The sequence below is a fragment of the Pseudomonas sp. SWRI51 genome, from assembly GCF_014268825.1.
GTDB lineage: Bacteria > Pseudomonadota > Gammaproteobacteria > Pseudomonadales > Pseudomonadaceae > Aquipseudomonas > Aquipseudomonas farsensis.
Genome location: NZ_JABWRG010000038.1, coordinates 1 through 41716, shown reverse-complemented (window position 1 = coordinate 41716; position 41716 = coordinate 1). Strand labels below are relative to the sequence as shown.

Below are 41716 nucleotides of genomic sequence, written 5' to 3'. Positions count from 1 at the left end.
TTCAGGGGCTGCTGCGCAGCCCAACGCGGGGCAAGCCCGCTCGCCACAAGGAGATGTGTCTGGCGAGAACAGGCTTGTACAAAACTATAGAATCTCCCACAAGTACCGCGTCGGGCCGTGATGGCGAGGTTTGAGCGAGATCCTGTGGGAGCTGGCGATAGCCTGCGATGAGGCCACCGCAAGCCTGCACGAAACCACAGAATCTAGCTGCTACAACTGCTCCAGACAGCCCACCAGCTCGCCGCCCAGCTTCTCCAGCAGGCGCTCATAGCCTTTGCTGTCCACCGGGTCGTTGCCGCCAAGCGCATCCAGCTCGGCCAGCCGCACCGGCAGGCCGGCGGTCAGGGTTTCGGCCAGGCGCGGGCGCAGCGGTGGCTCGCTGAATACACAGGTTTTGCCCACTTCCTGCAAGCGCTTGCGCATGGCGGCCACATGCTGCGCGCCAGGCTGCACCTCAGAGGCGACGCTGAACACGCCGGTGTGCTTCAGGCCATAGGCCGCCTCGAAATAATCGAAGGCCTCGTGGAACACGAAGTAAGGCTTGCCGGCGATGCCCGCCACGCGCTGCTTGAGCCGTGCATCCAAGGCGTCCAGGCGGCCGACGAAGGCCTTGAGGTTGCCCTGGTAGCGGGCGGCGTTGGCCGGGTCGGCAGCGGCAAGGTCTGCGGCCATCTTCGCTGCGATCACCCGGGCATTGACCGAAGACAGCCACAGGTGCGCATCAAGGCTGCCTGGGCGGTGATCGTGGTCATGCTCGTCGTGGTCGTCGTCGTGCCCGGCTTCGTCATGGGAGTGGCTGTCCTCGCCGAAATGGCGCAGTTGCATGCCGGCCAGCGACTGCACCGCCACGCTCGGCTTGCTGCGCGCGCCGAGCACGCGGGGCAGGAAGTTCTCCATGTCCGGGCCGATCCAGTACAGCAGGTCGGCATCGCCCACTTTGCGCACGTCAGAGGGGCGTAGCGCGTAATGGTGCGGCGAAGCGCCAGGCGGCAGCAGTACGTCGGGGCTGCCGACACCGTCCTGCACCGCAGCGGCAATTTGTTGCAGGGGCTTGATGCTGGTCAGCACACGCACCTCGGCGTGCGCCGAACAGGCGATGAAAGCGACAAAGAGAGCAAGGAATCGGGACACGGTGGCTACTCGGCTCGTCAGAAACAGGTAACATAATAACGTCTCCATCCAGAACCGTCGCTGCCCATGTCCATCACGCTGCTGGCCCACCGTCCCCACGATCACTCCCATTGCGTCCATAGCGCGCTGGCTGAGGCTGACGCGCTGTGCACCCGCCAAGGCCTGCGCCTGACGGCCTTGCGCCGGCGTGTGCTGGAGCTGGTGTGGCAAAGCCACAAGCCACTGGGCGCCTACGACATCCTCGCCGTGCTCAGCGAGCAGGACGGCCGCCGCGCCGCGCCGCCGACTGTGTATCGCGCCTTGGATTTCCTCCTCGACAATGGTCTGGTGCACCGCATCGCCTCGCTCAACGCCTTCATCGGCTGCAGCCACCCCGAGCACGTGCACCAAGGCCAGTTCCTCATCTGCCGCGAGTGCCATGTGGCCATCGAGCTGGAACAGGCCAGCATCAGCGACGCCATTGTCAGCAGCGCCAAGGCGGTCAGCTTTACGGTCGAGACGCAAACCGTCGAAGTGGTCGGGCTGTGCGGCAACTGCCGGGGCAAGGCATGAGCGATGCGCTGATCCGTCTTCAGCAAGTGGGCGTCAGCTTTGGCGGCGAAGCGGTACTCGACAGCATCGACCTGGCCGTGGCGCCGCGCCAGATCGTCACGCTGATCGGCCCCAACGGCGCCGGCAAGACCACCCTGGTGCGCGCCGTGCTGGGTTTGCTCAAGCCGCACCAGGGCACGGTGTGGCGCAAGCCCAAGCTGCGTATCGGCTACATGCCGCAAAAAATCCAGGTCGACCCGACGCTGCCGCTGTCGGTGCTGCGCTTTTTGCGCCTGGTGCCCGGTGTAGACCGCCCGGCAGCCTTGGCAGCATTGCAGGAAGTGGGCGCCGAACAGGTCATCGACAGCCCTATCCAGACTGTATCGGGCGGTGAAATGCAGCGCGTGCTGCTGGCCCGCGCCCTGCTGCGCGCCCCTGAACTGCTGGTGCTCGACGAGCCGGTGCAAGGGGTCGATGTGGTCGGCCAGACCGAGCTGTACAACCTCATTACCCGCCTGCGCGACCGCCATGGCTGCGGCGTGCTTATGGTCAGCCACGACCTGCACCTGGTAATGAGCGCGACCGACCAGGTGGTCTGCCTGAACCGCCATGTGTGTTGCTCCGGCCACCCCGAGCAGGTCAGCAACGACCCGGCGTTCGTCGAGCTGTTCGGCCAGAACGCCCCAAGCCTTGCGGTTTACCACCATCACCACGACCACAGCCACGACCTGCACGGCTCGGTCGTCGCCCCTGGCGCCCATGTTCACGGAGAGCACTGCAAGCATGGCTGATTTTCTTCTTTACGCCTTGCTTGCTGGCCTGTCGTTGGCGGTGGTTGCAGGCCCCCTGGGTTCGTTCGTGGTGTGGCGGCGCATGGCTTATTTCGGCGACACCTTGTCGCACGCAGCCTTGCTTGGCGTGGCGCTGGGCTTCGTCCTGGATGTCAGCCCGGCATTGGCGGTGACCGTCGGCTGCCTGCTGCTGGCGATCCTGCTGGTGACCCTGCAACAGCGCCAGCCGCTGGCCTCGGACACGCTGCTCGGCATCCTCGCGCCCAGCACGCTGTCGCTGGGTCTGGTGGTGCTGAGCTTCATGCATGACGTGCGCATCGACCTGATGGCGTATCTGTTCGGCGACCTGCTGGCGATCAGCCCCAGCGACCTTGCCTGGATTCTGGGCGGCAGCGCGCTGGTGCTGGTGCTGCTGGCAGTGTTCTGGCGGCCGCTGCTGGCGGTGACCGTGCATGAAGAGCTGGCGCGGGTCGAAGGCCTGCCAGTGGCCGGCCTGCGCCTGGCGCTGATGCTGCTGATTGCCGTGGTGATTGCGGTGGCGATGAAGATCGTCGGCGTGTTGTTGATCACCTCGCTGCTGATCATCCCGGCGGCTGCGGCGCAGCGTCATGCCCGCTCGCCAGAGCAGATGGCACTGGGCGCCAGCCTGCTGGGTGTGCTTGCCGTCTGTGCGGGCCTGGCCATGTCGTGGTTCAAGGATACGCCCGCCGGCCCGTCGATCGTGGTCTGCGCGGCAGTGCTATTCTTGCTGAGCCTGGCGCTGCCAAAACGCTGAAAAAACGCGGTGCCACGCAACCATTTCCAGGGTAAAGGGTCTTTAAGACCTGTTTTCGAGCGTGCGCACCTGGGTGTAGACTTGCTCGCTTTTTGCGCAAATAGAGAGTCGCAGGAATGAAGCTGTTCGCCCCCCGTTATCTGCTTGTTGCCGCGTTTTCGCTGTGCCTGGCCGCGTGTTCCAGCGCGCCGGTCGAACAGCCGGCTGCGCCTGCCCAGGCAGATCCCTGGCAGCAGTTGGAACAAAGCATCGCCAGCAATGAGCTGGCCACCGCTGAAGACCAACTGACCGCCCTGCAAGCCCAGACGCCGGATGACCCGCGTGTCGAGCCCCACCAGCGGCAGTTGGCCGAAGCCTACCTGCAACGCAGCCAGATCGTGCTGCAGAAGGGCGACGTCAATGCAGCGGCCACGGCCTTGGCCCGCGCCCGCGCGCTGATGCCACAGGCCCCTGCCGTGACTGGCGGCGACACCATGGCCCATGCACGCAAGGCCGAGCTTGAAAAGGCCGAGGCGGCATTGAAGGCAGCTGAAGCCAAGCCGCAGGCGCGGGTAATCGACCCGTCGGCGCCGAGCACGGTGATTGCGCTCAAGACCACTGACAGCCGCGCGCTGCGTCGCCAGCTCGATGACATTGCTGCCGATGTGGTGAGTTACAACTGCGAGGTGGTGTTCCAGGTGCCGCGTACGCAGGATGCGCCTTGGCTCAAGACCTTGCTGCACAAGCGTGTGCACAAGCTCGACAGTGGTTTTGAGTTGAAGCAGAAACACCAGATTCAGCGTGCGCTGCCGGCGCAGGTGGTGTTGGTTCCGCATCAGCGCTGACAGGGCCAGACCGCGCTTGGACTTTACGCGGTCATTGTAGGAGCGGCCTTGCGCCGCGATGGGCTGCAAAGCAGCCCCAGGATCTGCGCATCATGCAAAAACCCCGGGGGTGCTTCGCACCCCTTTCGCGGCGCAAGGCCGCTCCTACACCAGGCCCTGTGAGCCCCCGCGATGCTTCAGGCGGGAATCGCCTCAGCGGCCGCTTCACGTGCCCACACCCGATGCCCTTGCACTGCCTTGAAGAACGCATCGAACGCTTTCTGATCATCGCCCAGCAGCAAACCAGCATCCTCCTTGAGGCCCAGCTTGTTCAGCAGCAGCTTGGCCTCGACGCTCAGGCCCATGGGTTTCAGATGCTTGTAGGCTTCGAGCAGGAAGTGCTTGGCCACCCCGCTACCTTCCAGCGCTTCCAGCGACGCCTTGCCCGCCGGCACCCACAGCCCATCGAACATCACTGAAGGCATGCCCTCCATCGAGGCATCCACCGCCAGCGCCGTGCCGTCCGCCGCTTTCACCGGTGCCGAGGTCGGCCCCAGCAGCATTGGCCGTGCGCTCTGCGCTTCGAGCGCCTTGACCACCTTGTCGACACTGCCTGCATCCACGCCATCGGCCAGCAGAATGGCGATCTTGCGCCCACTGATGCCAATGGTGCCGGGGTGGTTCATCTGGCTCAGCGCTGGCGACTGCGCCAGTTGGCTGCCTTTGACCTGCACCGTGCCCGCCTTGGGCGCCGGCAGGCCAAGGTTGGCGGCCACTGCGGCGGCCAGCGTGAGGTCGATGTTGGCGAGGATTTCGTTCACTTGCCGCGCCCGGATGGCCTCGCGCTCGACCTTGCCCAGCTCGAAGCTGTAGGCCTTGATGATGTGCTGCTGCTCGTTCGGGCTCATGCTGTGGAAGAACAGCCGCGCCTGGGAGAAGTGGTCGCCGAACGACTCGCTGCGCTCGCGAACCTTGTGCGCCTCGATGCGTTCCTGATAGCTCTCGAAGCCGCCATCCTGCGCTGCCGGTGGGGTTTCTTTGGGCCAGCCGCCGTCAATCGAGTTGGGCTCGTAGGCGGCGCGGCCACGGTCGATGGTCATGCGGTGCATACCGTCGCGTTGGCCGTTGTGGTTGGGCGCCACCGGGCGGTTGATCGGGATTTCATGGAAGTTCGGGCCGCCCAGGCGGCTGATCTGCGTGTCGGTGTAGGAGAACAGCCGGCCCTGCAGCAGGGGGTCATTGGTGAAGTCGATGCCCGGCACGATATGCCCTGGGCAGAAGGCGACCTGCTCCACTTCGGCGAAGAAGTTGTCCGGGTTGCGGTTGAGCACCATCTTGCCCAGCGGCGTTACCGGCACCAGTTCTTCAGGAATGATCTTGGTCGGGTCGAGCAGGTCGAAGTCGAACTTGTGCTCGTCGGCCTCCGGCACGATCTGTACGCCCAGCTCCCATTCCGGGTAGTGCCCGGTCTCGATGGCTTCCCACAGGTCGCGGCGATGGTAGTCGGTGTCTTTGCCTGCAAGCTTTTGCGCCTCGTCCCACAGCACAGAGTGCACGCCCTGGCGCGGTTTCCAGTGGAATTTGACGAAACTGGCCACGCCCTGGGCGTTGATCAGGCGGAAGGTATGCACGCCAAAGCCTTCCATCATGCGCAGGCTGCGCGGGATGGCGCGGTCGGACATGGCCCAGATGACCATGTGCGCCGACTCCGGTACCAGCGAGACGAAGTCCCAGAAGGTGTCATGGGCCGAGCCGCCGGTGGGGATCTCGTTGTGCGGCTCGGGCTTCACGGCGTGCACAAAGTCAGGGAACTTGATCGCGTCCTGAATGAAGAACACCGGCATGTTGTTGCCCACCAGGTCGAAGTTGCCTTCGTCGGTGTAGAACTTGACCGCAAAGCCGCGCACATCGCGCACGGTGTCGCCCGAACCCCGCGGGCCCTGCACGGTTGAAAAACGCACGAACACCGGGGTGATTTTTTCCGGGTCTTGCAGGAAACCGGCCTTGGTCAGCTCGGCGTGGTTGCCGTAGCTCTGGAAGTAACCATGGGCGCCGGTGCCGCGGGCGTGGACGATCCGCTCCGGGATGCGCTCGTGGTCAAAGTGGGTGATCTTCTCGCGCATGATGAAGTCTTCAAGCAGCGATGGCCCGCGCGCGCCAGCCTTGAGGCTGTTCTGATTGTCGGCAACCTTGACCCCCTGGTTGGTGCGCAGCGCCTGGCCCGTGGCATCGCTGCGCGCTGCCTCCAGGCTCTGCAGCTTGGCATTGGTATTGGCGCGGTCAGGGGTATCGGTACCGGCGAGCTGGCTTTGCCGTGGTTCCGGCGCTTTCTTGCTGGCCATGTGCGGCTCTCCTCATCAGTCTTCAGGCTGCCCGTTGGGCTTGTTCAAGTAGTGACTGGGGGGCGAGCCCGAGCGTTCAATCAGGATTACCGGTTGTCGCGTTATGCCCTTTCGATAGGGTGGCGAGGAAATAAATGCTAAGAACAGCGTATGGAAAAGGCTAAAATGCGCGACCCCGGCCAACCGCTGGCTCCATATTCCATGCGCCCCACAAGGTTCGCTCAGTGATCGAGTTTCAAAATGTCCACAAGACCTACCGCGTCGCCGGTAGGGATATACCGGCCCTGAACCCGACCAGCCTGACCATCGAAGATGGCCAGGTGTTCGGCCTGATTGGCCACTCCGGTGCCGGCAAGAGCACCATGCTGCGCCTGATCAACCGCCTCGAAGCGCCGAGCGGTGGCAAGATCATCGTCGATGGCGAAGACGTCACCGCGTTCGATGCCTACCAGCTGCGGCGTTTCCGCCAGCAGGTCGGGATGATCTTTCAGCACTTCAACCTGCTGGCGTCCAAGACCGTGGCCGACAACGTCGCGCTGCCGTTGGTGCTGGCCGGTGAACTGTCCCGCGACCAGATCAACGGCCGGGTCAAGGAGCTGCTGCACCGCGTCGGCCTGCTCGACCACGCGAAAAAATACCCGGCGCAGTTGTCGGGCGGGCAAAAGCAGCGCGTCGGCATTGCCCGCGCCTTGTCGACCAACCCGAAAATCCTGCTGTGCGACGAAGCCACTAGCGCCCTCGACCCGCAAACCACCGCATCGGTGCTGCAACTGCTGGCCGAGATCAATCGCGAACTGAAGCTGACCATCGTGCTGATCACCCATGAAATGGACGTGATCCGCCGCGTCTGTGACCGAGTCGCGGTCATGGATGCCGGGCATATCGTCGAGCACGGCCCGGTGGCCGAGGTGTTCCTGCACCCGCAGCACGCCACCACCAAGCGCTTTGTCCAGGAAGACGAGCAGGTCAACGAAGGCGAGCAGCGCGACGACTTTGCCCATGTGCCAGGCCGCATCGTGCGCCTGACCTTCCAGGGCGACGCCACCTACGCGCCGCTGCTGGGCACCGTGGCCCGCGAAACCGGCGTTGACTACAGCATCCTGGCCGGGCGTATCGACCGCATCAAGGATGTCCCCTATGGCCAGCTCACCCTCGCCCTGATCGGTGGCGACATGGACGCGGCGTTCGCCCGCTTCAAGGCAGCTGATGTACATATGGAGGTACTGCGTTGATGGACGCCCTGAATTTCTTCGCCAACGTCGACTGGGCCGAAATCTGGCTCGCCACCATCGACACCATGATCATGCTGTTCGGCTCGCTGTTCTTCACTGTGCTGCTGGGCCTGCCGCTGGGCGTGCTGCTGTTCCTGTGCGGGCCACGGCAGATGTTCGAGCAAAAAGGCCTGTATGCGCTGCTGTCGCTGGTGGTCAACGTGCTGCGCTCGCTGCCGTTCATCATCCTGCTGATCGTGATGATCCCGATTACCGTGCTGATCACCGGCACCTCGCTGGGCGTGGCCGGTGCCATTCCGCCGCTGGTGGTCGGTGCTACGCCGTTCTTCGCCCGCCTGGTCGAAACCGCCCTGCGTGAGGTGGACCGCGGCATCATCGAAGCCACCCAGTCGATGGGCGCGACCACCCGCCAGATCATCACCAACGCGCTGCTGCCAGAAGCCCGCCCGGGCATCTTCGCGGCCATTACCGTCACCGCCATTACCCTGGTGTCGTACACCGCCATGGCCGGTGTGGTCGGCGCAGGCGGGCTGGGCGACCTGGCCATCCGCTTTGGCTACCAGCGCTTCCAGACCGACGTCATGGTGGTCACCGTGGTGCTGCTGTTGCTGCTGGTTCAAGTTCTGCAGAGTGTCGGCGACAAACTGGTCGTGCATTTTTCCCGTAAGTAACCCCAATGGGGTCGGCCTGGCCGACCCGTTCGGGGGCCGTCGCGGCCCTCACAAGGAGTGATCAATGAAGAAGCTGCTTGCTGTTGTCGCCGCTGTTGCGGCCTTCTCGGCCCACGCCGAGACCCTGACCGTTGCCGCCACCCCGGTGCCGCACGCCGAGATCCTCAACTTCGTGAAGCCACAACTGGCCAAGGAAGGCGTGGAACTGAAGGTCAAGGAATTCACCGACTACATCCAGCCCAACGTACAGGTTGCCGAAAAGCGCCTGGACGCCAACTTCTTCCAGCACCAGCCTTACCTGGATGAGTTCAACAAGGCCAAGGGCACTCACCTGGTGAGCGTTGCCGGCGTGCACATCGAGCCGCTGGGCGTGTACTCGTCCAAGATCAAGAAACTCGACGAGCTGCCTACCGGCGCCACCGTGGTCATCCCCAACGATGCCACCAACGGCGGCCGCGCGCTGCTGCTGCTGGCCAAGGCTGGCGTGATCACGCTCAAGGACAACAAGAACATCCTGTCCACCGTGAAAGACGTTACCGGTAACCCGAAAAACGTGAAGTTCCGTGAGCTGGAAGCGGCCACCATTCCGCGCGTGCTGACCCAGGTCGATGCCGCCCTGATCAACACCAACTACGCGCTGGAAGCCAAGCTCAACCCAGAGAAAGACGCGCTGGCCATCGAAGGCAGCGATTCGCCTTATGTGAACATTCTGGTTGCCCGCCCGGACAACAAAGACTCGGACGCCATGAAAAAGCTGGCCGCTGCGCTGCACTCGCCTGAGGTGAAGCAGTTCATCACCGAGAAGTACAAAGGCGCCGTAGTACCAGCGTTCTGACCCTTGTAGGAGCGGCCTTGTGCCGCGAAAGGGCTGCGAAGCAGCCCCAGGGATATCAGCGTTCTGCACAATTCCTGGGGGTGCTGCGCACCCCTTTCGCGACACAAGGCCGCTCCTACACCAGTGAGCCCGACAACCGTTGGCCCACGCTAGCCAGTGCCGCGTATTACACCGGCAACGCCATGTAGAACTGCGTGCCCTGCCCCGGCCGTGAAAACACACCCATGCGCCCGCCGTGCAACTGCACGATCTCCTTGCACAACGCCAAGCCCAGCCCGGCGCCGCCTTTCTTGCGGCCAACCTGTACGAACGGCTCGAAAATCCGCCCCTGCTGGCCGTAGGCAATCCCTTCGCCGTTGTCTTCGACGCTGATGATCACCCGTTCGGCATGGCGCCGCGCATGCAGGCGGATACGCCCGCCGCTGGCGGTATGGCGGATGGCATTGTGCAGCAGGTTGTCGAGCACCCGCTCGATCTGCGCGATGTCCGCCTGGATGCGTGGCAGTGGCGGCTCCAACTCACACACCAGCTCTATCTGCTTGGCTGCAGCCTGCTCGGCAAAGCGCGCAACGGCGCGCTCGAACAGTTCATCCAGGGCGCACGGCGCCAGTTCAAGCTTTTGCAGCCCGCTCTGGTAGCGCGAGAAGTTGAGCAGGTCGTTGATCAATTGCGTCAGGCGCTGCATCTCTTCGCCGATGGTGTCGAGCAGGTCGTTCTCACGCGCCTCGGGCGGGAAGCTGATGCGCTCACGCAGCAGGCCAAAGGCCATGTGCATGCCGGTGACCGGGGTGCGCAGTTCGTGGGAGGCGCGTAGCACGAACTCGCTGCGCACACGCTCGAAGGCGCGCTGCTCGGTCACGTCGTGCAGCACCATCACCGCCCCCAGGATCGGCCCTTGCGGGTGGCTGACCGGGGTCAGGCTGTAGGTCAGCAGGCGGGTTTCGTCGTCCACTTCCAGGCTCAGGTCTTCTGGCGGGCGGTCCAGGCTGCCGCCGCGCAGCACCAGGTGCATCTGCTGTTCCAACTCCGGGCGTTGCAAGGCTTCGGCCAGGCTCACGCCGATGCGGCTCGGGTCCCAGCCCAATTGGCGCTGAGCCACCGGGTTGAGGTGCTCCAGGCGGCCTTGGCGGTCGATGATCAGCAAGCCATCGTCGATGCTGTCGAGCACAGCTTGCAGGCGCTGCTGGCCGGCCAGCAGTTCGTCGACATTCGTGGCCTGGTGTTTGCGCAGGGCATCGGCCATCAGCCCGAAACGGCGGGTCAGCAAGCTCAGTTCGCTGCCCTTGGTCACCGGCAAGGTCACATCGAAATTGCCTTGGCCTACCTGGTCGGCAGCCTTGGCCAGCGCCTCGATGGGTTGGCCGAAGCGCCGGGCAATGTTGTGCGCGGTCATGAACCCCAGCACCAGTACCGTCAGCCCCATCATGCCGAGCATGCCGCTGATCAGCAGTGCGCGGTCGCGGGAATGCTCTTCGGCGTGGATGATCTGCTCAAGGGTTTGCTTGTGCGAGTCGATCAGGTCATTGCGCACCTGGTTGAAGGCCGACCCCAGCGGTTGGTCGATGCCCATGCTGCGCGACGGCGCCGGGCTTTGCCGGTAGGCCTCGAGAAACGCCTGGTAGTTGCTTTTGGCCTGGTTGAAGCCTGCGTTGGGCACGCCCTCCTCCAGGCCTTGGCTGAGCAAGGTCTGAAAACGGCTTTGTAATGCCAGCAGGTTTTCCGGGACGGTGTCCGGGTCCAGAATCAGGTTCAGCTGTTCGCCCAGGTTCTGCCGCAATTGCAGGCCCAGCGACAGCGTGTGCGTAGTGTCCTGCACCAAACGTTGCTGCATGGTTGCCATCTGCAGCACACTGAACAGCCCCAACAGCAGGCCCAGCAACGCGACTGTGACCAGCGCCGAAATACTTAGAAAGAGCCGCGTGCGCAGCTTCATCGACCACTTCATAAGTTGTACTGCTTGCGCTTGCGGTACAGCGTCGAGGCATCGATGCCGAGGGTTTTCGCGGCCTGGTCGAGGGTGTCGCTGGCGGCCAGCACCGCACCGATGTGCGCCCGTTCCAGCTCATCCAGGCTCAGCGCCGCGCCAACACGCGGGGCGCTGCTGGTGGGCTGTTCGCCCATGCCCAGGTGGGTCACCTCCACACGCTCCTGCGGGCAGATGATGCTGGCCCGTTCCACCACGTTGCGCAGCTCGCGGATGTTGCCCGGCCAGCGGTAGTTGAGCAGCGCGGCGCGGGCTTCGTCGCTGAACCCACGGGCGGGGCGCGAGTACTCTTTGACGAAGCGGGCCAGGAAGCGGTCGGCCAGGGTCAGCACGTCCTCGCTGCGTTCGCGTAGCGGCGGCAGGTGCAGGGTGATCACGTTCAGGCGGTACAGCAGGTCTTCACGGAACCGCCCTTCGCGGACCATCTCCTCAAGGTTGAGGTTGGTCGCGGCCAGAATCCGCACATCGGCGCGGCGCGTCACTGGGTCGCCGACGCGCTCGTACTCCTTGTCCTGGATAAAACGCAGCAGCTTGGGCTGCAGGCTCAGCGGGAAGTCGCCGATTTCGTCGAGGAACAGGGTGCCGCCGTCGGCCTGGCTAACCCGCCCAAGGGTGCTCTCGCTGGCACCGGTAAAGGCGCCGCGGGTGTGACCGAACAGTTCGCTTTCCATCAGCTCGGCGTTCAGCGACGGGCAGTTGATGGTCACGCACGACTTGCGCGCGCGCTTGCTCCAGCCGTGGATGGCACGGGCCAGCTCGCCTTTACCGGTGCCCGACTCGCCCAGAATAAGGATGTTGGCATCGGTGGTTGCCACCTGGCGGGCCGTTTCCAGCACCACCATCATGGCCGGGCTGTGGGAATCCAGGCCGTCCTTGGGTTTGCGCACCTCGCCTTCGAGGGCTTCAAGGCGTGCCGAGAGCTGGCGCACTTCCAGTTGCTTGGCCGTGGCCAGGCGCAACTGGTCGGGGCTGCACGGTTTGACCAGGTAATCGGCAGCGCCGGCCTGAATGGCGTCTACGGCGGTGTCGATCGCCGAGTGGGCAGTGACGATGACCACGCGCATCCACGGTGCCTGGATGCGCATCTGGGCCAGCACATCGAGGCCGTTGTCCTCGCCCAGGCGCAAATCGAGAAAGCACAGGTCGAACACCTGGCGTTGCAGCAGGGTCTCAGCCTGGGCGGCACTGTTGGCGGTGGCGACGCTATAGCCCTCGTCTTCGAGGCAATAGCGGAAGGTGCGCAGGATCGCGGACTCGTCATCCACCAGCAGAATGCGGCCTTGCTTGTCCTGGACTGGCTCCATTTTCCTACGCTCCTTTGGGATTGATCTCAGTTAGTGTCGGAAAAATCGGGCAAGTTGCATGGTTGATTCTGATTGATTCCGCGCCATGCATGCTAGCTCTTAGCCGCCATGATGGCCAAGTCGTTGAAAACAGTGAAGTTATTAAGTGCCTGTGGGCTGGCATGGCGGTTGCGACGGTCACAGGTTGATGTATCTGTCAGGAGGTAAACACGATGCGATTCCCCCTTCGAACCCTGGTGATGGCCTGCAGTTTGTTGCCAATTATGATCGCCGCGCTGGCCGACCCCGTCCAGGACGCCCGCCTGGAAGGCTCATTGCAGACGGCGTTGTCCCTCAACCGCCTGCTCAACCCCTTCCCGATCAAGGTTGAAGTGGACGGCGCGCAGGCGCGCCTGAGCGGTGAAGTGGAAAACCCCGTCGAGCGCGACCTGGCCGAGCATGTGGCGCTGGCCACCCGTGGCATCGAACAGGTGGACAACCAGTTGCGCATCAACCCGGCACTGATCGAACACCCGCTGGAGCCGCGTGCCTATGCCCAACGCCTGGAGGACGCCACCCTCGGCGCCGTGGTGCGCGCCCGCCTGCTGTGGAGCCGGGTCACCGAGAAGTCGCCCATCGAGGTACAAAGCCGCGATGGCGTAGTCACCTTGCGCGGCAAGGTCGACAGCGCCGAGGCCAAGGAACTGGCCGGGGTGCTGGCACGCACCACTGACGGCGTGCACCTGGTCAACAATTTGGTGAGCCTGGACAGCACTGCCCTGGCCAAGGCCCGGGAAAAACCGGTGGATGCGCCCAGCGGGCCGCAGCCCAGCGACAGCTGGATCATCGACAAGATCCAGACCAGCTACCGCTTCAGCCGCAACCTGGACGGCCTGAATATCAAGGTGGCCAGTGCCGACGGCATGGTGCGGTTGTCTGGCGAGGTGGTCAGCAGCGAACAGCGCACCATTGCCGTGGACGTGGCGCGGCAGATCGTCGGCGTGCGGGGCGTGGACGCCGATTTGCTCAAGGTGGCCAGAAAGGTCGAAGGTTGAATCGTGCAAAACGCACGGCGCCACAGCGTGCATCGTGCAGGATACGTCCTTGAACTTTTTGAGATATTGCGTAACAGGTTGATTTATAAGGGTTTTTATATCGGTTAAAAGCTGGCATGCAGGCTGCAATGTCTTGTTCAGGTTTCATAAAACAAGTACGCAGTAAGCAGGAGGAGCTGGCATGAACCGCCCAAACGTCAACCGCACGCAATCCGCCGTTTTGCCAGCTCGCCAGGCGTTGATTCTTGGCATGGCCGTGCTGCTCACCTTGGCAGCCGGCCTGTTCTACTACAGCTGGCAGACCGCACGCCTGGCCGACCAGGTAGCGGCGCAAACCGCGCTGTTGACGCAGATGAAGGCGACCCGTGCCAGCACCTTGGTCCGAGCGGCCGAGCCAATGCCGGCCAGTGACACAGCTGCCCCTGCTGTACTTGAAACGGTTCAACCGCAAGAACGCTGGGTGTTCTGACACTTCGGCAAGGCTTTTTACGCACTCGATTACGCACAAGAAAGGAGAAACATCATGCTGAGCTGGGCTATCACTTTCCTGATCATCGCCATTGTCGCTGCCGTCCTGGGCTTCGGTGGTATCGCGGGCGCGGCTACTGGTATCGCGAAGATTCTGTTCATTGTCTTCCTGGTGCTGTTCGTAGCGTCCTTCATCTTCGGACGTCGCAGGGGCTGACCCATGAACAGGATGCTGGCCGGCGCCCTGCTACTGGGCGTCGTCACCACGGCCATGGCGGCCAATGACGGCCAGGTGCGTGCCAACCAAGTGTTGAGCACGGACCCCGAATACCGGGAAACCTGGCAGGACGCGATCAAGGGCGAGGAACGCCTGCCCGAGTGGGTGATCAACCTGAGCGGCAGCTCGCCGCTACAGATGTCGGCAGTGACCGAGGATGGTGACCAGTATCTGGTTGGCCCTCTTTGCGAGTCCGACAACAACTGCACCCACAAACGGCTGATCGTTGCTTTCAGCTGGGACAAGGACGATGCCTACGGGATGCTCGTGGAGGTGCCCGAAGGTTTGCCCGCGGACAAGTCGCCGACCCGCCACGCGGATTACCGCTGGCTCGGCAAGCCCGATGACGGCATGAAGGCCATGCTGCAGGAGCAGCTCAAGCGTGACCCCAACTGGTACTGAGGTTTTTTGTATCAGGGCACGCACTGTAACGAAATAGAAGCTGAACCAATCTATCGTTCTGGCTTCTATGATGCGCCGCATCGATGAGAAGCAGCGCATGACCAGGGGGCCGGGCTGTTCTGATTGCTACAGGATCGGAGTGGCCTAGGGGTACAGGGAGTACCTCCTTTATGGGCCGGGTCAGGAGAGGGTGGCATCGGAAGTTGCAGATCGGCCGCAGGCCGGTCTGGCTTCCGAAGCGCCTGATGCAGCATTCCTTCCTTATATAGGCACGGCTTGTCTGTAAGACACATTTTGTCGTGACCGTACATCGCTTTTTTTTCGACTGTCCGACCGGTCAGGTCAGGTGGCATTTCAGCCATTCGGATTGTCGAACATGCCATTCCTATCCTTCTGCATTAGCCGCCAAATCTGCCGAAATCTGGCGGTTCGGTCTTGTTCGGGTTTCCGAACGTTGAAAATCAAGGGCTTGCCGACGCCCGATTTGAGGGTCTCGCCTCATGCCGATTCGGCATGGGGTAGTCGTTTCCGGCATTAGACTGGCACCTTTACCATCGCAATAGTTGCCGCCTTTTTCCCCGGCCCGAGTACGTCTTTGGCGTGCTCGCGGTGACCTTTCATGGGGTCGCCGGGCGCAAGCAAAGGGTTGCAACGATGCTTTAAACAGCTCTGCAACGCGGGTTTGACGCCGGATGCCTGTGACCACTACAACAAAGGGTAATGACATGAAGAAGGCAAAACTGAGCCTCGCCTGGCAAATCGTGATCGGTTTGTTGCTGGGCGTTGCAGTCGGCGCGCTACTGAATCATTTCAGTGCAGAAAAGGCATGGTGGATCAGCAACATCCTCCAGCCCGCTGGCGACATCTTCATTCGTCTGATCAAGATGATCGTTGTCCCGATCGTGATCTCGTCGCTGATCGTGGGTATTGCCGGGGTTGGCGATGCGAAGAAACTTGGCAGTATTGGCCTCAAGACCATCCTCTACTTCGAGGTGGTGACCACCATTGCCATCGTCGTCGGCCTGGTGCTGGCCAACGTCTTCCACCCGGGCGCCGGCATCGACATGAGCACCCTGGGTACCGTCGATATCTCCAAGTACCAGGCGACCGCCGCCGAGGTGCAGCATGAGCACGCGTTCATCGAAACCCTGCTCAACCTGATCCCGTCGAATATCTTCGCAGCGCTGATGCGTGGCGAAATGCTGCCGATCATCTTCTTCTCGGTAATGTTCGGCATGGGCCTTTCGACCCTTAACGCCGACCTGCGCGAGCCGCTGGTGCGCACCTTCCAGGGCGTGTCGGAGACCATGTTCAAGGTCACCCACATGATCATGAACTACGCCCCGATCGGCGTATTCGCCCTGATCGCCGTGACCGTGGCCAACTTCGGCTTCGCCTCGCTGCTGCCGCTGGCCAAGCTGGTCGTGCTGGTGTACTTCGCCATCGCCTTCTTCGCCTTCATGGTGCTGGGCCTGGTGGCACGGGTGTTTGGCTTCTCGGTGATCAAGATCATGCGCATCATGAAAGATGAGCTGATCCTCGCCTACTCCACCTCCAGCTCCGAAACCGTGCTGCCGCGCGTGATCGAGAAGATGGAAAAGTACGGCGCGCCGAAGTCGATCTGCTCGTTCGTGGTGCCGACCGGCTACTCGTTCAACCTCGACGGCTCGACCCTGTACCAGAGCATCGCGGCTATCTTCATCGCCCAGCTGTACGGCATCGACCTGTCGATCGGCCAGCAGCTGATGCTGGTGCTGACCCTGATGGTCACCTCCAAAGGTATCGCCGGCGTGCCGGGCGTGTCGTTCGTGGTGCTGCTGGCTACCTTGGGCAGCGTTGGCATTCCGCTGGAAGGCCTGGCGTTCATCGCTGGCGTCGACCGCATCATGGACATGGCCCGTACCGCGCTGAACGTGGTGGGCAACGCCCTGGCCGCCGTGGTTATCGCCAAGTGGCAGGGTATGTACGACAGCGCCAAAGGCGAGGCGTACTACAACTCGGTGGTTGCCAAAGGCAAGAAAGACGCTGTTGTAGCAGGCGAGCCTGTTAACCAGTAAGCCGTTGCGCTGAACCAGAAAGCCCCGACTCGTCGGGGCTTTTTTGTGTTTGTGGCCAAAGCGACGCAGTGTGGTGCGTAGGAGCGGCCTTGTGTCGCGAAAGGGGCGCGCAGCGGCCCCAGGATCTCGGCTTCATGCAAGACCGCCGGGGCTGCTTCGCAGCCCTTTCGCGACGCAAGGCCGCTCCTACAGGCCGATTGCGCTATCATTCGGGCATTTTTCACAGGGGAATTCCGGGATGCTCAACGGCCTTTGGCTTGGCTTCTTCGTGGTGGCGGCCATCTCCGCCCTGGCGCAATGGCTGGTGGGCGGCAACGCCGGTATCTTCGCCGCCATGGTCGAGAGCATCTTTGCCATGGCCAAGCTTTCGGTGGAGGTCATGGTCCTGCTGTTCGGCACCCTGACGCTGTGGCTGGGCTTTCTCAAAATCGCCGAAAAAGCCGGCATCGTCGAATGGCTGGCCAAGGTCCTCGGGCCGCTGTTCGCCCGGCTGATGCCGGAAGTGCCACGCGGGCACCCGGCCCTGGGGCTGATCACCATGAACTTCGCCGCCAACGGCCTGGGCCTGGACAACGCCGCCACCCCCATCGGCCTCAAGGCCATGCGGGCGCTGCAGGAGCTCAACCCCAGCAGCACCACAGCAAGCAATGCGCAGATCCTGTTTCTGGTGCTCAACGCCTCGTCGCTGACGCTGCTGCCGGTGACCATCTTCATGTACCGCGCCCAGCAAGGGGCCATGGACCCCACCTTGGTGTTCCTGCCGATCCTGCTGGCCACCAGCGTGTCGACCCTGGTCGGCCTGCTGTCGGTGGCGGTGATGCAGCGCTTGCGCCTGTGGGACCCGGTGGTGCTCGCCTACCTGATCCCCGGTGCGTTGCTGCTGGGGTGCTTCATGGCGTTTCTGGGCACCTTGTCGGCAGCGGCGCTGGCCGGGCTTTCGTCGATCCTGGGCAACCTCACGCTGTTCGGGGTGATCATGCTGTTCGTGCTGGTTGGCGCGCTCAAGCGCGTGAAGGTGTACGAGGCGTTCGTCGAGGGCGCCAAGGAAGGCTTTGACGTGGCCAAGGCGCTGTTGCCGTATCTGGTCGCCATGCTGGTGGCAGTCGGTGTGCTACGCGCCTCAGGCGCCTTGGAGCTGGCCCTGGACGGCATTCGCCACGCCGTCAGTTGGCTGGGCCTGGACACCCGCTTTGTCGAGGGCCTGCCGACCGCGCTGGTCAAGCCATTCTCCGGCAGCGCGGCGCGGGCCATGCTGATCGAGACCATGCAGACCCACGGTGTCGACAGCTTCCCGGCGCTGGTGGCGGCGACTATTCAGGGCAGCACCGAAACCACCTTCTACGTGCTGGCAGTGTACTTCGGTGCGGTGGGCATCCAGCGTGTGCGCCACGCCGTGGGATGTGCGCTGCTGGCCGAGTTCTCCGGGGTGGTCGCGGCGATCTTCGTCTGCTACTGGTTCTTCGCCTGAGCCACGGTCCAGTCGATCACCTGGCGCGTCAGCTGGTCGCTGGCCGTACCGAAGCCGCGCACCACTCGCGGCACATCGGTGTGGTCGAGGTGCTCGCGGACTTCGAAGCGTTTGCTGGCCAGAATACGTTGGGTACGCCCATCGATCAGCCGCGCGTCATAGCGGATCACCACTTCCACCACGCGCCAGTAGCGGTATTCGCTCTGAAACGCCTGTAGCTCGCCGCCCAGCTCGTAGTCGGCCTGCAGGTTGCTGTCATCGGCGCTCAGGCGCTGCACCCGGCCATCGCGCTGGAAACCATCCAGCAGGCGGTTGCGCACCAGCAGCGGCACCGGGTCGCTCCAGCGGGCGCCCTTGTAGCTGCTGAGCACATCACCCTGCGGGATAACCGCGATGCGTGGCCCCGACAGTGTTTCGCTGGCCAGCGGCTTGTTCACCCGCAATGACCAGCCCAGCGCTGCCGGGCTTGCGCTGCCTTGGCCAACGGGCAAGCGGTAGATATCCACAGGCGCGCTCTGCGGCAGGATCGAGCAGGCGGTGAGCAGGCTCAGTGAAGCGCTGAGGGCGAGCAGGCGCAGCGACGCGATCATGGCTGGAACTCCTTGTTGTTGTCGCGGCCCAGCAGGTAGCCGCTGGGGTCGGCTTCCAGGCGCCGGGAGATGCCTTTGAGCGAATTGAGGGTCTCGCGCAGCTCGCGAATGGCCGGGGCAACCTGGTTCAGGCCCTGGGCGCCATCGTCGATGGCCTGGCGGTTGTCCTGCAACAGGCGGTTGAGGGTGGCGCTGGTCTCGGCCAGCGACTGCATGGCCTGTTCGGCGCTGCCGATGGCTTGCTTGCCCTGGGTGCCGAGCAGGCCGTTGGCGTTGCGCATCAGCGCCTGGGTTTCGGCCAGGGTGGCGTTGGCCTGGCGGCCCACTTCGGCAAGCTGGGCCAGGGTGTCGGCGATGCCGCCCTTTTTGCTGGCGAAGGCGCCGGTGGTCTGGTCGAGGTTGGCCAGGGTGTTGCTCAAGTGCTCGACGTTGCGCTCGGAGAACATCTGGTTGGCGTTGTGCAGCAGCAGGTTGATATTGGTGACCAGGTCGCTGCTGTCGTTGAGCAGGCGTGAAATGGGCGAGGGCGAGGCGATGATGATCGGCAGCTTGCCGTCCTTGCCCTTGAGTTCGGGGCTTTGCGGGGTGCCGCCGCTGAGCTGGATGAAGGCATTGCCGGTCACCCCGGCCAGGGTCAGCTTGGCCTGGGTGTCTTCCTTGACCGGCGTGTCGCCGCTCAGGCGCACCCGCGCCAGCACCCGGCGCGGGTCCTGCGGGTCGAGGCGCAGGGTGCTCACATCGCCGACCTTGATGCCGTTGTATTGCACCGGGCTGCCGCGTGACAAGCCCGACACCGCCTCGTTGAACACCACCTCGTAGTCCTTGAACGCATCGTCGACGCTGGACTTGGTCAGCCACAGGCCGAACAGCATGGCGCCGGCCACCACCAGCACGGTGATCAGGCCGATCAGGACATGATGAGCTCGGGTTTCCATCGTTCAGCGCTCCTGGCGGGCGCGCAGGGCGGCATCGTCGGCCGCCCGGCCACGCGGGCCGTGAAAATAGTCGTGAATCCACGGGTCATCGGCCTGCGCCACGCTGCTCAGCGGGCCGGCGACCAGCACCTTTTTCTGCGCCAGCACCGCCACGCGGTCGGTGATGGTGTACAGCGTGTCGAGGTCGTGGGTAATCAAAAACACCGACAGCCCCAGGGCATCGCGCAGGGTGAGGATGAGTTGGTCGAAGTCGGCGGCGCCGATGGGGTCGAGGCCGGCGGTGGGTTCGTCGAGGAACAGGATGTCTGGGTCCAGCGCCAGGGCGCGGGCCAGCGCTGCGCGCTTGATCATGCCGCCTGACAGCGAGGCGGGGTATTTGTCGGCGGCGCTGATCGGCAGCCCGGCCAGCGCCAGCTTGACTCCGGCCAAGTGCTCGGCGTCGGCGCGTGACAGGCCGGCGTGTTCGATCAGTGGCAAGGCGACGTTTTCGGTCACCGTCAGCGACGAGAACAGCGCGCCCTTCTGGAACAACACGCCGAAGCGCCGCTCGACCTGCGAGCGTTGGCGTTCATCGAGGCCGGCCAGGTCCTGGCCGAACACCGTCACCCTGCCCTCGTTAGCCTGGCGCAGGCCAATGATGCTGCGCAGCAGCACCGACTTGCCGCTGCCCGAGCCGCCGACCACGGCGAGGATCTCGCCGCGATACAGGTCCAGGTCGAGGTTCTCGTGCACCGTCTGGCTGCCGAAGCGATTGCACAGGCCCCGGGCTTGGATCACCGCCTCCGTCACCAGCCCATCTCCATGAAGAACAGCGCGGCGATCGCATCCAGCACGATCACCACGAAGATCGATTGCACCACCGCCGAGGTGGTGTGGGCACCGACCGATTCGGCGCTGCCGCTGACTTTGAAGCCTTCAAGGCAGCCAATGGCCGCGATCAGGAAGGCGAAGAACGGCGCCTTGGCCAGGCCCACCAGAAAATGCTGCACACCGATATCGGTTTGCAGCAGCGACAGGAACATCGCCGGGGAGATGCCCAGCGACAACGCGCAGACCACCGCCCCGCCGACCATGCCGCAGATCATCGCGACAAAGGTCAGCAGCGGCAGTGCGATCAACAGCGCCAGCACCCGCGGCACCACCAGCAGTTCGATGGGGTTCAGGCCCAGGGTGCGGATGGCGTCGATTTCTTCGTTGGCCTTCATCGAGCCGATTTGCGCGGTAAAGGCGCTGGCGGTGCGCCCGGCCATGAGGATGGCGGTCAGCAGCACGGCAAATTCGCGCAGGAACGAGAAGGCAACCAGGTCGACGGTAAAGATTGTCGCGCCAAAGGCGGCCAGCACCGTGGCCCCGAGAAATGCCACCACGGCCCCGACCAGAAATGTCAGCAAGGCAACGATGGGGGCGGCATCCAGGCCGGTTTGCTCAAGGTGGGCAACCAGCGGTGTCATGCGCCAGCGCTGGGGCTGGAACAGGCGCAGCAGCAGGGTTTGCAGGATCAGGCCGATGAAGCCGAGCACCTGCAGGGTGTCCTGCCAAAGCGCATCCACCGCACGGCCGATGCGGCCGAGCAACTGGACCAGTACCGGGCGCTCGGGTTGTTTGACCGGGATGCAGTAGTTTTGTACCGAACGGTAGACGGTCTGCAGCAAGGCGCGGTTGGCTTCGCTGAGGGTGCTGGTGCAGCGTTCCAGGCGCTCGGCGCCGAGCAGCTCGGCCAGCAGCGAGGCGCCGGCCGTATCGAGCCGGCCGAGCTGGCTGAGGTCGACTGCGGTGTCTGGCGAGTACTGGCTGCGCAGTTGCTCGCAGGTGCGCTTGAGGCTGGCGTAGTGGGCCAGGGTCCAGTCGCCGGCAATGCGCAGGCTAGAGGGCTGCTGGTGATCCAGGGTTGCGCTCGGGGCGGTCATAGGCTCCATGCATCTGACGGTGGGCACAGAGGCTGATCATAGCGCAGCGGGGTGGGTGGGGTTTGTTGAAAATGTGCTCGATCAGCAGACTGGCCCCCTCTGTAGGAGCGGCCTTGTGCCGCGAAAGGGCCGCGTAGCGGCCCCAGGATTTCGGCCTCATGCAAAATGGCCGGGGCTGCTGCGCAGCCCTTTCGCGACACAAGGTCGCTCCTACAGGGGTTGCGCGGAGGCTGGGGGTTCGTCGACCACCTTGAAACGCAGCACGCCGATCACCTGGCCATCTTCGGTCAATACCCGCACCTGCCACTTGCCCACCGGGTTGGGCGGGAAGTTCTGCTTGCGGGTCCAGGCCCGGTAGCCTTCCTTGCGCCCGCCATGGATATCCAGGGCGATGCGGTCGACCTCTTTGCCGTTGAACTGCCACACATGGTAGATGCGCTCGTCCAGCCCGCGTGGCGCGTTGATTGCGGTGTAGGCATACAGCCCGCCACTGCGAATGCGGCTGGCGGAGATTTCGTCCAGCGATTCACCCGGCTTGCGGTTGATCACCTCGGTGCTCACCGCTACATCGGTCAGCCACAGCGTCGCCGGCGGCACCCATGAGCGCAGCAGCCAGCCGCCACCGCCCACCGCCAGCGTCACCAGCACCAGCGCCACAGCGCGCCGCCAGGTGCGGATCGGGAAGCTGCTGGCAAGGCTTGGGAACGACAGCACCATGGCCGCCACCAGCGCCAGCTTGAAGCTTTGCGCGGTGGTCAGGTGCAGGATGATCGGCAGCGCGGTCAACATCGCCGCGAACAGGGTCAGGGTGTGCAGGGCGAGGAACAGCCAGCGCCGGGGTGCCAGCCAGCGGTAGTACAGCGGGTCGACGATCGACACCAGCCCCGCCGCCGCCAGCAGGCCGGTAAACACCAGTTGCCCGCTGTTCCAGGTGGTGGTGATGAAGAAGAACGGCAGGACGAAGAACAGGCTCTCTTGGTGGATCATCTGCGTGGCGTAACGCAGCAGCGGCTGTGGGATCTCGCGCTTGAAGGTGCGCGCAAACAGCCCGGTGAGGGTGTTTTCGAGCATCAGCCACACCCAGCTGACCAGCATCAGGATGGCGATCCAGCTGGCAAGGCCGGCCTGGCGGTCGACCAGGATGAAGCTGCCGATACCGGACAGGAAGCCACCGAGGGCGATCACGCCGGGGTAGCGCTTGAGAAGCTCGATTACGCGCAGGACAAAAGTGGGAATAGGCGGCATGGGTCTGCAACAGGGGCTGAGTTGGCGTCGCCCGCCCCCGGTTAACCCTGGGAGCGGGCTCGCCCCGCAATGGGGCTTGGCAAATGGCCCACAGGATACCGCCGAATCACTGCTGGCGTGTAGCACCGCTGGGCTTGGCAGCCGGCTTGCGGCGCCAGCTGATCAGCCCGACGGCGAGAATCAGCCCCAAGCCCAGCGCCACCAGCCCGTAGAACTCGTCATAGCCCAGCAAGGGTTTTTCGATGCGCAGGTAGCCCGGCTCCTTGAGCAGCGCTTGCAGCGCCGCATCGGCCTGCTTGAGGCTGACCTCACGCAGTTTGCGCGCCGGGTCCGTGAAGCGGCCGTTGTCGTAGTCGGTGAGTGCGCCCCAGTAATAATCGGCAAGTGCCGTATTGCCCTGGGTGGTCCAGCTTTCGCGGGCGACGGCGGCGTCCTTGATGCGGGCGAAGGTGTCAGGGTCGAGGCCGTTCTTGCGCAGGTGCTCGAACAGGTCTTCAAGCACCTTCACCGCCTTGTCGAGGTCATCGCGCTCAAGGTCGGCATGCAGGCTCATCAGGCCGCTGTCGCCAAAGCTCTCGCGCTGCACCGAGGGGCCGTACGACAGGCCGTGGCGCAGGCGCAACTGGTCGTACAGCGCCCAGTCCAGGTAGCGCGACAGCAGCTCGAGGGTCTGGTCGTTACCGTCTTCGAGGGTGGGTTCGATGAACAGCCAGTGCAGCTTGACGCTGTCGCCCAGCCAGCCGCGAGTGAGGTCGCGACGTTGCTCGGCCTGCTGGCTGATGGTCTCCAGGTTGCGCCGCTCTTCGGGCTCGCTGGCCGGCAGCTCGCCATAGGTGCGTTCAAGGTAGGCCGGCAGCAGGCGGTCGAGGCCGCCGACCATGATCAGGGTCATGTTGTTGGCGGCGTACCAGCGCTCGCGCAACTGCTGCACCTGGGCCAGGGTCATGTCGTCGAGGTCGGAGCGCTCCTTGCACTTGAGGCCGAGTTCGGTGGCCAGTTGGTCGCTGGCCGGGTGGCCGACCTGCTGGCGGTCCAGCCAACGTTGCAGGTGGCCGTAGTGGCCGCCGTCCTCGCGCTCGATGATGCGCTTGGCATTGGCCAGCGCCTTGTCATCGATGTGGGCCTCGCGTAGCACGGCCAGCAGCAGGTCGAGCACTTTGCGCTGGTTGCGCGCCGGGGCTTCGATCACGAACGTGGTGTCGGCGCTGCTGGTGAAGGCGTTCCATTCGCCGCCCAGGGCTTGCAGGCGCTCTTCAAGGCCGCCTTCGCCGGTTTCGTCGACGCCGCTGAACATCAGGTGTTCGAGCAGGTGCGGAAGCTCCCGCTGGCTGCAGCCGAAGTCGTCCAGGCCCACGCCTACCACCAGGCGGATCGACACATGGTCGCGCTCGTAGCCGGACTTGAGGATCACCTGCAGGCCGTTGGGCAACAGGTAGCCCTCCACCCGCGAACGGTCGAGGGCAAGGCTGGGCAAGCTGCAGATCAGCAGGCAAACGAACATCAGGCAACGCATAAGCGAGCTTCGGTCTCCGGGTGCGTGGGGTTACGGCTGGCGGGCTTCGTCCGGCACGCTGTCGAGCATCAGCCCTCCGGTGTCGGTCCCGCCCAGTACCACATAGGCACTGCTACAGAACAAAGAGTTCAACCGCTTCATGTCGGCGATCAGCTCCAAGTGTAGCGAACTGGTTTCGATACTCTGCATCACTTTGCGTTGCAGGCGGCTGACATGGGCATGGGCCATGCGCCGTTCCTGGGCGCGGAAACGGCGTTTTTCGCGCAGCAGCAGCTGTGCGCTTTCGGGGTCGGCGCTGAGAAACACCGACAGGCCCAGGCGCAGGTTGGACGACAATTGCTCTTGCAGGCCGGTCAATTCTTCGAGGCCGATTTCGGAGAAGTTGCGCCGCTGCGAGGTTTTTTGCTGCTGCACCTTGCGCAGCATGCGCTCGATCAGGTCGCCTGACAGCTTGAGGTTGATCGCCAGCTCGATGATTTCTGCCCAGCGCCGGTTTTCGGCTTCGCTGAGGTCTTCGCGGGGCATTTGCGCCAGGTACAGCTTGATCGCGCTGTACAGCGCTTCGGCATCTTCGACCAAGGTGCGCACCTGTTGCGGCAGCGCGGTTTGCGTACCGCGCAAGGCACCGAGCATGGCGTCGAGCAGGTTGTCGATGATGTCGCCCAGGCGCAGGGTTTCGCGGGCGGCGTTGGCCAAGGCCAGGCTTGGCGTGGTCAGCGCCGAGGGGTCGAGGTGGCGCGGCTTGATCTGGCCGTTGCCGTGGTCGCGCTCGGGCAGCAGCGTGTTGCACAGGCGGCCCATGTAGCGAACGGTGGGCAGCATGATCAGGCAGCGCAGGGTGTTGTAGAGCAGGTGGAAGCCGATCACCAGCTCTTGCGGGCTGAAGTTCAGGCTGTCCATCCACGCCACCAGCGGGTGCAGCACCGGGATGATCAGCACCAGGCCGATCAGCTTGTACAGCAGGCTGCCCAGCGCCACCCGGCGCCCGGCGGTGTTCTGCATGCTGGTGCTGATGAAGGCCAGCAAGCCGCTGCCAATGTTGGCGCCGACCACCAGGCCAATGGCCACCGGCAAGCTGATGACCTCGGCGCCGGCCAGGGTGGCGGTCAGCAGCACGGCGGCCAGGCTTGAATAAGTGATCATGGCAAACAACGCGCCGACCAAGGCATCGAGCAGGATGTCGCCGGTCAGCGAGGCGAACAGCACTTTCACGCCCTGGGCGTGGGTGATCGGCGCCGCTGCCTGCACGATCAGCTCAAGTGCCAGGATGATCAGCCCAAGGCCAATGGCCACCCGGCCCATCTGGCCGACGCGGGTCTGCTTGCGTGAAAGAAAGAAGATTACCCCGAGGAACAGCAGCAGCGGCGACAGCCACGACAGGTCGAAGGTCAGCACGCGGGCCATCAGCGCCGTGCCGACATCGGCGCCAAGCATGATCGCCAGGGCCGGGGTCATGGCCATGAGGCCCTGGCCGACGAACGAGGTGACCAGCATGGCGGTGGCGTTGCTGCTTTGCACCACGGCGGTAACGACAATACCGGCGAGGAACGCCAGCGGGCGCTTGTCCATGTTCTGGCTGAGCACGCGGCGCAGGTTGGAGCCGTACACGCGCAAGATGCCGGTACGCACGATGTGCGTACCCCACACCAGCAGCGCCACGGCGGAAAGCAGGTTGAGCAAGGTCAGCATGGTCAGGCCCCCTGATGCTATGCCCCTGTGCAGGGCCAATGGGTCACGCGGTGAGCCTGGCCCGGGGGTGGGCTTTGGTTTTTTACAGGGCTCATTGAAGCTTTAGTTGCTTTGCGCGGTTGCTGCCAGCTTGGCATGCCTGACACATATTTGAAACATTGGCCGCACGCTGATAGGGCAACTGTAGGAGCGGCCTTGTGCCGCGAAAGGGCTGCGAAGCGGCCCCAGGATTTGGGCCTCATGCACAATCGCCGGGGCTGCTGCGCAGCCCTTTCGCGACACAAGGCCGCTCCTACACGATTGGCCTAGGGCTGTGCCTCGTCCTTGCGCGCACGGGCGGTGCGCATGCGGATGTTGATGGCCTCGACCGCCAGCGAGAACGCCATGGCGAAGTACACATAGCCCTTGGGCACATGCACATCGAAAGCTTCGGCGATCAGCACGGTACCGACGACCATCAGGAACGAAAGCGCGAGCATCTTCAGCGATGGGTGCTTGTCGATGAAGTCGCTGATGGCGCCGGCGCAGAGCATCATCACCAGTACCGCGACGATGATCGCGGCGACCATCACCGGTACGTGCGACACCATGCCGACCGCTGTGATCACCGAGTCCAGGGAGAACACGATGTCGATGATGGCGATCTGGATGATGGTGTACAGGAACTGCCCGCCCGCCCCTTTCGGGTCGTCGCTGGCTTCTTCTTCGCCTTCCAGGCCTTGGTAGATTTCCTGCGAGCTTTTCCACAGCAGGAACAGCCCGCCGAAGAACAGAATCAGGTCGCGGCCCGAAATGCCTTGGCCGAAGACCTGGAACAGGTCGGCCGTCAGGCGCATGACCCAGGTGATCGACAGCAGCAGCATGATCCGCGTGACCATCGCCAGCGCCAGGCCGAATATCCGCGTGCGCGGCTGCATGTGCTTGGGCATGCGGCTGACTAGGATCGAGATCATGATGATGTTGTCGATCCCGAGCACGATCTCAAGGGCAGTCAGGGTGAAAAAGGCAACCCAGATTTCCGGGTTGGTGAGCCATTCCATGTGTATTCCTTCGAACGATTAAAGGCCAGGCGCCCCACGCTGGGGGCCTGGCGGTGGGGTGATGCGTCTGTATCAGAGGCTGCTGAACAGCGGGAACGTGCCCAGCACCAGTGCTGCAACCATGATGCACAGGCACACCAGCACGGCCCATTTGAGGGTGAAGCGCTGGTGGTCGCCGAACTCGATGCCGGCCAGGGCAACCAGCAGGTAAGTCGAGGGCACCAGCGGGCTGAGCAGGTGCACCGGCTGGCCAACGATCGAGGCGCGGGCCATTTCTACCGGGGTGACGCCATAGTGGCTGGCGAAGTCGGCCAGCACCGGCAGCACGCCGTAGTAGAAGGCGTCGTTGGACATGAAGAAGGTGAACGGCATGCTCACCAGCGCGGTGATGACCGCCATGTACGGGCCAAACGCCTCGGGGATCACTGCCAGCAGGCTTTTGGACATGGCCTCGACCATGCCGGTGCCGGACAGGATGCCGGTGAAGATGCCGGCGGCGAAGATCAGCCCGCTGACGGCCAGCACGCTGGAAGCGTGGGCGGCGATGCGGTCTTTCTGCTGTTGCAGGCAGGGGTAGTTGACGATCATGGCGATACTGAAGGCGATCATGAACAGCACCGGCAGCGGCAGTACACCGGCAATCAGCGCCACCATCAGGGCGGCGGTCAGGGCGCCGTTGAACCAGATCAGCTTGGGGCGACGGGCTTCAGGGAACTGCGAGACGCTGATTGCGCTGTGGTCGGTGTCATCGGTGGGCAGGTGCAGCTCACCCAGGCGGGCGCGCTCACGCTTGCCGTACCAGTAGGCGATGGCGAGGATCGCCAGCACGCCGAAGGCCATGGCCGGGATCATCGGCACGAAGATGTCCGAAGGGTCGACGTGCAGGGCGCTGGCGGCGCGAGCGGTCGGGCCGCCCCAGGGGGTCATGTTCATCACCCCACCGGCCAGGATGATCAGGCCGGCCATGATCCGTGGGCTCATGCCCAGGCGGCTGTACATCGGCAACATGGCCGCGCAGCAGATCATGTAGGTGGTGGCGCCGTCACCGTCGAGCGAGACCACCAGGGCCAGCACGGCGGTGCCTACCGAGACTTTCAGCGGGTCGCCTTTGACCAGCTTGAGGATCTTGCGCACGGCCGGGTCGAACAGGCCGGAGTCGATCATCAGGGCGAAATACAGAATGGCGAACATCAGCATGACGCCGGTGGGCGCGAGCTTGCTGATGCCTTGCAGCATCATCGGGCCGATGTCGCTGTAGAAGCCGCCGAACAGGGCGAACAGGATCGGTACCAGAATCAACGCGATCAAGGCCGACAGGCGCTTGGTCATGATCAGGTACATGAAGGTGATGACCATGGCAAAGCCGAGGAAGGTCAGCATGGCGGTACTCCAGGCGTGGCGCGAAAGTAGGGACGATTCGGGCGGGTCAGCGCGTCGGGCGCTGCGCGAGGAGCAAAGGGGGGGCTGCTGCGAAAAGGCGGGTACACGAAGACATCTGGATCACCATTGTTTTTGTAATTGTTGATAGCGCCGGGCGCGGACGTATCCGCAGGCCCTGGCTGACCGGTCTTGTGCCGGTAGTGGCGCTATCCTATGCGGGCAAGCTTTCAGCCAGCTTTCGGCTGTGGCGAGGCGACGGGAGGTCATCGGGATGTCTGAGGTTATGGAAGGCGGGTGCCATTGCGGCGCTCTGCGCTACCGTTTGCGCGGGCACTTGGGCGATGTTGCGCATTGCCATTGCTCGATTTGCCGGCGGGTCAGCGGCGGGACGTTGGTCACCTGGCTGACCTTGCCGTTGGAGGGGTTCGAGTGGTTGGCGGGCTCGGCGCAGCGCTACGTGGCGCCGGCCAGTTGCAGCCGGTATTTCTGCGGGGCATGCGGTGCGCATGTGGCGCTGGTTACCGAGCACAGCCCGCAGAGCATCGATGTGACCGTCGCGACGCTTGATCACCCAGAGCGGGTGCAGCCCAATCGGCATATCTGGGTAGGCAGCCGGTTGCCGTGGATACCGGTGGATGATGGGCTGGCGCAGGAGAATGAGGAGTGCTTGTAGGTGGCATGCCGCTACACCGGGCACTGTAGGAGCGGCCTTGTGTCGCGAAAGGGCCGCAAAGCGGCCCCAAGATCCGTGCCTCATGCAAAAATCGCCGGGGCTGCTGCGCAGCCCTTTCGCGGCACAAGGCCGCTCCTACACTCGGCGGTGATCGGCGGGGCGCTATGGCAACTGCAACCCGCCCGCGGCCTTGTGCAGCTTGCGCAGGTGCTCGCCCACCTGCTTGATGTTGGCTTCCACGGCCTTGATCTGCTTGCCCCGCTCAGGCCCCAGCAGCGCCCTCACCTGCTGGTCCAGCGTGGTGCTCAAGCTCAGCATTTGCGCCTGGCGCTCGCTGCTTGCCTGCTCCAGTTGCTTGCGCTCCTCGGGCTGCGGCAGGCCATAGCCGCCCGCGCCGAGCAACTCGGCCGGGCGGCTGAGGAAGCCGCTGTTGGCCAGCATCGCCTGCAAGGTTTCGTTGGCCTTGTCGAAGCTGCCGTCCTTCACCGCACGCTCGTTCAGGTAGCGCTGCTTGACCTCGTCCTGGGCCAGCAGCAGCTGGCGGCGCAGGCCGGCTTGCTCCAGCAGCAGCAAGGCGGCGCTGGTGCGCAGGTCGGCGCGCTCGAACCACGGGCGGCGCTCTTCGGCGGGTAAGGACAACCAGTCTTCCACCGCACTCTGCTGGATGGGCAACTGCTTTTTCAGCACATCGAACATGGCTTGGTAGCGGTCGCGGTAGGAATCGAAGCGATAGCCCAGGCGCAATGCCTCGCGCGGGTCGTCGAGCACGCTGGTGTCGGCCAGCCCACGGCCCTTGAGCACCTCAAGCAAGCCGTTAGGCATGATCGCGTCGAGGTCGTTCAGGCGCGGGTTGCCGGTGCCGCTGCGCAGTAGTTTGAGCGACTCCACCGCACAGTTGTTGGACAGGAAGTAATAGTTGCCGTCGTAGCTCCAGTGCATCTCGGCAGCCTGGCGCACCAGGTTTTCGATTTCGTCGCGGCTGAGCTTGAGCGGCACCGAGGCCAGGCTGCGCAGTTCGGTCTTGGTGTACTCGTCGATGACCTGGCCCAGCGGCAGCACGAACAGGCGGGATGGGTAGGCACCGGTCAGGCCGTCCCAGCTCGACAGTTGTACGTCGTTGACGAAGGCGCGGTACGACAACACCAGGCTCTGGTCGAGGTCCAGGCGGCAGTCCGGGCCACGTGGTCGGCCGGGGGCGCAGATCACCAGGCGCAGCATGCTGTGGCCCCAGCGGCTGACCCAGTTCTGGTTGGCTTCGGCCAGCAGGTAGTCAACCTCATAGACCCGCTCTGGGTCGATTTCGCCCAGCGGCTGGCGGGCGAAGTCATTGCCGGCGTTGAGGAACGGCAGGCTTTTTTCGCAGGTGTTCTGTTGCGGCGCCCAGCCGAAGTGCTTGCGCAGGTAGTTGTTCAGCGCCGGGCGGCGGCAGCCATAGCTGGGGTCGAGGAGAAAATACTCCATGTTGACCGCGATGAATTCCTTCGGGCTGCTCAGCTCGTAGCTGTCCGGGCTGCGTACCAGCTGGCCGTTATGCTGCTCGCGCTCGCCGCGCCGGCCTACGTATTGCGCCCAGCCGGCCAGGTCGAGCAGGCGCGGGTCATCGCTGAGGGTGAAACGGCGTTCGGCCTGGCCACGGCAGTCTTCGGGCAGGCCGACCTTGCCCAGTGCGCCTTGCTGGCGCTTGCAGCGGGTAATCAGCTGGCGCTCGGCAGCGGGCCACAGGCGGGCACGGTCGTAAATATGGGTGGTTTCGTGCAGGACCGTGGCCAGCAGCTCTTCGCGGACTGTGCCATGCGGGCGGTTGGTCTTTTCGCGAGCGGCGCTGCCGTCTACCAGCCCGGGCAACAGACGGCGGTTGAGGTCCAGGGTCGATACCGGCGAGGCCTGGCCATAGGCGTCCTCGGGCATCTGGTCGGTCCAGCTCACCAGCACCTGGCGGTCGAGCTGCTGCTTGAAGCGCGGTGGCAGCTTGGCCATGGCTTCGTCGAGCAGGGCCTGGGTGGCTTGCTGTTGTGAAGGGTCAAGGCCGTCCGCCTGCAGCACCAACTGCAGGTCGGCCAGGGCGGGCGTGCCCAGCAGCGTCAGGACGCAGCCGAGCAGCCAGGCACGCGCGCGCTTCACAGAGCGAGGATAGCTTCGGCCAAGGCCTGGTCGCTGGCGTCACGCGCTTCTGGCAATTGAGTGCGCAGGGCGCCGAACGCGGCTTCAAGCTGGGCGCCACGGATATCGCCGTTGCTGGCCACGAAGCTTGCAGCGTCGTCGTGGGCATCACGCACCACTTTCGAATCGCGAATCGAGGTGGTGGTGTCGGAGGTGAAATCGATCGAACGGCCCGAGGCACGCACGATGATGTTGCTGGTGGCCACGAGGGTGTGGGCCTGGGCCAGGTCGGCCAGCATCAGCAGGCCGAGGGTAGCGGCGATCAGCGGTTTACGCATGGAGCATCTCCGGAAGATACAAAGGAGTCAGAAGTGATCATTGGACGAGAATCGCCTCGGCCAGTTCAAGGTCGCCGACAGAATGGCAGGCGGGTGTTTCACGTAGCGAAACCAGCGCAGCCTGCAACCGCGCGCCGCGTATCTGGCCATCAGTGGCAACGAAGGCGGCGGCGTCGTCCCGGGCTGCTGCGACGACCTTGCGGTCGAACGGCGCAGTGGTCACCTGGCTTGTGACATAGCCGGTGATGACGAGGCTCTGGGTGGTGACATCCATGGCATGGGCGCTTCCCACACCGGCGAGGGCGAACAGCAAGGGCAAATAACGCATGGGCTCTCGGGTGGCAGTGGTTTCGGGCGGCGAAGGCTACCGCGGATGCACAGGCCTGGGCCAGTGCACCCGGGGTGGAACGCGTGTATCAGAGCGCCAGGATGGCGCGGGCCAGTTGGTCGTCGCTGGCTTGCAGCGCCGGCTGTTGCTGGCGGATATGCATGAACGCGCTTTCAAGCTTGGCGCCGCGGATGGCGCCTTCGCTGCCGACATAGCTTGCGGCGTCGTCACGGGCGGCCTGGACGATCTTGTCGTCGCGCAGCGACGAGGACACATCGGAGGTGGCGTCGGTGGAGGCGGCAACTGCGCCCACCACGGCGTCGGTGGTGACTACAAAGCTGGTGGCTTGGGCGGCTCCGGCAAGCGACAGCAGCAACGCGGCGCCAAACAGATGATAACGGGACATTTTGCTGCACTCCTGTACAGGGTCGGGGTTGGTTCTGGTTATCGGACGCTCGCTTGGCTCGTCACGTTACTTTATCTGCCAGGCGTGTAGGACAAGCGTAACACGCCTCGGTTCGCCCGCTTGGAGCGGCTAAGCATCACAATTCGTAACTGTACCTATTTGTTTTGCGATTCTATCAAACTGTTATGGTTCGTGGGTACAGGCGCTCTAGTGCGCGGCGCAGACATAAAAAACCCGTCGCAGTTGCCTGCGACGGGTTCTTGAGAATTCGCGGTGCCGGCTTGGGCCGGCTACCGGAGCTTAGCGCCAGAACGGCTTGCTGAGCTCTTCATAACGCTGCGACTCGCTGATACCGGCGTCGGCCAGCAGACGCGCGTCCAGGCGAGCCAGTTGACGGCGGCTGGACATGCGGCGCTGCCACAACAGCAGGGTGGACAGGGCGCGCAGTGGCAGCGAAGTGCCGGAAGCTTGGGCGTTGCTTTCGAAAACCAGACCGGAACTGAGTGTACGTTCCATGATGTGTCGTCCTTCCGCTTATGGCGGGATTAGATAGTGATTTAACTGGTGCCCATCTTCCTCCCCTGCTGTCCATAACAGTAGATACAGTTCAGTAGTAATGTGAGTGATCAGTTAACTGTGTAACGGGACTGTTGCACTCTAAATTGGCGCAACTGTACTGGTGCGCACTTAAATGGTGCGTTTTGACGTTTTTGAGGGGCGGGGTTGAGGCGGGAGGGTGGCGCTTACCAGTACAGTAGTACAGTTTTTCAGGAGGTGGTGGGGCTTCTAATCCATCGCGGGCTTGCCCCGCGATGGGTGCGACGGTTGATCAGGCCAGCATGCGCCCGGTTTCTTCCAGGTTTTCGTGCCAGCTCAAAGCCTCACGCAGGATGTGCGGGGTATGCCCGCCGCGCTCGCAGGCACGCTCGAAGTAATCGTTCAGCGCTGCGCGGTAATCCGGGTGCACACAGTTGTCGATGATCACCCGGGCCCGCTCGCGGGGCGCCAGGCCGCGCAGGTCGGCCAGGCCCTGCTCGGTGACAAGAATGTCGACGTCGTGCTCGGTGTGGTCAACGTGGCTGACCATCGGCACCACGCTGGAGATCGCGCCGGCCTTGGCAATCGACTTGGTGACGAAGATGGCCAGGTGGGCGTTGCGGGCAAAGTCGCCCGAGCCGCCGATGCCGTTCATCATCCGCGTGCCGCACACGTGGGTCGAGTTGACGTTGCCGTAGATGTCGAACTCAAGCGCAGTGTTGATGCCGATGATACCCAGGCGCCGCACCACTTCCGGGTGGTTGGAGATTTCCTGCGGGCGCAGCACCAGTTTGTCCTTGTAGCGCTCAAGGTTGCCGAACACGTCGGCGTTGCGCCGGCTCGACAGGGTGATCGAGCTGCCCGAGGCAAAGCTCAGCTTGCCGGCGTCGATCAGGTCGAAGGTCGAGTCCTGCAGCACTTCGGAGTACATGGTCAGGTCTTCGAACGGCGAGTCGATCAGGCCGCACATCACCGCATTGGCGATGTTGCCGATGCCGGCCTGCAGCGGGCCGAGCTTGTTGGTCATGCGCCCGGCCTGCACTTCACCTTTCAGGAAGGTGATCAGGTGGTCGGCAATCCCTTGGGTTTCGTGGTCCGGCGCCAGTACGGTCGATGGCGAATCGGGCTGGTCGCTGATGACGATGCCGACGATTTTGGCCGGGTCGATCGGGATGGCGGTGCTGCCGATGCGGTCATCGACCTTCACCAGCGGGATCGGCGTGCGGGTTGGGCGGTAGGTCGGGATATAGATGTCGTGCAGGCCTTCGAGGTTGGCGTTGTGCGACAGGTTGATCTCGACGATGACTTGCTTGGCGAAGATCGCGAAGCTTGCCGAGTTGCCCACCGAGGTGGTCGGCACAATGTGGCCTTGCTCGGTGATCGCCACCGCTTCGATGACAGCGATGTCCGGCAGGGTCAGCTGTTTGTTGCGCAGCTGCTCGACGGTTTCGGACAGGTGCTGGTCAATGAACATCACCTTGCCTTCGTTGATGGCCTTGCGCAGGGTGCTGTCGACCTGAAACGGCATGCGGCGGGCCAGTACACCGGCCTCGGTCAGCTGTTTGTCGAGGTCGTTGCCCAGGCTTGCGCCGGTCATCAGGCTGATCTTCAGGGGGGAAAGCTTGGCACGCTCGGCCAGTGCGTGGGGCACTGCCTTGGCTTCGCCGGCACGGGTGAACCCGCTCATGCCGACGGTCATGCCGTCCTCGATCAGGCCAGCGGCATCTGCCGCACTCATTACCTTGCTGTGCAGGGAGGACAAGCGGATACGATCACGGTACATGGATTGTTATCTCAGGCTACTGAAGCTACTGGGAGCGCAGTCTAGAGATTTACCCCCGTGGCGTCCCGCGACCATGGTCGTAGGCCAGGGCCGGATGTAGAGCCGTTGATCTGGATCAAGCAGACGATAAAGCCCCCGGGAATAACCCCCGAGGGCTTTATGCGCTTCTATATATAGAGACGCGGTTATTCCACGGCCTTGACCATGTCTTCGATGACCTTCTTGGCGTCCCCGAACACCATCATGGTTTTGTCCAGGTAGAACAGTTCGTTGTCCAGCCCTGCATAGCCACTGGCCATGGAGCGCTTGTTGACGATGATGGTCTTGGCCTTGAAGGCTTCGAGGATCGGCATGCCGGCAATCGGCGATTTGGGGTCGTTCTTCGCTGCCGGGTTGACCACGTCGTTGGCGCCCAGCACCAGCACCACATCGGCCTGGCCGAACTCGGCATTGATGTCTTCCATCTCGAACACCTGGTCGTACGGCACTTCGGCTTCAGCCAGCAGCACGTTCATGTGCCCGGGCATGCGCCCTGCCACCGGGTGGATCGCATACTTCACGGTCACCCCGTTGTGGGTCAGCTTCTCGGTCAGTTCCTTGAGCGCGTGCTGGGCGCGGGCCACGGCCAGGCCATAGCCAGGCACGATGATCACGCTGTCGGCGTTGCTCAGCAGGAAGGTGGCGTCGTCGGCGGAACCGGACTTCACCGGGCGCTGCTCCTTGGAACCTTGATTGGCAGACACCTCGGTGTCGCCGCCGAAGCCGCCGAGGATCACGTTGAAGAAGGAACGGTTCATCGCCTTGCACATGATGTACGAGAGGATCGCGCCGCTGGAGCCCACCAGGGAGCCGGCAATGATCAGCATCGAGTTGTTCAGCGAGAAGCCGATACCGGCTGCCGCCCAGCCCGAATAGCTGTTGAGCATCGACACCACCACCGGCATGTCGGCACCGCCGATGGGGATGATGATCAGCACGCCCATGACGAAGGCCAGGGCCAGCATCAGGGTGAAGGCGCTGTAGTGGCCGGTGAAGGTGAACAGCAAGCCCAAGGCGATGGTGGCCAGGCCCAGGATCAGGTTCAGCTTGTGCTGGCCGGCAAACTGTACCGGTGCGCCTTGGAACAGGCGGAACTTGTACTTGCCCGACAGCTTGCCAAAGGCGATGACCGAGCCGGAGAAGGTGATTGCCCCAATCGCCGCGCCCAGGAACAGCTCAAGGCGGTTACCGGTGGGGATCGGGTCGCTGATGCTGGCGACGATGCCCATCGACTGCGGCTCAAGCACCGCGGCAATGGCGATGAACACCGCAGCCAGGCCGATCATGCTGTGCATGAACGCTACCAGCTCCGGCATCTTGGTCATCTCGACGCGCTTGGCCATGATCGAGCCAGCTGTGCCGCCGACCAGCAGGCCGACCAGTACATAGCCGATGCCGGCGGTGGCCAGCTCGGCACCGAGCTTGTAGATCAGCCCCACGGTGGTGAGGATGGCGATGCCCATGCCGATAATGCCGAACAGGTTGCCGCGCCGCGAGGTGGTCGGGTGCGAGAGGCCTTTGAGTGCCTGGATGAAACAGACCGAGGCCACCAGGTACAGGAGTGTTACCAGATTCATGCTCATGGTTACTTCTGCGCCTCGTTCTTGGTTTTTTTCTTGAACATTTCCAGCATGCGCCGGGTGACCAAAAAGCCACCGAACACATTCACCGCTGCCAGTGCCACGGCCAGGGTGCCCATGATCTTGCCGGCCGGGGTAACGGTCAGCGCAGCGGCCAGCATGGCGCCGACGATAACGATGGCGGAAATGGCGTTGGTCACGGCCATCAGCGGGGTGTGCAGCGCCGGGGTGACGTTCCACACCACGTGGTAGCCCACGTAGATCGCCAGCACGAAGATGATCAGGTTGTAGATGCCGTGGGAAATCAGCAGGTCTTCCATTGTCGTGCTCCTCAGCCGTTTTTGCGCACGACCTGGCCGTCGCGGCACATCAGGCACGCGGCGACGATGTCGTCTTCAAGGTTGATGACCAGCTTGCCGTCGGTGTCGAACAGCAGCTTCATGAAGTCGAGCAGGTTGCGTGCATACAGCGCCGAGGCATCGGCGCCCACCTGCGCGGGCAGGTTGGTCGGGCCGACGATGGTCACGCCGTTGTGCTGCACCACCTGGTCGGCCACGGTCAGCGGGCAGTTGCCGCCTTGGGCGGCGGCGAGGTCGATGACCACGGAGCCGGGTTTCATCTGCGCAACGGTCTCGGCACTGAGCAGTGTTGGCGCCTTGCGGCCAGGGATCAGCGCCGTGGTGATGACGATGTCGGCCTGCTTTGCGCGTTCGTGCACGGCTTGGGCCTGGCGCTGCATCCAGCTGGCGGGCATTGGCCGGGCGTAGCCGCCCACGCCTTGCGCGCATTCACGTTCTTCATCGGTCTCGTAGGGCACGTCGAGGAATTTGGCACCGAGTGATTCGATCTGCTCCTTCACTGCGGGGCGCACGTCGGACGCCTCGATCACCGCACCCAGGCGCTTGGCCGTGGCAATTGCCTGCAAGCCAGCGACACCGGCGCCAAGGATCAGCACGCGGGCAGCCTTCACGGTGCCGGCAGCGGTCATCAGCATGGGCATGAAGCGCGGATAGTACTGGGCGGCCAGCAACACGGCTTTGTAACCGGCGATGTTGGCTTGTGACGACAGCACGTCGAGGCTCTGCGCCCGCGAGGTGCGTGGTGCAGCTTCCAGGGCGAAGGCGGTGATGCCGCGTTCGGCCATCTTGCCGATCAGTTCGCTGTTGAAGGGGTTGAGCATGCCGACCAGCAGGGTACCGGCGCTGAGCAGCGCGAGTTCCTGATCGGTGGGCGCGACCACCTTGAGCACCAACTGCGCGCCGAACGCATCGGCGGCCTCGCCCAAGGTGGCGCCAACGGCTTCATAGGCACCGTCCGGAATGCTGGCGTTAAGCCCTGCCCCCCGTTGCACGGTGACCTGATGGCCCTGGCCTACCAGTTTCTTGATGGTTTCGGGGGTCGCAGCGACCCTTGTCTCACCGGTCTGCGTCTCGAGAGGAACACCAATGTGCACGACTTTTCTCCTGCGGTGACCTTTTGTATTTGTCGAAACCAGCGCACTGCGGATGGTGCGGCTGGGCGGTCGTAAAGCACGACCCCGCCGGATTGCAGACGGGGGAAGCATTTTGCATACGTGCCCGGAGGCCGACAACTGGTTCTGGAGCGATACGAAGTTAAAACTACAAGTCATCCTGTGACCGTATGTCGCAACACATCACTACAAACCCTTCAAGCACGCGCTATCTGGAGGTTAGGAGACTTTTTGATTTTTTTTTGCCGATATTCGCCCACAGCTCGGTGGATGTCGCAAAAAACGCTGCAAACCCGCGTGCTTACTAGGGTTGATAGGGCTTTTTGCAGGCAGCATTACAGATTATGAATTTGCGACAAATCCATACATCTGTAGGTGTTCAAATTATTTGACTACGGGGTCAGCTTAGGCGCTTTGGCCTTTATTTGCTGGCGATGTACTGCTGCGCCTGCGCGATCAACCAGTCGCGAAACGCTCGAAGTGAGGCAGATTCGACTTTTCGCTCCGGAATCATCAGATGGTAGGCCTTGTCGCTATTCAGGGCATGCCTGTTTGCGACCACCAACCTGCCCTCCTGCAACTCGCGCTGGATGAGAAACGGCGGGATCAGGGCAATGCCCATGTCATGCATGGCGGCTTGGGCGAGCATGGAGAACAGCTCGTAGCGCGGGCCGGTCAGGTCGCGTTCAACGTCCATGCCCAGGCCGCCAAACCACTGCCGCCAGGCATACGGGCGGGTTGTCTGTTGCAGCAACGCCAGCTCGGCGATCTGCTGCGCTTCGAGGCTGCCCTGCCCGCCCAGCAAGGTCGGGCTGCACACCGGCAGCGGGTTTTCGCCCATCAGGCGATGGGCCTGGGTGCCGGACCAGTCGCCGTCGCCAAAATAAATGGCGGCATCGAAGGGCGTGTCGGCGAACAGAAAGGGCCGGGTGCGGTTGGTGAGGTTGACCGTGACGTCCGGGTGGCGCTGCTGGAAGTCTTTGAGCCGAGGCAGCAGCCATTGCGTGCCGAATGTCGGTACTACCGCCAGTTCGATCACATTGGCGCCCTGCTGGCGCATCACCGACAGGGTGTCGCGCTCCACCGCATCGAGTTGCGCCGACACCTGGCGGCTGTAGGAAAGCCCGGCTTCGGTGAGCTTGACCCCACGCCGCGAGCGGCGAAACAGTTCGACATTAAGGAACGCTTCAAGCCCGCCGATTTGCCGGCACACTGCGCCTTGGGTCAATGCCAGCTCGTGGGCGGCCTTGGTGAAGCTCTCGTGGCGTGCGGCCGCTTCGAAGCAGACCAGTGCGGTGGTGCTGGGTATCTTGCGGCGCATGTACATCAACCTCACTCGTCGGCGTTTAAGCGTGGCTTTTTGCGGGTTTCGGAGTGAGAAAGTATCACTAAAGCGTGCGTATTCCTCGTTTGTCGTGCGGGCGTATCGGGCCTAGGATCAGTGCAACGCAATTTTCTGCTCCCCCGTTCCGAGGAACCCGCACATGGCCGGTAAAGCAAGTTTCAACTGGATCGACCCGCTGCTGCTCGACCAGCAGCTCACCGAAGAAGAGCGCATGGTGCGTGACAGCGCCTTCCATTTCGCCCAGGACAAGCTCGCCCCGCGTGTGCTCGAAGCCTTTCGTCACGAAAAGACCGACCCTGCGATCTTCCGCGAGATGGGCGAGGTCGGCCTGCTGGGTGCGACCATCCCCGAGCAGTACGGCGGTAGCGGCCTGAACTACGTGTGCTACGGCCTGATTGCCCGCGAGGTGGAGCGCATCGACTCCGGCTACCGCTCGATGATGAGCGTGCAGTCTTCGCTGGTAATGGTGCCCATCAATGAATTCGGCAGCGAAGCGCAGAAACAGAAGTACCTGCCCAAGCTTGCCAGTGGCGAGTGGATTGGTTGTTTCGGCCTTACCGAGCCGAACCACGGTTCCGACCCCGGTTCGATGATCACCCGGGCGCGTAAGGTCGAGGGCGGCTATCGACTGTCCGGGGCCAAGATGTGGATCACCAACAGCCCCATCGCCGATGTGTTCGTGGTGTGGGGCAAGGACGATGCCGGCGATATCCGCGGCTTTGTGCTGGAGAAAGGCTGGGAAGGCCTCAGCGCGCCGGCGATCCACGGCAAGGTTGGGCTACGTGCGTCGATCACGGGCGAAATCGTCATGGATAACGTGTTCGTGCCTGAAGAGAACATCTTCCCGGATGTGCGTGGCCTCAAAGGGCCGTTTACCTGCTTGAACTCGGCGCGCTATGGCATCTCCTGGGGCGCACTGGGCGCTGCCGAGGCCTGCTGGCACACTGCGCGCCAGTACACCCTCGATCGTCAGCAGTTCGGCCGGCCGCTGGCAGCCAACCAACTGATCCAGAAGAAACTCGCCGACATGCAGACCGAGATTACCTTGGGCCTGCAGGGCTGCCTGCGCCTGGGGCGCATGAAGGATGAAGGCACGGCGGCGGTGGAGATTACCTCGATCATGAAGCGCAACTCCTGCGGCAAGGCGCTGGACATCGCCCGTATGGCCCGCGACATGCTTGGCGGTAACGGCATTTCCGACGAGTTCGGCGTCGCCAGGCACCTGGTCAACCTGGAGGTGGTCAACACCTACGAAGGTACTCACGATGTGCATGCGCTGATTCTTGGCCGCGCGCAGACCGGTATCCAGGCGTTCTATTAATAGAGGAGCCAGGCCATGGGTGCGCTTTCTCATTTGCGGGTGCTCGATTTGTCGCGGGTGCTGGCTGGGCCTTGGTCGGGGCAGATACTGGCCGACCTCGGCGCCGATGTGATCAAGGTCGAGCGACCGGGTGTCGGCGATGACACTCGCGCATGGGGGCCGCCCTTCCTTAAAGACGCGGCTGGGGAAAACACCAGCGAAGCGGCTTATTACCTCTCGGCCAACCGCAACAAGCGCTCGGTGACTATCGACTTCACCCAGGCTGAAGGCCAGCGCCTGGTGCGTGAGCTGGCGGCGAAGTCCGATATTGTCATCGAGAACTTCAAGGTAGGGGGGCTTGCGAGCTATGGGCTGGACTATGCAAGCCTGACGGCGCTGAACCCCCGGCTTATCTATTGCTCTATTACCGGCTTCGGTCAGACTGGGCCCTATGCCAAGCGCGCGGGGTATGACTTCATGATCCAGGGGCTGGGCGGGCTGATGAGCCTGACCGGTCGCCCGGAGGGTGAGGCTGGCGCAGGGCCAGTGAAGGTCGGGGTGGCATTGACGGACATCCTGACCGGGCTGTATTCGACGGTGGCGATCCTGGCCGCCCTCGCCCACCGCGACCAGGCCGGTGTCGGCCAGCACATCGATATGGCGCTGCTGGATGTGCAGGTGGCGTGTCTTGCCAATCAGGCGATGAACTACCTGGCCACTGGCACACCGCCCCGACGCCTGGGTAACGCACATCCGAACATCGTGCCGTATCAGGACTTTCCTACGGCCGATGGCGACTTCATTCTTACCGTGGGTAACGATGGGCAGTTTCGCAAGTTCGCTGAGGTGGCCGGGCAGCCGCAGTGGGCAGATGACCCACGCTTTGCTACCAACAAGCAGCGGGTGGCCAATCGCGCCGAGCTGATCCCGTTGATTCGCCAGGCCACGGTGTTCAAGACCACTGCCGAATGGGTGGCGGCGCTTGAGCTTGCAGGTGTGCCCTGTGGGCCTATCAACGACCTGGCGCAGATGTTCCAGGACCCGCAGGTGCTGGCCCGCGGCCTTGCCGTCAACCTGCCTCACCCATTGGCGGGGAGTGTGCCGCAGGTCGCCAGCCCGATCCGGCTGTCAGAGACGCCTGTGGAGTACCGGCATGCGCCGCCGTTGTTGGGGGAGCATACAGAGGCGGTGTTAGGGGATTTGCTGGGGCTGGGTGCGGGGGATGTGCAGCGGCTGCGGGATGCGGGGGTGGTTTGAGGCTGGAGTGAGCCCCCTCTATATATAGGTAGCGGGCCGGTGTTGCCGGAAACTTCGCTTTTCCCCTTATATTTCAATTATTTGAAATAAAGGGTTGACGCCGTTTCAGATCCCCTTATAATGCGCCCCACTTCCAGCGACAACGGAACGCGAAA

Annotated in this window: 39 protein-coding genes; 16 read left to right on the top strand and 23 right to left on the bottom strand. The window is 63.4% G+C overall.

The window, feature by feature from the left end; genetic code table 11:
- Positions 1-210: 210 nt before the first annotated feature.
- Positions 211-1179, bottom strand: a complete 969-nt coding sequence (locus HU720_RS13370; protein ID WP_186520401.1) for a zinc ABC transporter substrate-binding protein — start codon at positions 1177-1179, stop codon at positions 211-213.
- 18 nt (positions 1180-1197) lie between these two features.
- On the opposite strand from HU720_RS13370, the gene zur reads away from it, so the two are divergent.
- From zur to HU720_RS13350, 4 genes are all read left to right on the top strand, one after another.
- Positions 1198-1683, top strand: coding sequence for a zinc uptake transcriptional repressor Zur (gene zur, locus HU720_RS13365; protein ID WP_186520400.1), 486 nt, complete (start codon positions 1198-1200; stop codon positions 1681-1683).
- Entirely contained in the window at positions 1680-2453 is a 774-nt protein-coding gene (znuC, locus tag HU720_RS13360; RefSeq protein WP_186520399.1) for a zinc ABC transporter ATP-binding protein ZnuC, read from the top strand. The genes zur and znuC overlap by 4 nt, the downstream gene beginning before the upstream one ends.
- A complete protein-coding gene (gene znuB, locus HU720_RS13355; protein ID WP_186520398.1) occupies positions 2446-3228 on the top strand; it encodes a zinc ABC transporter permease subunit ZnuB in 783 nt (260 codons plus the stop codon). Before znuC ends, znuB begins: the two co-directional genes overlap by 8 nt.
- A 116-nt stretch (positions 3229-3344) precedes the next feature.
- Complete coding sequence (locus HU720_RS13350) at positions 3345-4052, top strand: PA5502 family lipoprotein (RefSeq protein ID WP_186520397.1); 708 nt, start codon at positions 3345-3347, stop codon at positions 4050-4052.
- Between the two features lie 176 nt (positions 4053-4228).
- Here the strand turns inward: HU720_RS13350 and katE are convergent, their stop codons facing one another.
- Positions 4229-6373 carry a catalase HPII gene (gene katE / locus HU720_RS13345; RefSeq protein WP_186520396.1) on the bottom strand — a complete coding sequence of 715 codons (2145 nt, stop codon included), beginning with the start codon at positions 6371-6373 and terminating at the stop codon, positions 4229-4231.
- 224 nt (positions 6374-6597) lie between these two features.
- Here katE and HU720_RS13340 point away from each other — a divergent pair, with 224 nt between their 5' ends.
- The 3 genes from HU720_RS13340 (at position 6598) to HU720_RS13330 (ending at position 9111) form a co-directional block, all read left to right on the top strand.
- A complete protein-coding gene (locus HU720_RS13340) occupies positions 6598-7605 on the top strand; it encodes a methionine ABC transporter ATP-binding protein (protein WP_186520395.1) in 1008 nt (335 codons plus the stop codon).
- Positions 7605-8276, top strand: coding sequence for a methionine ABC transporter permease (locus HU720_RS13335; RefSeq protein WP_186520394.1), 672 nt, complete (start codon positions 7605-7607; stop codon positions 8274-8276). Before HU720_RS13340 ends, HU720_RS13335 begins: the two co-directional genes overlap by 1 nt.
- A gap of 64 nt (positions 8277-8340) precedes the next feature.
- Complete coding sequence (locus HU720_RS13330; RefSeq protein ID WP_186520393.1) at positions 8341-9111, top strand: MetQ/NlpA family ABC transporter substrate-binding protein; 771 nt, start codon at positions 8341-8343, stop codon at positions 9109-9111.
- A 166-nt stretch (positions 9112-9277) separates the two neighbouring features.
- Here HU720_RS13330 and HU720_RS13325 read toward each other — a convergent pair whose 3' ends face one another.
- Both HU720_RS13325 and algB read right to left on the bottom strand, forming a co-directional pair.
- The gene (locus HU720_RS13325; protein ID WP_186520392.1) at positions 9278-11056 is read right to left on the bottom strand and encodes a KinB sensor domain-containing domain; all 1779 of its coding nucleotides are present in this window, start codon (positions 11054-11056) and stop codon (positions 9278-9280) included.
- Complete coding sequence (algB, locus tag HU720_RS13320; RefSeq protein WP_186520391.1) at positions 11053-12399, bottom strand: sigma-54-dependent response regulator transcription factor AlgB; 1347 nt, start codon at positions 12397-12399, stop codon at positions 11053-11055. Before algB ends, HU720_RS13325 begins: the two co-directional genes overlap by 4 nt.
- A 212-nt stretch (positions 12400-12611) precedes the next feature.
- On the opposite strand from algB, the gene HU720_RS13315 reads away from it, so the two are divergent.
- From HU720_RS13315 to HU720_RS13290, 6 genes are all read left to right on the top strand, one after another.
- Positions 12612-13433 carry a BON domain-containing protein gene (locus HU720_RS13315; RefSeq protein ID WP_186520390.1) on the top strand — a complete coding sequence of 274 codons (822 nt, stop codon included), beginning with the start codon at positions 12612-12614 and terminating at the stop codon, positions 13431-13433.
- 181 nt (positions 13434-13614) lie between these two features.
- Complete coding sequence (locus HU720_RS13310; protein WP_186520389.1) at positions 13615-13902, top strand: hypothetical protein; 288 nt, start codon at positions 13615-13617, stop codon at positions 13900-13902.
- A gap of 54 nt (positions 13903-13956) precedes the next feature.
- Positions 13957-14118, top strand: a complete 162-nt coding sequence (locus tag HU720_RS13305) for a DUF1328 domain-containing protein (RefSeq protein ID WP_186520388.1) — start codon at positions 13957-13959, stop codon at positions 14116-14118.
- A gap of 3 nt (positions 14119-14121) precedes the next feature.
- Positions 14122-14580: an inhibitor of vertebrate lysozyme family protein gene (locus tag HU720_RS13300; RefSeq protein WP_186520387.1), complete on the top strand. Its 459-nt coding sequence runs from the start codon at positions 14122-14124 to the stop codon at positions 14578-14580.
- A gap of 725 nt (positions 14581-15305) precedes the next feature.
- Positions 15306-16637: a glutamate/aspartate:proton symporter GltP gene (gene gltP / locus HU720_RS13295; RefSeq protein ID WP_186520386.1), complete on the top strand. Its 1332-nt coding sequence runs from the start codon at positions 15306-15308 to the stop codon at positions 16635-16637.
- 238 nt (positions 16638-16875) lie between these two features.
- Positions 16876-18105 (top strand): spore maturation protein, encoded by a 1230-nt coding sequence (locus tag HU720_RS13290; RefSeq protein ID WP_186520385.1) that lies wholly within the window; start codon positions 16876-16878, stop codon positions 18103-18105.
- Here HU720_RS13290 and HU720_RS13285 read toward each other — a convergent pair.
- The 9 genes from HU720_RS13285 to HU720_RS13245 form a co-directional block, all read right to left on the bottom strand.
- Complete coding sequence (locus tag HU720_RS13285) at positions 18087-18695, bottom strand: ABC-type transport auxiliary lipoprotein family protein (protein WP_186520384.1); 609 nt, start codon at positions 18693-18695, stop codon at positions 18087-18089. The genes HU720_RS13290 and HU720_RS13285 overlap by 19 nt on opposite strands.
- Complete coding sequence (locus HU720_RS13280; protein WP_186520383.1) at positions 18692-19630, bottom strand: MlaD family protein; 939 nt, start codon at positions 19628-19630, stop codon at positions 18692-18694. Before HU720_RS13280 ends, HU720_RS13285 begins: the two co-directional genes overlap by 4 nt.
- 3 nt (positions 19631-19633) lie before the next feature.
- Complete coding sequence (locus HU720_RS13275; RefSeq protein ID WP_186520402.1) at positions 19634-20422, bottom strand: ATP-binding cassette domain-containing protein; 789 nt, start codon at positions 20420-20422, stop codon at positions 19634-19636.
- On the bottom strand, positions 20416-21546 hold the full coding sequence (locus HU720_RS13270) for an MlaE family lipid ABC transporter permease subunit (RefSeq protein ID WP_186520382.1): 1131 nt from the start codon (positions 21544-21546) through the stop codon (positions 20416-20418). Before HU720_RS13270 ends, HU720_RS13275 begins: the two co-directional genes overlap by 7 nt.
- Positions 21547-21747: 201 nt before the next feature.
- Entirely contained in the window at positions 21748-22782 is a 1035-nt protein-coding gene (locus HU720_RS13265; protein WP_186520381.1) for a DUF5924 family protein, read from the bottom strand.
- Between the two features lie 106 nt (positions 22783-22888).
- Positions 22889-24295, bottom strand: coding sequence for a pitrilysin family protein (locus HU720_RS13260; protein WP_186520380.1), 1407 nt, complete (start codon positions 24293-24295; stop codon positions 22889-22891).
- A 30-nt stretch (positions 24296-24325) separates the two neighbouring features.
- Positions 24326-25984, bottom strand: a complete 1659-nt coding sequence (locus HU720_RS13255; protein WP_186520379.1) for a Na/Pi cotransporter family protein — start codon at positions 25982-25984, stop codon at positions 24326-24328.
- A 305-nt stretch (positions 25985-26289) separates the two neighbouring features.
- Complete coding sequence (locus HU720_RS13250) at positions 26290-27024, bottom strand: TerC family protein (protein ID WP_186520378.1); 735 nt, start codon at positions 27022-27024, stop codon at positions 26290-26292.
- A gap of 72 nt (positions 27025-27096) precedes the next feature.
- Entirely contained in the window at positions 27097-28404 is a 1308-nt protein-coding gene (locus HU720_RS13245; RefSeq protein ID WP_186520377.1) for a CitMHS family transporter, read from the bottom strand.
- Between the two features lie 271 nt (positions 28405-28675).
- Between HU720_RS13245 and HU720_RS13240 the strand changes: the two genes are divergently transcribed.
- Positions 28676-29077 carry a GFA family protein gene (locus HU720_RS13240; RefSeq protein ID WP_186520376.1) on the top strand — a complete coding sequence of 134 codons (402 nt, stop codon included), beginning with the start codon at positions 28676-28678 and terminating at the stop codon, positions 29075-29077.
- Between the two features lie 162 nt (positions 29078-29239).
- On the opposite strand, the gene HU720_RS13235 is transcribed toward HU720_RS13240, so the two are convergent.
- The 10 genes from HU720_RS13235 to gcvA all read right to left on the bottom strand — a co-directional run bounded on the left by HU720_RS13235 (position 29240) and on the right by gcvA (position 38980).
- Positions 29240-31198: a DUF4105 domain-containing protein gene (locus tag HU720_RS13235; RefSeq protein ID WP_186520375.1), complete on the bottom strand. Its 1959-nt coding sequence runs from the start codon at positions 31196-31198 to the stop codon at positions 29240-29242.
- Positions 31195-31515: a DUF2388 domain-containing protein gene (locus tag HU720_RS13230; protein WP_186520374.1), complete on the bottom strand. Its 321-nt coding sequence runs from the start codon at positions 31513-31515 to the stop codon at positions 31195-31197. The genes HU720_RS13235 and HU720_RS13230 overlap by 4 nt, the downstream gene beginning before the upstream one ends.
- Positions 31516-31552: 37 nt before the next feature.
- Positions 31553-31843: a DUF2388 domain-containing protein gene (locus HU720_RS13225; RefSeq protein WP_186520373.1), complete on the bottom strand. Its 291-nt coding sequence runs from the start codon at positions 31841-31843 to the stop codon at positions 31553-31555.
- 88 nt (positions 31844-31931) lie between these two features.
- Positions 31932-32249: a DUF2388 domain-containing protein gene (locus tag HU720_RS13220; protein ID WP_186520372.1), complete on the bottom strand. Its 318-nt coding sequence runs from the start codon at positions 32247-32249 to the stop codon at positions 31932-31934.
- Between the two features lie 300 nt (positions 32250-32549).
- Positions 32550-32765 carry a DUF1127 domain-containing protein gene (locus HU720_RS13215; protein WP_186520371.1) on the bottom strand — a complete coding sequence of 72 codons (216 nt, stop codon included), beginning with the start codon at positions 32763-32765 and terminating at the stop codon, positions 32550-32552.
- A 313-nt stretch (positions 32766-33078) separates the two neighbouring features.
- Complete coding sequence (locus tag HU720_RS13210; protein WP_186520370.1) at positions 33079-34569, bottom strand: acetyl-CoA hydrolase/transferase family protein; 1491 nt, start codon at positions 34567-34569, stop codon at positions 33079-33081.
- 185 nt (positions 34570-34754) lie between these two features.
- Positions 34755-36191 (bottom strand): NAD(P)(+) transhydrogenase (Re/Si-specific) subunit beta, encoded by a 1437-nt coding sequence (locus HU720_RS13205; protein WP_186520369.1) that lies wholly within the window; start codon positions 36189-36191, stop codon positions 34755-34757.
- A 2-nt stretch (positions 36192-36193) separates the two neighbouring features.
- The gene (locus HU720_RS13200) at positions 36194-36508 is read right to left on the bottom strand and encodes an NAD(P) transhydrogenase subunit alpha (RefSeq protein WP_186520368.1); all 315 of its coding nucleotides are present in this window, start codon (positions 36506-36508) and stop codon (positions 36194-36196) included.
- An 11-nt stretch (positions 36509-36519) separates the two neighbouring features.
- Positions 36520-37641, bottom strand: a complete 1122-nt coding sequence (locus tag HU720_RS13195) for a Re/Si-specific NAD(P)(+) transhydrogenase subunit alpha (RefSeq protein WP_186520367.1) — start codon at positions 37639-37641, stop codon at positions 36520-36522.
- A gap of 439 nt (positions 37642-38080) precedes the next feature.
- Positions 38081-38980 (bottom strand): transcriptional regulator GcvA, encoded by a 900-nt coding sequence (gcvA, locus tag HU720_RS13190; RefSeq protein WP_186520366.1) that lies wholly within the window; start codon positions 38978-38980, stop codon positions 38081-38083.
- Positions 38981-39143: 163 nt separating this feature from the next.
- On the opposite strand from gcvA, the gene HU720_RS13185 reads away from it, so the two are divergent.
- Both HU720_RS13185 and HU720_RS13180 read left to right on the top strand, forming a co-directional pair.
- Positions 39144-40325: an acyl-CoA dehydrogenase gene (locus HU720_RS13185; protein ID WP_186520365.1), complete on the top strand. Its 1182-nt coding sequence runs from the start codon at positions 39144-39146 to the stop codon at positions 40323-40325.
- Between the two features lie 15 nt (positions 40326-40340).
- Positions 40341-41561: a CaiB/BaiF CoA-transferase family protein gene (locus HU720_RS13180; protein ID WP_186520364.1), complete on the top strand. Its 1221-nt coding sequence runs from the start codon at positions 40341-40343 to the stop codon at positions 41559-41561.
- The last annotated feature ends 155 nt before the right edge of the window (positions 41562-41716 follow it).

Coding starts and splice junctions, on each gene's coding strand:
- HU720_RS13200 (WP_186520368.1), bottom strand. CDS start 36,508: ATGGAAGACCTGCTGATTTCCCACGGCATCTACAACCTGATCATCTTC.
- HU720_RS13260 (WP_186520380.1), bottom strand. CDS start 24,295: ATGCGTTGCCTGATGTTCGTTTGCCTGCTGATCTGCAGCTTGCCCAGC.
- HU720_RS13250 (WP_186520378.1), bottom strand. CDS start 27,024: ATGGAATGGCTCACCAACCCGGAAATCTGGGTTGCCTTTTTCACCCTG.
- HU720_RS13315 (WP_186520390.1), top strand. CDS start 12,612: ATGCGATTCCCCCTTCGAACCCTGGTGATGGCCTGCAGTTTGTTGCCA.
- HU720_RS13215 (WP_186520371.1), bottom strand. CDS start 32,765: ATGGAACGTACACTCAGTTCCGGTCTGGTTTTCGAAAGCAACGCCCAA.
- znuC (WP_186520399.1), top strand. CDS start 1,680: ATGAGCGATGCGCTGATCCGTCTTCAGCAAGTGGGCGTCAGCTTTGGC.
- HU720_RS13225 (WP_186520373.1), bottom strand. CDS start 31,843: ATGCGTTATTTGCCCTTGCTGTTCGCCCTCGCCGGTGTGGGAAGCGCC.
- katE (WP_186520396.1), bottom strand. CDS start 6,373: ATGGCCAGCAAGAAAGCGCCGGAACCACGGCAAAGCCAGCTCGCCGGT.
- HU720_RS13310 (WP_186520389.1), top strand. CDS start 13,615: ATGAACCGCCCAAACGTCAACCGCACGCAATCCGCCGTTTTGCCAGCT.
- HU720_RS13290 (WP_186520385.1), top strand. CDS start 16,876: ATGCTCAACGGCCTTTGGCTTGGCTTCTTCGTGGTGGCGGCCATCTCC.
- HU720_RS13210 (WP_186520370.1), bottom strand. CDS start 34,569: ATGTACCGTGATCGTATCCGCTTGTCCTCCCTGCACAGCAAGGTAATG.
- HU720_RS13265 (WP_186520381.1), bottom strand. CDS start 22,782: ATGCCGCCTATTCCCACTTTTGTCCTGCGCGTAATCGAGCTTCTCAAG.
- HU720_RS13180 (WP_186520364.1), top strand. CDS start 40,341: ATGGGTGCGCTTTCTCATTTGCGGGTGCTCGATTTGTCGCGGGTGCTG.
- HU720_RS13305 (WP_186520388.1), top strand. CDS start 13,957: ATGCTGAGCTGGGCTATCACTTTCCTGATCATCGCCATTGTCGCTGCC.
- znuB (WP_186520398.1), top strand. CDS start 2,446: ATGGCTGATTTTCTTCTTTACGCCTTGCTTGCTGGCCTGTCGTTGGCG.
- gltP (WP_186520386.1), top strand. CDS start 15,306: ATGAAGAAGGCAAAACTGAGCCTCGCCTGGCAAATCGTGATCGGTTTG.
- HU720_RS13230 (WP_186520374.1), bottom strand. CDS start 31,515: ATGCGTAAACCGCTGATCGCCGCTACCCTCGGCCTGCTGATGCTGGCC.
- HU720_RS13370 (WP_186520401.1), bottom strand. CDS start 1,179: ATGGAGACGTTATTATGTTACCTGTTTCTGACGAGCCGAGTAGCCACC.
- HU720_RS13245 (WP_186520377.1), bottom strand. CDS start 28,404: ATGCTGACCTTCCTCGGCTTTGCCATGGTCATCACCTTCATGTACCTG.
- HU720_RS13255 (WP_186520379.1), bottom strand. CDS start 25,984: ATGCTGACCTTGCTCAACCTGCTTTCCGCCGTGGCGCTGCTGGTGTGG.
- gcvA (WP_186520366.1), bottom strand. CDS start 38,980: ATGCGCCGCAAGATACCCAGCACCACCGCACTGGTCTGCTTCGAAGCG.
- HU720_RS13270 (WP_186520382.1), bottom strand. CDS start 21,546: ATGGAGCCTATGACCGCCCCGAGCGCAACCCTGGATCACCAGCAGCCC.
- HU720_RS13185 (WP_186520365.1), top strand. CDS start 39,144: ATGGCCGGTAAAGCAAGTTTCAACTGGATCGACCCGCTGCTGCTCGAC.
- HU720_RS13330 (WP_186520393.1), top strand. CDS start 8,341: ATGAAGAAGCTGCTTGCTGTTGTCGCCGCTGTTGCGGCCTTCTCGGCC.
- HU720_RS13280 (WP_186520383.1), bottom strand. CDS start 19,630: ATGGAAACCCGAGCTCATCATGTCCTGATCGGCCTGATCACCGTGCTG.
- algB (WP_186520391.1), bottom strand. CDS start 12,399: ATGGAGCCAGTCCAGGACAAGCAAGGCCGCATTCTGCTGGTGGATGAC.
- HU720_RS13300 (WP_186520387.1), top strand. CDS start 14,122: ATGAACAGGATGCTGGCCGGCGCCCTGCTACTGGGCGTCGTCACCACG.
- HU720_RS13335 (WP_186520394.1), top strand. CDS start 7,605: ATGGACGCCCTGAATTTCTTCGCCAACGTCGACTGGGCCGAAATCTGG.
- zur (WP_186520400.1), top strand. CDS start 1,198: ATGTCCATCACGCTGCTGGCCCACCGTCCCCACGATCACTCCCATTGC.
- HU720_RS13325 (WP_186520392.1), bottom strand. CDS start 11,056: ATGAAGTGGTCGATGAAGCTGCGCACGCGGCTCTTTCTAAGTATTTCG.
- HU720_RS13205 (WP_186520369.1), bottom strand. CDS start 36,191: ATGAGCATGAATCTGGTAACACTCCTGTACCTGGTGGCCTCGGTCTGT.
- HU720_RS13220 (WP_186520372.1), bottom strand. CDS start 32,249: ATGTCCCGTTATCATCTGTTTGGCGCCGCGTTGCTGCTGTCGCTTGCC.
- HU720_RS13285 (WP_186520384.1), bottom strand. CDS start 18,695: ATGATCGCGTCGCTGCGCCTGCTCGCCCTCAGCGCTTCACTGAGCCTG.
- HU720_RS13240 (WP_186520376.1), top strand. CDS start 28,676: ATGTCTGAGGTTATGGAAGGCGGGTGCCATTGCGGCGCTCTGCGCTAC.
- HU720_RS13350 (WP_186520397.1), top strand. CDS start 3,345: ATGAAGCTGTTCGCCCCCCGTTATCTGCTTGTTGCCGCGTTTTCGCTG.